Below are 57671 nucleotides of genomic sequence, written 5' to 3' on the forward strand. Positions count from 1 at the left end.
GATCCCGGCAAGGGCGAGATCACAGTCACCACCGTTGACGCAGATGGGGTGCGAACCAACTCCGAGGTCACCAGTGTGGACGGGCTCAAGGGAGCGGGCGACCTGCAGATCGCCGTGGTGGGGGACAAGCCAGTGCTCCTGGACGCCAATTCGGGGAATCTCTTCCTCCCGGGCGGCCGCAAGCTCCAACTGCAGGACGCCCGCGAGGCGAAGCTGCAGCAGAGCAGCGAAGGCAGCAGTTACGTGGCCATCGCTACGCGCAAGGCCCTTTTGAAGCAACCGCTGGACGGAGGGACTGCTGCTACCGTCAACGCCGACGGCGAGGGCGTTCCGGCAGCGCCGGTCCAGGTCAGTAAGTGCGTTCACGCAGCTTGGGCGGGAGCCAACAAGTACGTACGCGATTGCGATAACGACGCCGATGACAAGAAAAACAATGTTCCCAAGGCAAGTGCCTCGCCGAGCTACGTGTTCCGCGTCAACCGCGATCTCGTGGTCCTCAACGATGTGAATTCAGGCAGCGTGTGGCTGGTCAACCAGAACATGCAGCTCGTCAACAACTGGGACGACGTTGTCCCTCCCAAAAACCAGTCCGATGACCAGGACCAGGAGTCGGCGGACAACAACACCATCAACGTCCTCCCGGACCGCACCAAGCCGAACCGCCCACCGGAGACCAAACCCGATGAGTTCGGCGTCCGCCCGGGCCGGACATCCATCCTGAGCGTCCTGGACAACGATTCAGATCCCGACGGCGATGTCCTTACCGCTGCTGTGGGGGCGAACGGCCCGAAGGCGGGTGCGCTGGAGAACATCTACGGTGGCTCGGCCTTCCAGATCAAGGTCCCGGCCGAAGCCAAACCGGGGACGGAAGTCTTCGACTACAACGCCTCCGATGGCCGTGGCCTGTCAGCCGGCGGCCAAGTAACACTTCATGTGGTGGGACCGGATGAGAACAAGCCGCCCTTCTTCAAACGCGGCGAGCCCACCACCATGCTGGTGGAACAGGGAAAATCGGTGAGCCAAAACATCCTCACTGACTGGATGGACCCGGACGGGGACGACCTCGTCCTCCTGGACGCAAAGTCTGACAACGACCAGGACCAGGTGAAGGTGCGCCGCGACGGCTTGCTGACCTACCAGGATTCCGGTGCTGCCCCCGGTAAGAAGAACGTCACCATCACTGTTTGGGACGGACGCGCAACCACCACGGGCCGCGTGGTGGTCAACGTGCAGCCGCCAGGCGCCCTCGCCCCGGTGGTCAACGCAGACCACGTCACTGCGGTGGTGGGCCAGGACCTGGTGATCGCACCGTTGAAGAACGACGTCGATCCCAACGGTGGTGCCCTGCGGGTGGCGCATGTCGAGGCTGCCGGTCAAGCGGAGCTCGGCCCGGTGACCGACGGCGGTACCTTCACTTTCCGGAGCAACACCCCGGGCCCGGTCTACTTGACGTACATCGCCAGCAACGGCCCCCAAAGCAGCCAAGGCCTGATCCGCGTGGACGTGGAGTCCGGCAAGAACGCGGGAGCCCCGGTAGCCGTCCACGACGTCGCGCTGTTGCCCGTCGGTGGCAGCGTGCTGGTGGATCCGCTGGCCAACGACTCCGATCCGTCCGGCGGCGTGCTGGTGCTTCAGTCGGTGACCGTCCCGGATGGCTCGTCCGCTTCTGTGAGCGTCATTGACCATAGCGTCCTGCGGGTCACGGATGTCCTGGGCGCGAAGGAACCCTTCGTTTTCAGCTACACCATGTCCAACGGCCGCGCCTCAGCCACAGGTACCGTTGGCGTCGTCCCGGTGCCGGCTCCCGCCGTCGTCGAGGCTCCGCAGCCGAAACCTGACGAAGTCAACGTCCGCGTCAACGACGTCGTGACCATTCCTGTCTTGGACAACGACACCCACCCGCAGGGTGAAGAGCTGTCCGTGGACCCAGTGCTGGCCCAGGGGATCCCGGAGGAAGACGGCAAGGCCTTCATTTCCGAGAAGACCCTGCGTTTCATCGCAGGACCGACTCCCAAGACAGTGCGTGCCATCTACAACGCGGTGGATCCACAGGGGCAAAAGAGCGCCGCCGCCGTCACTATCCACATCCTGCCGCTGGAGGGGACCCAGAATTCGCGCCCGCAGCCGAAGAACCTCACGGCCCGGGTGGTGGCTGGTGGCAGTGTCCGGATTCCGGTGCCACTGGACGGCATAGACCCCGACGGCGATTCAGGCCAGCTCACCGGTATCGACAGCACGCCCACCATGGGAACGGCGACGGCGGGTAGCAGCTTCATCGACTTCGTCGCCGCCGGTGATGGTGCCGGGACCGATACGTTCCGGTACAAAGTGATCGACCGGCAAGGCGCCGTCAACACCGGAACGGTGACGGTGGGCGTCGCACCACGCGGGGAAAATAACCAGAAACCGGCACCCGTGGATGACGAGGTCAAGGTCCGTCCTGGCCGGCAGATCGCCGTCGACGCGACCGCGAACGACACTGACCCCGACGGCGACATCATCCGTATCCTGACGGACAGTATTGAAGCTGACCAGGGCGTGGATGCCCAAGTCAGCAAGACCAGTGGCCGTGTCCTGGTGACAGCCCCGGCCGTCGAGGGCACCATCAACGTGCGCTACTCGGTGGCTGATGATCGAGATGCCGTGGGTAACGCCACCATCCGTGTGATCGTGAAGAACGACATCCCGCTGCAGGCACCGATCGCCCGCGACGACCGTGTGACGTCAGCCCAGACCTTGGGCAAGACTGCCGTTGACGTTCCCGTCCTGAAGAACGACGAGGACCCTGACGGTGTGGGGGAGAACCTGAAGATCAGCACCGGGCTGGAGACCGCCCGGCCGGGTCCCGACGGCAACGTGGTGGTGGACCTCACCGAGCAGCCGCAGCTGGTTCCCTACACGGTGGAAGATGTGGACGGCCAGAAGTCCACCGCCATTATCTGGGTTCCGGGCATCGGCCAGCAGGTTCCAACTTTGGCCAAGGACGATGTTGTGGAACTCGTTTCGGGCCAGTCCGTCACAGTGGACCTCGCTGAATGGGTGAAGGTCCGTGATGGACGATCACCCCAACTGACCCAGTTGGACCGCATCAAATTGATTGGATCCGACGGCAGTAACCCGGTGGCCAACAACGGAACGGCCATCAAATACACGGCCGGCGCGGAATATGTTGGCCCGGGCTCCATCAGCTTTGAAGTCACGGACGGCTCCGGCCCCGATGACCCCAACGGATTGAAGTCGACGCTGAGCATCCGGACCAAGGTGCTGCCGGATCCCAACAAGAACAACCCGCCGGTGCTTCTGGGAAGTGACCTGGAGGTGCCCAAGGGCGACTCCGCCAGCCTGGACCTGGGCAAGCTCACGTCCGATCCCGATTCCGATGACGTCCAGAACATGAACTACGAACTTGTGGGCGCAGCTCCTGGTGGATTCAGGGTCAACGTGGACGGCAAATCACTGAAGGTTTCAGCCGACGATTCGGTGCAGATCGGGCAGGCCGGAGCCGTCCAGGTGAAGGCCAAAGACCCACGTGGGCTCGAAGCGTTGGCCACTTACAAGCTCACGCTGACCGCTTCCAACCGGCCCAAGCCGGTAGCCAACGATGACGCTGAACCGGATGCCCAATCAGGGAAGCCGGTGACGGTGAACGTACTGGCGAACGACTCCAACCCGTTCCCGGATACGGCCCTGAAGATCGTCTCGGCTGTCACCGAGACCGGCCAAGGGTCCGCCGACATCGGCGGCGACAGCGTTACCGTCACACCGGCTTCCGGATTTACGGGCACCATGGTGGTTGCTTATACGGTCTCGGATAAGACGGGGGAGCTCTCCCGCTACGCGACAGCCCGCATCCGCCTGACCGTTAAGGACAAACCAGCAGCGCCGACCACACCGCTGGCCCAGAGCGTGGGAGACCAGACGGCCCTGCTCACCTGGAATGCCCCTGCAGATCGTGGTTCCCCCATCACCAAGTACACCGTGTACGGCGAGGGCGGATTCAAGCAGGACTGCCCTGCCAACACCTGCACCCTGACCGGGCTGACCAACAACGTGAAGTACCACTTCGCGGTGACGGCCACCAATGCCATCAATGAGTCCGAGCGTTCACCGGCTTCCGCCGAGGTGCGTCCGGACGTGAAGCCTGATACTCCGGTGGCACCGACGCTGAAGTTCGGCGACAAGCAGCTTTCGGTCGCATGGGTTCCTCCGGCCAGTAAGGGCTCTCCGATCAAGTCCTACGATCTGGAGATCTCGCCTGCCCCGGCAGGACAGAACGCCCAGATCCAGAACCTCACCGGCTCCAGCCATGTTTGGTCGGGGCTGACCAATGGTGTGGCGTACAAGGTGCGCGTGCTCGCCAGGAATGACGCGAAGGAGCCGTCGGAGTGGAGCCCGTACTCTGCTGCCGAGACCCCTGCCGGCGTTCCTGCGACGCCTGGCGCCCCAAGCGTTTCCGGGGCCGGGTCCGTCAACCAGAACAGCCAGCTGCAGGTCAGCTGGAAGGCGCCCAACAACAACGGTGACGCCATCTCCGCCTACACGCTGACCACCTACCGCGGCGGCGCCGTCGTCGGTACCCAGTCGGTGGCCGCGACGTCGCAGAACGTCACCGTGGCCAACAACGAAGCCGACTACACCTTCACTGTTTCGGCAACGAACAAGGCCGGGGTCAGTGGTGTAAGCCAACAGTCCGCCGGGATCCGGGCCGCAGGCAAGCCCGGTCAGGTCAGCAGTGGTTCGGTCACGGCAACAGGAGCCAGCGGCCAGTTGCGGGTCACGTTCACCCCGCTCAGCGGAACAGAGCGTAACGGTTCCCAAGACAACGAAATCACCTACCGCTGGCAGACAGCCAACGGCTCCGGTCCCATCGGGCGCGGTGGCGGTGACATCGGGGGCCAACCCAACGGCACCAATGTTGCGGTCAACATCATCGCGACGTCGGTCAAGAACGGTATGGCCGGCGACGGCAAGAATATCGGCTCGGGTAACCCGTACGGTCCTCCCAACGCACCGAACGTCAGCGGCGGCAAGTCCGCCAAGGGCGACGGCCAGGTCCACTGGACGTGGAACAACCCGAACATGAACGGCCGCCCACTGGACCACTATGAGGTCAGCCTCGACAACGGCGGCTGGACTGGAGTGGGCAAGGCAAACAGCTATGACGCGCCCGGTGGCGGTTGGGACAAGACCCGGCAGCTGAAGGTCCGGGCTGTGACGGTTGTTGCCGGTCCCGGGAGCGGCAACGTGAACGCCACCAGTGGCGCCGACCCGACGCCTCCGCCGCCTCCGCCGGCACCGTCGGAGATCCTGGCGCACAACAGCACCTGCCCCGGTAAGCCAGGCCAACCGGACACCTACAACCCGAGCGGTCCCTCGTGCGGGGTCGGCTGGGTTCAGCGGTCCTGGGGTTGGATCGAAGTCACCTGCAGGCAGAACATCTACAACAACGGCACTCCTTGGTACAAGCTCAAGGGCTCACCGAAGGACGGCTGGTTCGTCAAGTCGACCACGGTGGACGTCCGCAACGGCGTACCCCCACCCTGCTGACGAACCGTCAGCCCTGATCAACAACATCACCCTTCACAACGAACAGGACCAACCGATGACCATGACAAACGAGCAAGCCGCGTGGTTTGCAGAAACGTTCGAGAAGCTCGTTGCCAATGTGGGCCAGGCAGTACTGGGCAAGGAACACGTCATCCGGCTGACCTTCACAGCGATGCTGGCCGAAGGGCACGTCCTGTTCGAGGACGCACCCGGGACGGGAAAAACGTCGCTGGCCCGTGCGCTGGCTGCAACGGTGCAGGGTTCACACAATCGCATCCAGTTCACCCCCGACCTTCTGCCGTCGGACGTCACGGGTGTGACCATCTATGACCAGAAGACCCAGAAGTTCGAGTTCCACAAGGGTCCGGTCTTCAGCAACATCGTCCTTGCCGACGAAATCAACCGCGCCTCCCCGAAGACGCAGTCCGCGTTGCTTGAGGTCATGGAAGAGTCGCGCGTGACGGTTGATGGCACCACCTACGACGCCGGTCGTCCGTTCATGGTGCTGGCGACCCAGAACCCGATCGAGCAGGCGGGCACGTACCGGCTGCCGGAAGCCCAGCTTGACCGCTTCCTGATCAAGACCTCCATAGGTTACCCGGACCACGCATCCACGGTCCGGTTGCTGGGCGGGGCCAACCTCAAGGACCGGTCGAAGGACCTGACGGCCATCATCACTACCCAGGCCGTGGCTGACATGGCAGACCTGGGCGCGACCACCCACGTGGATACGGCTGTGCTGGAGTACATTTCCCGCCTGTGCGAGGAGACCCGCAACGCCCCCGAGACCCGCCTCGGTGTGTCCGTCCGTGGCGCCTTGGCCATGGTGCGGGCTGCGAAAGTGTGGGCCGCCGGGCAGGGCCGGAACTTCGTGCTGCCGGACGACGTCAAGGAACTGGCACCTGTGGTGTGGACGCACCGATTGGTGATGGATCCGGAAGCCGAGTTCTCCGGTGCCACACCGGAAGTCGTGCTCAACCGCGTCCTCGCCGACGTCGCTGCCCCACAGCAGCGCGCCACGGCCTAGCGGCCACTCCTGACCCACCACGCACCTGCACTCCGGCACGAACAAAGGTCCCCACATGTCCTCCAGCACACCCCTGAACAGGGCTGCTGATTCGCTCAAGCGCGCTGCCTCGTCGCTTGGCGGCGCCGTCCGCGGCCTCCGCGGTTCGGCCGATCCCTCGGGCAACCGCCCCGACCGGGGTAGCCGAACCGGCAAGGCAAGCAAGCTCCACCCGGCGTCGCTTTGGGTTGAAGCGGCTGGAACGGCCGGCGAGGTCCTGCTCCCGGCCTGGCGTGCAGTCCGGAAAGCCTGGTTGACGTATGCCTGGCCCGTTCTTGCCGTGGTCAGCCTCCTGGGCTGGGTTGTCCTGGCCGCTGCCATCGGACTGTGGTGGGCCGGTCAGGCCTGGGGTTGGCAGGAAGCGAAGTCGGCCGCGTTGGTTGCCTTCCTCCTGTTCGTCCTGGCCATTGCCTTCATTGTTGGCCGGTCCGCGTACGGTGTGGTCCTGGACCTTGCCCGCACCCGCGTAGCTGTTGGAGACGACGCGGTGGGCAGCATCGCCGTATCCAACGTTTCCACCCGGCCCCTCCTGCCCGCGGCGCTGGAATTGCCCGTGGGCGCCAACACCGCAATCTTCCACTTGCCGCGCATGAAACCCGCCCAGGTCCATGAGGACCTCTTCACCATCCCCACAGCCCGCCGGGCAGTGATCGTGGTGGGGCCCGTCCGTTCGGTTCGGGCCGACCCCCTCCACCTCCTGCGTCGCAGGGTGCTGTGGACCGAGCCCGTGGATTTGTTCGTGCACCCGCGGACAGTGTCGCTGGGCAGTTCTGCTGCCGGGTTCATTCGCGACCTTGAGGGCATGCCCACGACGGAGCTCTCCAGCGCAGACGTCTCCTTCCACGCCCTGCGGGACTACGTCCCCGGGGACGATAGACGGCACATCCACTGGAAGACCACCGCCCGCACCAACAAGCTCATGGTCCGCCAGTTTGAAGAGACGCGCCGTGCGCACCTCGCCATTGCGTTGTCGATCAACACCGACGAATACGACTCCGAGGCGGAGTTCGAAATGGCAATTTCGGTTGCGGCGTCCATCGGCCGCCAAGCCATCCGCGAGCAGCGTGACCTGGACGTCCTGACCCAAAAAGGGCCGCTTCGCTGTGAAACCGGCCGTAACCTGTTGGACGACACCACCCGGATTGTCGGGGCACCCATGCGAAAGACCGCCGTTGACCTCGCCCGGAATCTTGCCGACGCTGTCCCGAATGCCTCCGTGGTGTTCTTCGTCGTCGGCAGCCACGTCACAGCGACCCAGCTCCGTACTTCGGCAGCCTCCGTTCCGCCGGGCGTGCGAAGCCTGGCCGTGCGGGTTCAACCCGGGGCCGCTGCGTCCAGGGCCAACATCGCGGACCTGACCGTCCTCACCGTTGGCGACCTGGACGATCTCGCCATTGTTCTTCGAAAGGCGGCAGCATGAGCTCCGCGCCCAACGTTCGCGTCCGGCCCCGTGCGGCCAGGTCTGCGGGACGGACCACGAATACCGGCGGGGGATCGCCATTCGGTGCAGGCCGCCCCCTGTGGCATTTCGCCGTCGACTTCGCCTCTTTGACAGTGTTGCTGCTGCTCGGCGTTCTTGGCTTTAGCCTCAGCTTCGGGGGAGACCCCCGTTATTTCATCGCAGGCCTGGGAGGTGTGCTCCTGGGACTGGGTATTGCGGTGCTGAACGCGCACTTGCGCCTGGGGATGCTCATCACCACCGCCTTGGCCCTGGGTGCCTACCTGCTGCTTGGCCCGGCGCTGGCGGTCCCGGACTCTGCCGCGTTCGGCGTCCTGCCAAGCCTCGAGTCGCTGAGGACCTTGCTCCTGGGCGTTGTCTTCGCCTGGAAGGACATGTTGACCGTCGGGGTCCCCGTGGGGACCGCGAACGGTACGCTGATCGTGCCGTTCCTGAGCTCGCTGCTCACGGCCCTGGCCGCCGGACTCCTGACGTGGCGGCTGAAAAGCCCGTACTGGCCGCTGCTTCCAGTGCTGGTCCTGTTCGTTACCGGTATCGCTTTCAGTACCAACGCCGGGTTCCTCAACGTGGAGCGCGGCGTCTCGCTGACCATTGTGTCAATCGTTTGGGCGACGTTCCGCCGCGACGTCCTGCGCCTGAGCAGCACCAGGACCGTTTCGGCCAACAGGCCCAATTCCGACGCCGGTGCGGCCCGCCGCGGCCAGCTCCGCCGTCTGGGGACTGCTGCAGCCGTGATCGCCGTTGCGGTAGGGGTCACCGCGCTCGCATCACCCCTGGTGACCGCCAGCGATGACCGGAAGGTCCTCCGCAACACGATCGTTCCGCCCTTCGATCCCAGGCAATATGTGACGCCGCTGGCGAGCTTCCGGAATTTCGTCAAGGACGAGAAGGACCGCACCCTCTTTACGGTGAAGGGCCTGCCCAAGGATGCCCGGGTCCGTCTCGCGGCGCTGGACGCCTTCAACGGCACGAACTACACGATGGATCCGAACAGCTCTGGAAACTTCAGCAAAGTGGGTGATGCCAAGTCGTTGAACACACTGGCTGACGCCGGCAGCCCGGTCAAGGCCACCAATTACACCCTGGACATCAGCATTGAGGACTATCAGGGATACTTCGTCCCGGGCGGCCGCCACACCACCGGCATGAGTTTTGCTGATGCTTCAGGCGCCGCCTCCGGCCTCTACTTCAACTCCGGAACAGATACCGCCGTGACCACTAATGGCATGGCCAAGGGCGACAGCTATACGGTCCAGGTCTCCGATCTGGGCACCTTGGAGCACGGCCAGTTGACGCAGTACGACTTTGCGAAGATGACCTTGCCTGATGCCCAGGACGTTCCGCCGATCGTGGCGTCGCAGGCCAACGAAATTTCTGCCGACGCACCGACGGCCATTGATCGTGTCCGCCAGATTGAGGCCCATTTCCAAAAGAGCGGGGCTTTCAGCAACGGGTTGGTAGCCGACGGCCAGCTTCCCAGCCTTCCCGGCCACAGTGCTGCGCGGATCAGGAACATGCTTTCGGCCAAGCAGATGCTGGGCGACGACGAGCAGTATGCCGTTTCCATGTCACTGATGCTCCGCCATTTGGGGATTCCGTCCCGCGTCGTCATGGGTTTCTATCCGGATCCCAAGAGTCCCGAAAACGGTGCAGGCGATATCAAGATCACGGGCAAGGACGTGCACGCCTGGGTGGAGGTGGCCTTCGACCGGGTGGGTTGGGTGTCCTTCGATCCCACGCCGCCCAAGGACAACGTGCCGATCCCGCCGGACCCACAGAACAAGTCCAAGCCCAAGCCGCAGGTACTGCAGCCGCCACCCCCGCCCCAGGAACCTGCGGATCTGCCGCCGGACTCCACTCCGGACGCGTTGGACGCGGACGAGAAGAAGAACAACCCGTGGCTCTTCTGGGGTCCGTTGCTCGCTGCCATCGGGGTTGCGCTGATTCCACTGGGGATCCTGGCCATTCCGTTGTTGCTGATCCTCCTGCTGAAATCACGACGCCGAAAGGCACGCTTCCGTGATGGCCATCCGGCCCAGCGTGTGAGCGGTGGCTGGAACGAAGTACTGAGCCTCGCAACTGACCTGGGTGCTTCCATCGATACCAAGTCCACCCGCCGCGAGTCCGCCACGGTCATCGCGGATGCGTTCCCGTCCACAGGGAGCACCACCACCATGCTCGCCCACCGGGCCGATGCGGCCGTTTTCGGGGCCGGACAGCCCAGCGAGGACGAGGTGAAGGAGTACTGGAAGATCGTGGATTCGTCCCTGACCGATATCACGGGGAGCGTTGGCTTCTGGAAACGGCAGCAGGCGAGGTTCTCACCGCGGTCGCTGTTGTCGGACGGCAGGGCAGCGCTCCGCCGTCGCGAGCAGTCATCAACCACTGCCGGCCGCCGGCGGTTTCGTTTGAAGCGCATGAAGGACTCCACCGATGAACAGTAGCCAGCCAGAACTGTGTCCGGCCTGCCGTCACCCGGTCCGTCCGGGGGCCACATTCTGTACGCAGTGCGGATCTCCCCTGAGCAATCGCGGAGCACGCAAAGAGGGCAACATCAACCACGCCCAAATGGCTGCTCTGGAGTCTGCCGCCCGGCAAGGCCACACCGATCCCGGTAGTATCTCGGTAGTGTCATCGCCGGTGCACCATGCGCAGGCGGGAACAACAACGACGCCGGACGCAGGACCGGGACCAGGGGGAGGGGCAACAATGACCAGCAAGCTGGAATTGGTGCCTGCATCCACCGGGAAGCGGCTCGGTGCGGCGGTTTTGGACTGGCTTGGTCCCATCGCCGTCCTGGCCACCACTTTCGCCATCGGGATTGCCGGCATCACGCAAACCCGGAAAAACGGCTTCATTGTCTATGACACCGGGCTGTTGGTCCTCCTGGGCAGCATAGGCCTGGGAGTGACAGTGGTTTATTGCTTCGTGCTCCTTGGGCTGGAAGCCAGGACCGGCAACACCCTTGGGAACAAGCTGATGGGTATCCGGAGCACCGACTCCGATGGCTACGCACCCGGGGCAGGAGCGGTCTTTGTCCGGGGCATCGTGACCGGCAGCGTCTTGCTCCTCGGCGCGCTGGCCTCTGTCATCCTCTCCGCCCTTGGCCTGATTGGTCCGGCCCTGTGGACTGGATTGCCGCTGTTGGTGCTGGGTGCGGTGTGGGCCATCCTGGTTGTCGTCTCCAACGCATGGGACAAGGACGGCAAGCTGCGCGGCTGGCACGACAAGGCCGCGAAGACATTGGTCTTCGATGTTGGTGCAGGGCGAAATCCCGTGACCACCGGCGGCATCCAAGGTCCTTACAGTTTCGCGCCGATGAACCTCCCGCCGGTGCAGCCTGTGACCTCGCCGGTCCCGGGCGGCAGGCCCACCGAACGTGCGCAGGTTGCCCCGACGCAGGTTTCACCGTCGCAATCCGCTCCCGGCCCAAGCCCGGCACCGTCTGTGCAGCCATCGCACGACCCCAATCAATGGCGGCCACCCACAGCCCCGCGCCCCGTAACCGCAGCGGGACTGCAACCGACCGTGAACCCGGAAGCCACCGCCGTCGTCCCCCAAGAGGACCATGCCGCACAACGGCCCGAACCTGACAAACAGCAGGCTTTTGCCGCCCACCCTGATGACGACGTCGAACGGACCCAGATGCGGCCGGGGGCCCGCCGGGCCCAGGCGGTACTGAGGATCACGGTCGACGACGGCCAGGACGTCCAGCTTGGCGGCTCGGTCCTGCTTGGGCGGAACCCTGCACCCCAGCCAGGGGAAACCGTGGAGCAATTGCTGCCGGTGTCGGACCCCGGCAGGTCCATCTCCAAAACCCATCTGCACCTCCGGGTTGATGGCGACGGCGTGTGGGTCACCGACCGGAATTCCACCAACGGGAGTGCAGTCACCACGCCTGACGGCATCCAGACCAGGCTCCACCCCGGCGACGCCATACTGGTCCGTCCCGGTTCGACAGTCCACTTTGGCGACCGTTCCTTCCACCTAGGACAAGCATGAATCCACAGCCGTCCACGCCCGCTGACGCCGGCCAGGCATCAGCACCGTCCACCTTCCGCCTGAGTTACGGGTACGGGACCGATCGTGGTCTCCGGCGCGAGCTGAATGAGGATTCGTTCATCGCGGCCGACCCCGTTTTTGCCGTGGCTGACGGCATGGGCGGCCACGAGGCCGGCGAAATAGCCAGCGGCATGTGCGTGCGGACGTTGGGGAGCTCACCCGAACTCGCGTCGGGCGTCCGCACCGCCTCTGCGGCGGAGCTGCAGGCCTGCCTGCTGAACGCTGACGCAGCCATCCGGACTGCCACCGGAGCCCGGGCCGGGACAACCCTGTCCGGCGTCGTGGTGGTGGAACAGATGGGCCTGCCCTACTGGTTGGTGATGAACATCGGAGACTCCAGGACCTACCGCCTGAGCCAGGGCGCGTTCGCCCAGGTCAGCGTGGACCACTCCGAGGTACAGGAACTGGTGGACTCCGGCGACATCACTGCCGAACAGGCGGCAGTCCATCCTCGGCGCCACGTGGTCACGCGCGCCTTGGGTACGGGAGATGAAACCGAAGCCGACTTCTGGTTGCTGCCCATCCAGGAAGGCGACCGGATCATGGTCTGCTCTGACGGCCTCAACGGCGAACTCGGCGATGAGCACATGTTCCGCATCCTCAGCACAGTGGCCCACCCGCAGGACGCGGTGGACGCGCTGATCCAGGCGGCTCTGCGGAGCGGGGGCCGGGACAACGTCACCGTGATTGTGGTTGACGCCAAGAACGTAATGAACGACGCCGGCATCGCCACTACCGCGCCGAGGCCCGAGGTCGCGTCCGAGGTGGAGGAAGACACCCTTCCCAGGGCTTGGGTGAATGGAACTGACCAGGAGGAAGGCGCCGATGGTAAGCAGTAACCACCGCTCGCCGGCCCGATACCAGCACGGTGAGTGGTTCGGTGTGGTCCGCGGGGGGACAGTTGTTCTCTTGGGCCCTGACACGCCACACGCACTCATCGATACCGTGTGGGAGTTGCTGGCATCTGCGCCCGAGGCCCATGAGGTGCTTCACGAAGTGACGGAGGCCTTCGGTGTCTCGCTCAGCCGTATCCCTCCTTTCGGGATCATCGCCGCCACGGATGCCCTGCGTGTTTTCCTCCGCGGGGAGCTCGAATTGCTGGTGCACCTGGAGGACGGCCAGGAACGGATCACCGGGCGGGACGTGACCACCTGGACCGAACGGCGGATCGCGGATGCCCGGGGTTACAGTCTCCGCATCGGCAGCAGCACCACGCCACTGGACCAGTCTTCGTTGAGCGGGGCTGCCCTGAACAGCTTTCCCTTGGCCGAAGGCGTGGTGCTGCTGGCATCCCTTGACGTCCAGTTGGGTACGGCGGCAGGCGGCGCTGTAGCCGAGGCTGAGCCCGGAGCCGTTCCTGTTCCTGAAACTGCAGCGACCGGGACCCCGGTCTCCGATCGGGTGTCCGATGAAACCATGATCGGCTTCCCGGAGCCGGAACCGGAACCGGAGCGCGAGCCCGAACCGGAGCCCGAGCCCGAACCCGAGCTGATGCTGGAACCCGAACCCGAACCCGAGCCGGAGCCAGAAGAAGAAGCCCAGCTTCCCGTCCACACCAGCAGCACCGATCCCTTGGTCCCGTCGCTGGAGAACACCACCAACTACGACCACCTCTGGGATAAGACGGTGATGCGGAACATCGAGGACGCCGCCGTCCGCATCGACGATGAAGCCGAGCACCCACACGAAGCACCGGCCCCTCCGGTTGCGCCAACCCCGCCCGAACCACCGGCCGCGGAAACCACAGCGGCAGCGAGCGGGCCCGCTCCGGCCGAGTCCGCCGTCGGGCAGGTCCAGGCTGTACCGGCCACGGGCCTCATCGATTCGGTTCCGTGGCTCCGAAGCAGCTCCGGCACGTCAACTGCGGTCGGCAACCCGTCCGCTGCGCCGGCCGTTCAGGCCGCGGAGCAAGTGGCCGAACCCGCACCCCAAATGCCAACGGGTTGGTCGCCTGCCTTGCCACCGCCCCCGCCGTCGGAGACGTCCGGAGGAGCGGACCCGGACCACGACGGCGAAACCATTATGAAGAGCAGTCTTCCCGTCGGTAACGACACAGCCGCCCAGCAGTCCGGTGCAGCTGCAGGAACAGCACCCGTCAATGGGCCGAGTGTCCTGGCGCGTGTCTGCCCAGCAGGACATGCCAATCCGCCAACCTACCCGCAATGCTCCGTGTGCGGTATGGCACTGTCCGGGGACGCGGTCCACGTCCCGCGACCCCGGCTCGGCCGCATGCGGCTTTCCACAGGCGAGCTCATCGACCTTGACCAGTCGCTGATTATTGGCCGGCAGCCGTCGGTTTCCCGTGTCCAGGGTGGCACTATGCCCCGTTTGGTCCAGGTTGAGAGCCCTGGCGGGGACATTTCGCGCTCGCATGTCGAGGTGCGGCTGGAGGGCTGGCACGTCATGTTGTGTGACTTGAAGGCCACCAATGGCACCGTGCTCATCAGGGAAGGGCAAGCGCCACGCCGGCTCGCCCAGAACGAGATGGCCATCCTGCTGGACGGCGACATCGCCGAACTGGGTGACGATATTTCATTGCGTTTCGAGGAGATTCTTTGAGTTCCAAGAGGCCCCCCGCGCCGCCTCCACCCATCCCGGGTTTCAAATACATCAGCCTGCTGGGTTCCGGTGGCTTCTCGGATGTTTACCTTTACGAGCAGGACAGGCCGCGTCGAAAAGTGGCTGTGAAGGTGCTGTTGTCGGACCTGAAGACCGAAGGGGCGCGCCGCCGCTTCGAGTCAGAGGCGAACCTGATGGCGCAGTTGTCATCCCACCCGTACATCGTGACGATCTTCGAGGCCGAGATCACCGAAAACGGTCACTCCTACCTCGCCATGGAATACTGCTCCAGGCCAAGCCTGGACGTCCGCTACCGTCGTCAGCGCTTCAGCGTGGACGAGGTCCTCGCCATCGGGATCCAGGTGGCGTCCGCCGTCGAGACCGCGCACCGCGCCGGAATCGTGCACCGCGACATCAAGCCCGCCAACATCCTGGTCACGGACTACAACAGGCCTGCGCTGACGGACTTTGGCATCTCCGGCACCATCGGCGCCGACACCGAGGACGACGCCGGCATGTCCATTCCGTGGTCGCCGCCGGAGCAGTTCCGGGGAGGGCCAGTAGAAGGTGTCCCCGTGGACATCTGGGCTTTGGGTGCCACCCTGTACACGCTGCTGGCCGGCCGTTCGCCCTTCGTTCTTCCGGGGCAGGACAATTCACAGCGTGAACTGATTTCGAGGATCACCAACTCGGCACTTCCGCGCTTGGGCCGGGCCGATGTCCCCGAATCCCTCGAGTTGGTGTTGGCTACGGCCATGGCGAAGTCGCCCGAATCCCGCTACTCCTCGGCGCATGCTTTCGCCCTGGCGCTGCAGCGGATCCAGACCGAGCTCAACCTCTCCGTCACGCCCTTCGAAGTGCTCGAAGAACCGGGCCATGGCGAAGAGCACCCGGACGACGACGTCGAGGAAACCCGGGTCCGGAGCATCGCCTCCATCGATCCGGACGCTTCCGGAACCGCCACGACCGGGTCCGCCCCGACGTTCCCGGCACGCACGTTCCCGTCCACGGTTCCAGGTACAAGTCCGCAGCCTGTGCAGCCCAAGAACCCGCCACAAACGGTGCAGACGCCTGCCCAGTTCCAGGCACCGCCGCAATTCCGGGTGCCGGACCACACGGCCAACCGCGCGCCCGCGGAGCCGGACACCGCCGAGTCCACGGTCCTGCGCGGCTGGCAGCCTTCCGGCAAAAACGACGACGTCGACGCCACGGTCAGCCGCTCCGGCGCGCCATCGGGTGCCTCGCCGGTTGAGCCGCAGCCGGCCGACCACGGCAAACGAAACCTGTGGTTGGCGGCAACCGGCGCAGCTGTCCTGGTGGTAGCCATTGTGGTGGGCGTGGTCCTCGGGGCAAATGCCCAACCCAAGGCAGCTCCCACCGAGAGCAGCAGCAAGCCACCCGTGGACGCGCTGGGTGATGGCGGCGTTCCTGAAGTGACCGGTTTGCACGCAGAACAGCAGTCCGGCGGCATGGGACCTCCACTCATTATTTTCCGGTGGGATTACGTCGAGATGAAGCCCGGGGACACGTTCAAATGGAGGACCAAGTCGGCCAAGTCCGATGGTCCCTACGAGTCGACGCTCGCCACCAACGCAGTGGTGTCGGGTAACACAGCACCACCGGTGTGTATCCAGGTCATCCTGGTCAGGGCTGACGGATCAGCGTCGCCCGGAGGACCCGATTCCATCGCTTGCCTGGACAAGTAGACGGCTTATGCAACAAATTCACTGCCCACTGAGGAGGCACAGATCATGGGGGATCTAGCAATAGATTTCTGTGGGGAATGGTACGAACCATCCGATGAGGACGTGTTCGACATCGGCCGCGAAGGCGACCTTGAGGTAGATGACAACCCTTACCTGCACCGGCGCTTCCTGCAGATTGCCCGTTACGACGGCATCTGGTGGCTCAGCAACGTGGGCAGCATGCTGTCCGCCACCATCGCCGACGGTTCCGGCGGGATGCAGGCCTGGCTGGCTCCCGGGGCTCGGATTCCGCTGGTTTTCAGCCACACCAACGTGATTTTCACGGCCGGTCCCACCACTTACGAGTTCGCGGTGCATTTGAAAACTCCGTCGTTCCGCCATGAAGCACGGGATGAGGACCAGGCGGGCGACACCACCATCGGGCCCGTGCTTTTCACCGATTCGCAGAAGGCGCTGATTGTCGCGCTGGCCGAGCCCATGCTTCGGCGTGACGGCACCGGTTTCAGCGCAATCCCGTCGTCCGCTGAGGCCGCAAAGCGGCTGGGGTGGGCGCTGACCCGTTTCAACCGCAAGTTGGACAATGTGTGCGACAAACTGGACCGCGTAGGCGTGGTCGGGCTGCGTGGGGGAGCCGGAAAACTCGCCACCAACCGCCGTGCCCGCCTGGTTGAGCACGCCGTGACCTCGCATCTGGTGACAGCGGCTGACCTGCACCTCCTTGAAACCATGACTGGAGCAGACGAAGCATGAAGTTCCGCCTGACCCTGCGGCGCGACACGGCTGAAGCCAAGGACCTGGCCGTCACAGTTGATGGCCGCGCCACCGTCGCGGATATCGCCACCGAGCTCTGGGTGGCGGACCCCGCGCGTAAGGGGACCGAAGCGCCGTCGAACCTGTCCATCAGCGTCGACGAAGCGTTCGTCGGTGGCGGGCTTTCCGGGCACGTCCTCCGGCCAACGGACAACCTGCTGGAGTCGGGACTCCGGCCCGGCTCCAAAGTCTCCCTCGCGCAGGTAAGTGAGCAGTTCGCCTCGAACGGCCACGCCGACGGCAACAACAGGGGACCGGCGGCGGCGACCTTGCGCGTCTTGTCAGGGCCCGACGTCGGCCGCGAATTTTCGCTGCCGTTCGGTACCAGCTACATCGGCCGGGACCGGGACGTGGACATCCGCCTTTCGGATCCGCTCACCTCGAAGCGCCATGCGCGGGTCACCGTGGGCGAAACCGTGGAGATCGTTGACACGAATTCGGCCAACGGCCTGCTCATGGACGGGTTGCCCGTGACGCGGGCAACCCTTGGTTCCTCCGATACGGTGACGCTGGGTGACACCACCGTGGGCGTGGTTGCCCTCTCGCGGAACCACAGTGGTGGACCGTCCTCGCCGCTGGTGGACTTCAACCGCTCGCCGCGTGTGCTCCCCAGGTTCGAATCGGCCAAGCGGGTGCCACCGGCCGGTCCGAAGCGTCCCGAGCACCAGCCGTTCCCGTACATCATGCTGGTGGCACCGCTGCTGATGGGTGGCGTGCTTTTCGCGGTCACCCAGAACCTGCTCTCAGTGCTGTTCATGGCCATGATGCCGCTCTTCATTGTGGGGCACTATGTGGACCACAAGATGCAGAGCAAACGCCAGGCCAAGGAAGGCCACAAACAGTTCACGGCTGCCATGCTGGCTTTCCGCGAGGACATCGACCGGCAGCAAAACATCGAACGGGCGGTCAGGCTGCAGGAAGCGCCGTCCGTCAGTGACACCGTGGATGCGATCTACAAGCTCGGGCCGCTCCTGTGGACCAAGCGTCCAGAACACGAGCACTTCCTCGGGGTGCGGTTCGGGCTCGGCTCCGCGCCGTCGCGGATCCAGTTCGAGGAACCGGGTGCAAACGAAACCGAACCCCGGTACATGCGCGAAATCCAGGAGTGCCTGCAGCAGGTCCGCGTCATTGAGGGTGTACCGATCGTTTCGCAGTTGCGCACCTCGGGTTCCTTCGGGGTGGCCGGTGACCGCAGCGTGGTGGACGACGTCGCCCGCGGCGTGGTACTTCAACTGGTAGGCCTGCACTCACCGGCGGAAGTGGTCTTGGCGGCGCTGACCTCGGCCCGGTCACGGGAACGCTGGGACTGGCTGCAATGGCTCCCGCACGTGGGCTCGGGCCACAGCCCCCTGTCAGGGGACCATCTGGCGGCCGGTCCCGGGGCCGGTGCAGCACTGTTGTCCCGTCTCGAGAACCTCGTGGAAGAACGCGAGTCCATGGCCAAGGAGCCCGGTCCGCAGCTGCGTCCCGGACTTAAGGATGAGCACGAAGAGCTTCCTGGCCCCGTTGTTCCCGCGGTCCTGGTGGTTGTCGAGGACGATGCTCCCGTGGACCGCGGACGCCTCACCCGCCTGGTGGAGAGGGGCCCAGACTACGGCGTCCACATCATGTGGGTGGCCGCGAATGTCCAGTCCTTGCCGGCAGCCTGCCGCGATTTCCTGTCGGTCGACGGCGATCACGGCACAACCACGGGCCAGGTGCGCCTGGGACGCCACACGTATCCGGTCAGTTGCGAAAGCGTCGATGCGGAGCTGGCGACGCAACTCGCTCGCATGATGTCACCCCTGGTGGATGTCGGAAACCCGCTCGAGGACGACTCCGACCTTCCGCGTGCTGTCTCCTACGCCACGTTGATCGGCAAGGAGCTGATGGACAACCCGCAGGCTGTTGCCGAGCGGTGGCAGGAGAACAACTCCGTCCATGCCACGGCCGTGCCCAACCGTAAAGACAACGGCAGCCTCCGGGCCCTGGTGGGCTCCAAGGGCGTGGAGCCGTTCTACCTGGACCTCAAGAACGAGGGACCGCACGCGCTGGTGGGCGGAACCACCGGTGCGGGCAAGTCCGAGTTCCTGCAGTCCTGGGTCATGGGCATGGCCGCCGCCTACAGCCCGGACCGCGTCAGTTTCCTCTTCGTCGACTACAAGGGCGGTGCAGCGTTCGCGGACTGCCTGCACCTGCCGCACACCGTAGGCCTCGTCACCGACCTTTCGCCGCACCTGGTCCGCCGGGCACTGACATCCCTGCGCGCTGAGCTGCACTACCGCGAACGCCTCCTTAACAGGAAGAAGGCGAAGGACCTGCTGGCACTCCAACGCGAAGCAGATCCCGAAGCGCCGCCGTACCTCATCATCATCGTGGACGAATTCGCCGCCCTCGCCACCGAGGTTCCGGAGTTCGTCGATGGCGTTGTGGACGTCGCAGCCCGTGGCCGATCCCTGGGCCTGCACCTGATCCTCGCCACTCAACGGCCCGCCGGTGTCATCAAGGACAACCTGCGCGCCAACACCAATCTCCGGGTCGCGTTGCGCATGGCCGACGAAGTGGACGCAGTGGACATCCTGGGCGTTCCCACTGCAGCGTACTTTGATCCGTCCATTCCAGGCCGAGGTGCCGCCAAGACCGGCCCGGGACGCATCCAGGGTTTCCAGACCGGATATGCCGGTGGTTGGACCACGGACAAGCCCCAGCGTCCCCGCATCGACATTGTGGAGATGGCCTTCGGATCCGGACCTGCCTGGGAACCGCCCCTGGACCAGCATGGAGAGGAAGAACCTGCCGGTCCCAACGACATTGCCAGGATGACCGGAAACATCATCCGTGCAGCTGACGTCCTGTCGATTGAGCCGCCCAGGAAGCCGTGGCTCAACGAACTGGCCACCACCTACGACTTCTCAAAGCTCCCGAACCCGCGAAGCGATGAACGCCTCCTGCTCGGAGTGGCCGACGACCCCGCCCACCAGGACCAGCCGACCGTTTTCTACGAGCCGGACAAAGACGGAAATATGGCCGTCTACGGCACGGGTGGATCCGGCAAGTCCGCAGCGTTGCGCAGCATCGCCATCGCCGCGGCCGTCACACCCCGTGGCGGGCCCGTGCACGTTTATGGCATCGATTGTGGTTCCAACGGCTTGAAGATGCTCGAAGGTCTCCCGCACGTCGGCGAAATCATCAACGGCGACGACGTCGAAAGAGTCGGCAGGCTGCTCCGCTGGCTCAAGGACGTCGCTGATGACCGGGCAGCACGGTTCGCGGAGGTCCGGGCCTCAACGATCGTCGAATACCGGGAACTGGCCAACAAACCGGACGAGAAGCGCATCTTCATCCTGGTGGACGGTATGTCGGCGTTCCGGGAAGGGTACGAATACAGCAAGCTGTCCGCGCTCTGGGACATCTTCCTGACCCTCGCCACGGACGGTCGTCCCTTGGGCATCCACCTGGTAGTGAGCGGTGACCGCACCAACTCCGTCCCGGCGTCGCTCCTTGCATCCATCCAGAAACGGTTGGTCCTTCGCCTCAGCTCCGAGGACGACTACATGACCCTTGATGTTCCCAAGGACGTCCTCAATGCAGCTTCGCCTCCCGGGCGTGGACTGCTGGACGGACTCGAGGTCCAGCTCGCCGTGCTGGGCGGCAACTCGAACCTTGCCCTTCAGGCGCGGGAAGTGGCCAAGCTCAGCCAGGCAATGATCCGCCAAGGCCTCGAACAGGCACCCCAGATCCAGCGGCTCCCCGAACTGGTGGACCTGGACATCCTGCCCGGCGGCGCGCAGGACAACCCGGTCATCGGCGTCGACGACGAGACCCTCGGCCCGGCTGCCATTGCGGCCAAGGGTTCGCTCCTGCTCGCAGGCCCCCCGGGCGCCGGGCGAACGGTGGCACTGGTTACCCTGGCGTACGCGCTGCGCAGGTCCAATCCCCGGACCGACCTCATCTACATCGGGTCGCGGCGCTCGGCGGTTGCGGACCTGAACATTTGGAGCAGGTCCCTGGTGGGGCCGGACGAGGTCTCGGATGTGGTTGACGACCTGATCGACAAGGCATCGGATAATCCGGGCACCATGGCCATATTCATCGAGGGACTGACAGAGTTCACCGATACGTTGGCCGAGTCCGGTGTCGGCCGGTTGGTCACTGCAGCGATCAAGGCCGACCAATGGGTGGTGGGTGAGTCCGAAACGTCCACCTGGTCGCAAGCCTGGTCCCTCGCCCAGCCTTTCAAATCCGGGCGTCGCGGGCTGTTGCTCAATCCGGGAGACGTCGAGGGTGATTCCTTGCTCAACACCTCGCTTGGGCGGGTCAGCCCGGACTTCATTCCAGGACGCGGGTACATCGTGGGGCGCGGAAAAGTACGCAAGCTTCAGATCGCCATGCCGCCCGAGAACCGCAGCCAGGATTTGCCGCCACGCGGGAGGATGTAGGAGGATTTCTCGAAACACCCCCAATTTCGGGGCGCCCCAACGCCCCAGCTGAGGTTACTTTCATGCGACACTCCGTTGTCCCTGCCGTTTTCCTGGCCGCTGGCTTGCTGCTTGCGCCCGCCGCCGCTGCCCAAGCCGTCCCCTGCGGAGGCAAGCTGGCCTGCGCCCCCACCGAGGGAGCAGTGAACCCTTCACCGACCCAGCCGGGGCTGGCGCCGGAACTCGACCAGAAGCCCGCACCGAAGCCGGAACCCACCCGTGTACGGGAAACCCAGCCCGCACCGGCACCGGTTGCGCCGGCCCCTCCCGTGCAGGTTCCACAACAGCCGGCCGTAACGCAGTTCGTCACCGTGGCACCCCAGGTGGCCAATCCGGCACAAAGCACCCCGGAGCCAACCCAGGCCCCGGAAACCACGGCGGCGTCAGCAACGCCGTCGGCGACTCCTTCGGCGACACCCAGCACTGCAAGCCCGAGTCCCACCAAGTCCTCCAACTGGAACACACCCGTGGACAAGGGCCACCCAACGCAGGCCGCGGTGCTGGCATCGAACTCCTTCACGGGGCCCAACCTGATGGGCTTGTTCGGCATCCTGGGTGGCGTGCTGCTGGTGGGGTTGGGTGGATTGGGGTTCGCCCTCTGGAGCAAGAACCGGCTCTCCTCCCACTAACAGCGCTTTAATGTCGGTGGCTTGCGGCAAGATAGACCTGTGAGCACACCAGAAATTGCGAATCCGGTAGAAACCACAGGTGAAGGTGCGGCGGCCGCCGTCGTCGAAGCGGAAGGGACCCCGCCTTCAGGGTCGATGCGGGACGAGTATGAGCAATTAGCCGACCTCGTCCGTAAGTACCGGTATGCCTACTACCAGGAAGACTCACCCACGGTTTCGGACGCTGAGTTCGATGAACTCTACCGTCGCCTTGAGGAGTTGGAAGCGCTTCATCCGGAGCTGGTCTCCAACGATTCCCCCACGCAGGAAGTCGGCGGGGAAGTCTCATCGGCTTTCGCCGCAGTAGAGCATTTGCAGCGGATGTACAGCCTTGACGACGTCTTTTCGCTGGACGAACTCGAAGCCTGGGTCCGCAAGGCCGAAGCATCCGTCGCAAAGCTGGGTGACAGGGTGCCGCCTATCCGCTGGCTGACAGAGTTGAAAATTGATGGCCTCGCAGTGAACCTCCTCTACCGGGACGGCAAACTGGTGCGCGCGGCCACCCGTGGAGATGGCACCACCGGGGAAGACATCACCCACAATGTCCTCACTATCAAGGAAATCCCGCGGGAACTCAGCGGCTCCGGTTATCCCACCGAGGTCGAAATCAGGGGCGAGGTCTTCATCCCGTCCAAGGCGTTCACGGAGTTCAACCAGAGCCTGGTGGCCGCAGGCAAAGCGCCCCTCGCCAACCCCCGCAACGCGGCAGCGGGCTCCCTGCGTCAGAAGGATCCGGCCGAAACGGCGAAGCGTCCACTGAGCATGTTCGTCCACGGCATCGGCGCCCGTGAGGGACTGGATGCCACCAGCCAATCGGAAACGTACCAATTGCTCGCTGAATGGGGACTGCCGGTCAGTCCCTACTCGAAAGTGCTGGACACTTACGAAGGCGTCCTCGAATTCATCGCGCATTACGGCGAGCACCGCCATGACCTCCTCCACGAGATCGACGGCATCGTGGTCAAGATCGACGATTTCGCCACGCAACGCGCCCTGGGCTACACCTCCAGGGTGCCCAGGTGGGCAGCGGCCTACAAATACCCGCCGGAAGAAGTGCACACCAAGCTCCTGGACATCATGGTCAACGTCGGCCGGACAGGGCGGGTCACCCCGTTCGGACTGATGGAGCCGGTAAAGGTTGCCGGTTCCACCGTGGGCATGGCCACCTTGCATAACCAGGATGTTGTCAAGGCCAAGGGCGTTATGATCGGGGACATCGTGATCCTGCGGAAAGCCGGCGATGTCATCCCTGAAATTGTCGGGCCGGTCCTGGCCTTGCGGGACAAACAGGATCCACCGGTCCGCGAGTTCGTGATGCCCACCGAATGTCCTTCCTGCGGCACGCCCTTGGCGCCGTCAAAGGAAGGGGACGTGGATATCCGCTGCCCCAACGCGAAGTCCTGCCCGTCCCAGTTGCGGGAGCGCGTGTTCCACGTCGCCAGCAGGGGCGCGTTCGATATTGAAGCGCTGGGCTGGGAAGCGGCCGTTGCACTGACACAGCCTGCAGAGCCGGAAACCCCGCCCCTTACCAGCGAGGCCGGACTGTTCAGCCTGACACGCGAGGACCTTGCCGATGTCCTGATCCGCCGGGGAAAGCGCTCCAAGGGCGTGGGCACGGGGGAGTTCGAACTCGTCCCGTACTTCTACACCAAGGGAACCGCCAAAACCCCGTCCAAGCCGACGGCGACCACCGAGAAACTGTTCGTGGAGCTGGAGAAAGCCAAGAAGCAGCCCTTGTGGCGCGTGCTGGTGGCGCTCTCCATCCGGCACGTCGGCCCCACGGCTTCCCGTGCACTGGCCACGGCGTTCGGCAGCATGGACGCCATCCGGAACGCCACCGAAGAGCAAATGGCACACGTGGACGGCGTTGGCCCCACTATTGCCGTGGCGCTCAAGGAATGGTTTGCCGTGGACTGGCACAACGAGATCGTGGACAGCTGGGCTGCTGCGGGGGTTCGGATGGAGGACGAGCGCGACTCCTCAATGCCCCGGACACTTGAAGGCCTGACCGTGGTGGTCACGGGAACACTTCCGAACTTCAGCCGGGACGAAGCCAAAGAAGCCATCATCATCCGAGGCGGCAAGGCCTCGGGGTCCGTCTCCAAGAACACCAGCTACCTCGTGGCCGGCGAAAGCGCAGGGACCAAGCTGGACAAGGCTGAACAGCTGGGCATTCCCGTGCTGGACGAGGACGGCTTCCGTGAGCTGTTGGCCAACGGGCCTGCCCCGACGGACGCTGACCAGGACAATGAGGAGGCCGCGGTTGCTGACCCCGTAGCGGAGGCAGCATCCGAATGACCGATCCATCGGAGTTGCTTGCAGTTGCCAAGCGTGCCGCCGCTGCCGGCGCAGCTGTCCTTGCCCGCCGGTCCGTCAGCGGAACCGGCGGGGAGGGCCTGGAAACCACCAATAAAGGTGAAGCGGGCGACTGGGTCACCGCCTTCGATGTCGCGGCGGAGAACGCAGTCCGCGACGCAATCCTGGCCGAACGCCCCCATGATGCGCTCACCGGTGAAGAACACGGAACCACCCGGCCGGAGGACCATTCAGGGTATCGCTGGTCCATTGATCCGTTGGACGGGACCACCAACTTCATCCGCAACATCGTCTACTACGCAACGTCCGTTGCGGTGGCGGACTCCGACGGCGTGTGGCTGGCTGGGGTGGTGCACGCGCCGGCGCTGGGCCGCGTCTACTCGGCTGCCCGGGGACACGGCGCCTGGGTGGAAGCTGCCGGGCAGTCAACACGGCTCGAAGGACCGGTTCCTGGGCGGAAGGGGCTGATCCTGGCAACGGGCTTCAGCTACGATCCCGCCACCCGGGCAAGCCAGCTGCAGGGACTGGGCGAGGTGATGGACGGCTTCGCCGATGTCCGGCGCCTGGGCTCGGCGGCGTTGGATCTTTGCATGGTGGCCGATGGCACCTTTGACGCCTACGGGGAGCGTGGACTGAACGAGCACGATTTTTCCGCGGGAGCGCTGATCGCGGAAGAGGCCGGCTGCTGGGTTCGCCGGCCGCGGCTTCGGAGCCCGCTCGACGGCGGGCCGAGCACCGAAGACCGCTTGGCGGCGTGGATGTGCGCCGGGGCGTTGGAACTGTCCGGCAAATTCCCCTTGTGACCACCGCCCTGTGATCACCACACTCGCCATCGCCAACTACCGTTCCATCCGGGACCTCGCCATGGAGTTGCACGGCCTGGATGTCGTGACGGGGGCCAACGGCAGCGGCAAGTCCTCGTTGTACCGAGCCTTGCGGCTGTTGGCCGAGTGCGCAGGCGGGGATTCCGGAAACGTGGTGGGCTCCCTGGCCAGGGACGGCGGTTTGTCGTCCACTTTGTGGGCCGGTCCGGAGTCCATCAGCGAGGCCATGCGGCGCGGCGACGTCCCCGTCCAAGGAACGGTCCGGCGGGAATCCGTGAACCTGAAACTGGGCTACTCCGGTGACGACTTCGGATACTTGGTGGACCTCGGGATGCCGGTTGCCAGCGGTGCCGGTTTTGACGAAGCCACGGGCAGGCCCCGCCGCTCCGCCTTCAGCCTGGACCCCGAGATCAAGAGGGAACAGATCTTTTCGGGACCAGTGGCCCGGCCGGGTTCGTTGTTGGTGGATCGCAAGGGAAGCCTCGCCAAACTGCGGGAACCGGGCGGGGACTGGACTGAGCTCTCCCGGCGGCCCTCCAGACGCTGCGGGAGGTGGGCTTCGAGCGGCAGTTGGATGCCGCCGTCGGCCATGCCTTTCCCGGAAGCCGGCTGGAGGTCGCGGTCAGCGACGGCAGGTTCAGCGTGGAGCTTCGCCAACCCGGAATGCTGCGGCCCATGAAAGCCGCAGAGCTTTCAGACGGTACGTTGCGGTTCCTACTCCTGACTGCTGCGCTCCTAACGCCCCGGCCGCCGGAATTGATGGTGCTCAACGAACCGGAGACCAGCCTGCACGTGGACCTGATGCCGGCACTGGCTGGATTGATTGTCCACGCCAGTGCCAGCAGCCAGATGATCGTCGTGACCCATTCCGAGGCACTGCTCAAGGCCCTTCGCGAGAGCGGCGCGGCGCACGAGCATGAGCTGTACAAGGACATGGGCGAAACCAGGATCAAGGGCCTGGGGTCCCTCGAGGGTCCGTTGTGGAGCTGGCCCAAGCGCTAGGGGCTAGAACGCTGAGCCGATGGAGGTGAGCTCCTTGGCCTCGGCGTGGGCGTACTGGCTCTCGGGCCGCTCCAGACCGTAGTGTCCCCGCAAGGTGGAGGCCGTGTAGTCGGTGCGGAAGAGACCGCGTTGCTGAAGGATCGGCACTACCTGGTCCACGAAGACTTCCAATCCCGAGGGAAGAACCGGCGGCATGATGTTGAAACCGTCGGCAGCCCCGGCGAAGAACCAATCCTGGAGGGCGTCTGCTACCTGTTCCGGAGTGCCGGAGAAGGTGCGGTGTCCACGCCCACCACCCAAACGGCCGATCAGTTGCCGGACGGTGAGTTTCTCGCGGCGGGCCAGTTCCACGATCAAGGTGTACCGGCTTTTGGCCCCCTCGATTTCGTCTTCCGAGGGAAGGTCCGCGGGCAGCTGACGGTCCAACGGAAGGTCTTCGGGGGAGAGCCGCAGGGTCTTGGCGAGTTGCTCTCGAGCGTATTCAGGCTTGATCAGCTGGTCGAGTTCGCGCTCCAGCTTCAGCGCTTCTTCCTCCGTGGAGCCAATCACCGGGACGATGCCCGGCAGGATCTTGATACCCTCCGGGTTACGGCCCACGGCAGCGGTGCGTGCTTTGAGGTCCGTGTAGAACGCCTGCGCGTCGGCGAGGGTTTGATGGGCGGTGAAGACTGCTTCTGCGTATTGTGCTGCGAGGTTTTTGCCGTTTTCCGAGGATCCGGCCTGGACGATCAGGGGGTGGCCTTGGGGGGAGCGCGGTACATTCAGCGGCCCGCGGACCCGGAAATGCTTGCCCTCGTGGTCGATGACGCGGATTTTTGTATCGTCGCCCCACACGCCGGCGGCTTTGTCGGCGAGCACGGCGTCATCGTCCCAGCTGTCCCAGAGTTTCCGGGCCACCTCGATGAATTCCGCTGCCCGCTCGTAGCGGACAGCGTGGGCGGGTTGGTCGTCCACACCGAAGTTGCGGGCGGCGTCGGGTCCAGCAGTAGTGACCACGTTCCAGCCTGCCCGGCCTCCGCTGACCCAGTCCACTGACGCGAAACGGCGTGCCAGATTGAAGGGGTCGTTGTAGGTGGTGGAGGCGGTGGCGATGAGCCCGATCTTCTGCGTGGCCGCCGCGATGGCGGTCAACAACACCGTGGGCTCCAGTTTGCCGGCGGGACGGCGGCCCACTTCACCAAACAGGACCGGGGAATCGGCGAAGAAGATGGAGTCCAGCTTCCCGCGTTCGGCTGTTCGGGCCAGCTGCTGGTAGTGCTCCACCTTGGTGACGGCCAACGGATCGCTCTCCGGCAGGCGCCAGGATGCTTCGTGGTGGCCAGTGCTCATGAGGAAGGCGTTGAGGTGGAGGTGGCGCTGTGGTTCGGTCATGGGGGTTCTCCTCGGTTCATACCTGATGGGGGAGGCAAGCTGTGGTGTGGGGCAACTCAAACACGCCCCTCACGGACACCGCCAGCGCTCCGACATGTGCCCGCAACAGCGCGAAACCGGGGTTCACGGCACGCAACCCGGCTCAATTCGACGCCACGGAAAGCAACACAAAAAGTGCGGACGCAACCCGGACAACCGGCGTCGTGACTTCTGTTCATGACTGATAGTTCCATCACGGAAAGCGCTATTTGGCGGTTCCGGCACCGGGACGGCGACTACCATTGGTAGGTGCTTTCCCCGATTACCGTCCGTCCCGCCCTGCCCGAAGACTACGACGACGTTGCCCGCATCACGCAGGACTCCTACGTCACTGCGGGGTACTACGGCGACGCCGACCACCCGTACCTCCAGAAACTCCAGGATGTGGCCGGCCGGGCAGAGCACGCCGACGTGCTGGTGGCTGAGCGTGACGGCGAGGTTATCGGATCCGTGACCGCGGCACCGGCCGGTGGCGGCTTCTCGGACATCGGCTTGGAGGACGAACTCGAACTTCGCACCCTCGTGGTGGATCCGGCAGTCCAGCGCTCCGGGGCTGGCCGCGCGCTGGTCCAGGCTGTCGTGGACAAAGCCAAGGCGATGACCGGGATCAACGCAGTATCCCTGACCACGGGTGCCACGTGGGAGAGCGCCAATGCCCTTTACTCGCGGACCGGCTTTGACCGCGCCCCGCACAGGGATTGGTTCGTGCCCGGCACCGACATAAAACTGTTCGTTTACAGGCTCGAGCTTGGACAGCCATAAAGTTTCCTTCGAAGCGCCGGTCACCGGGCCGGGCGCAACGACAGGAAGGCGCGGCATGCGCAAGACATTCGGCACGGGTTCGGTCTGGGAACAGACCCTTGGCTACTCCCGCGCGGTCCAGGTGGATAACACCCTCTTCATTTCCGCTACGGCAGCTTCCGGCGAAAACGGCATTGTCGGCGATGATTTCTACTCACAGACCAGGTTCATCCTCGAAAAGCTTGGCTCTGTCCTCGAAGATGCCGGCTTCTCCTATGAGGACGTCGTCCAGTCCAAGCTGTACCTGACGGACATCAGCAAGTGGGAGGACGCCGGCCGTGCCCACGGAGAAGTCTTCGGCGAGATCCGGCCCACGTTGTCACTTGTCCACGTCCTGCCGTTCCTGGACCCGCAGATGCTGGTGGAGATCGAGCTCGTAGCGCAGAAGTCCGCGTAGCAGCCAAATATTTGGGTCAGCCCGGGATGCCGTACCGGTGTTCCGGGCGACCCGTGGTTCCGTACCGCAGTTGAATTTCGACGGCGCCATCATCAGCAAGCGACGACAGGTACCTTTGCGCTGTTGCGCGGGAAACGCCAACCCGCTCCGCGACTTCGGCAGCGGAGTACTGTTCGCCGGGAAGCAAGGACTCCAGGACCGCGGCTTCGGTGGCGGACCGGGGCTTGGCCGCCGGTGATACATCTCCTGGAATGAGTGAGCGTTTGGCCCGTTCGATGGTGCCCTGGTCAATGCTGGGCTGTTGGCCGAGGATCCTGCGGTAGCGCGCGTAGGACCGGAGCTGCTGGGACAAGGTTTCAGCGGTGAAGGGTTTGAGCATATAGCCCAAGGCGCCCCGCCGCAGGGCAACGCGGACGGACTGCGCGTCAGAGGCGGCAGTCAGCATCACAGCATCAACATCCAGCTGCCCCAGCAGGTCCAGTCCGGAACCGTCGGGCAGGTACACGTCCAGCAGCACCAGGTCCGGGCGCAGGCTGTGGATCGCCTGCAAAGCCTGGGATACCGACCCCGCAGGCGCCAAGGCCATGAAGCCGGCCACCGAATCGACGTACGCCGCATGCAGCCGCGCGACGTGGAAGTCGTCGTCGACGATCAGCACCCTCAGATCCTCAACCACTGCGGTCCTCCCTCTCCGTTGAGCTTGTGGGCCCTTCATCCATGACCCCTGGAATGGTGGCCATGAACACCGCGCCCGGGCCACCCTCGCTGCCGTGTTCCAGGACCCGGACATCCCCTCCGCGCCTGCGTGCCAGTTGCCGCACCAAAGCCAGCCCCAATCCTTGTCCAGCCCCCGAGCGTACCGGTTGCGCCGACGTCGTGAATCCTTCGGTGAAGATGTCTTCCGGGTCCGCGGCACCCAGCCCGTCTCCGGAGTCGCCCACTACAAGGTGCAGGCGTCCGGCGTCGTCCAGCAGTTCCACTTCCACCCAACGGTCCGCGGCGGAACCGGCGACGGCGGCACTGACCGCATTGTCTATGAGGTTGCCGAGCACGGTGGTGACGTCCTGCGGATCGGCGACGTGGCCACGGACCATGGTCTCCGGCCCGACGCGCAGGCTCACACCGCGCTCGGAGGCCTCCACTCCCTTGGCGCCGATGAAGGCCTGCAGGTAGGGATCCTGGAGCAGTTCGGCCTGCTCAACGGGAAATTTCAGGGGACCGGTTGCCGAAATCCGGGCGAGGTATTCCTTCGCGGAATCGTGTTGTCCGATGCTCATGAAACCGGCGATGGTGTGGAGCTGGTTGGCGAACTCGTGGCGTTGGGCGCGCAGGGCCGTGGACATTGTCCCGACAGCGTCCAGCTGGCGTGTCAGCTGCTGCAGCTCGGTGCGGTCACGGAGCATGACAACCCAGCCGAGATCCTCTTTCCGATGCCAGGCTTTCCGCGCGCTGGCCACCAAAACCCGGCCGCCGGCCACAAGTTCGACGGGCTCTGCATCCCGGGCCGCAGGCTGCGTCAGCTGCTTGAGCTGCTCGGGGACGCCCGCAGTTGCCCAGTCCTGGCCGGTGGCATCGGGCAGGTCCAGCAGCCGGGAGGCGGCTGCGTTGAAGACGGAGATCCTGCCGTCGGCGGCTATGCCGATCACGCCGTCGTCCACCCCCTGGAGCACAGCCACCTGGTCGTGGACGAGGGTGCTGATCTCTTCCGGTTCCAGGCCGAGCGTGAGCCGCTGCAGCCTGTGCCGGAGGAGGAAGGAGGCGAGCACGCCTGCGAGGAGCGCGCCGCCGGCGGTGAACGCAATGGGCACAATGTCGCGTGCCAGGCTGTTGCTGAGGGACTCCACGGAATAGCCCACGCTGACTTCACCCACGATGGTGCCGGCGGCATCGGGGGAGTACACGGGGACTTTGGCACCGGCTGAGGGGCCCAGCGTGCCGGTATTGCGGGTGGTGATTTCCTTTCCCGCGAGGGCAACGGAGGGGTCGGTGCTCACACGTTCGCCCAGCCGGGCAAGGTCTGGGTGGGCCAGGCGCAGGCCTGTTTCGTCCGTGATGACGACGAAGAGGGCTCCGGTGCGCACCCGGACGGCTTCGGCGGCGGCCTGGAGTGGGCCGACTGCCAGCACATCCGCCGGCGGGGTTCCCTCTTCTTTGCTGATTTCCTGCACGCCGGTCCTGATGTCCGGATCTGCTGCGACTGTCCTGGCCAGGGTGAGGGCCTGGTTTTCGGCTTCGTCACCGATCCGTCCGTACACCAACCAGGCGTGGACGGCGCCGCTGAGCAGGACCACCAGCAGGACCACTCCGAGCTGGAGGAGGAGGGTTTGGGTGGAGAACCGCATACCCACCTTGCTGAAAACAGGCACCCTTGCTCCTTTCCTCCTGCTCCATTGAAGCACTGAGCACAATGCGCAAAACGTGCGCAACGAGCACTATCCTGAACAATTCCCTGAAACCCCGGTCCGTGATCGACGCCACCCTATTGTCTGTAGTGCGCATCACATCGGTGTGGTGCCCTTCACAGTAGTAAAGGAGCCGGCCATGCTGGTTTTGCTTGGATTCGCAATGATTGCGGTATTCATGGTCCTGATCATGACCAAAAAGTTGACGCCGGTTCTGGCGCTGATCATCGTCCCCACCATCTTTGGTCTCTTCGCAGGGGCCGGCCTGGGCATCGGACCCATGGTCATGGATTCGATGAAGTCCATGACGTCAACGGCCGCGCTCCTGATGTTTGCCATCATCTACTTCGGCTTGATGATCGACGTCGGACTCTTCGACCCGCTGGTCAAGTTCATCCTCCGCAAGCTGGGCAACGACCCGGCCAAGGTTGTGCTGGGCACCGCGATCCTGGCAGCAGCGGTCTCCCTCGATGGGGACGGTTCCACCACGTTCATCCTCACCACCGCCGCGATGCTCCCCGTCTACCTGCGCCTCAAGATGAGCCCCGTGGTCCTGACCTGCGTCGCCGGCCTCGCCAACGGAACCATGAACATCCTGCCGTGGGGTGGCCCCACTGCCCGCGCTGCCACTGCGCTCAAGCTCGACGTCAACGACGTCTTCGTGCCCATGGTCCCCTCGCTCATTGTTGGGCTGATCGTCGTGCTGGTCTTCTCCTGGCTGCTCGGCCTGCAGGAACGCAACCGCCTCCGCTCTGTCGCTCCGGAGATCTGGGGCGACGTCGCCGATCCTGCTGACGCGTTCGACGGCGGCACCGGCCGCGGCGGTTCTGTCACCGGCGGCTCCGGCAAGGGACGCTTCGGATTCGGCCGTACCGGCTCAACTGCTCCCGTCGGCAAGTTGGGCACCGGCGGAGGTTCCGGCGTCGCGGTCCTGGAACGTACCCAGGCACTGGTGGACGACCACGACACCGCCATGGCCGACACCGCGCTGGACCCCAACCGCAAGACCCTGCGTCCCAAGCTGTTCTGGTTCAACCTGGCCCTCACCGTGGCTGTCATGGTCACGCTGGTCGCCAACATCGTTCCCCTGCCGTTCGTCTTCATGGTCGGTTCCGCGATCGCCCTGCTGGTCAACTTCCCCAAGGTCAAGGACCAGGGCGCACAGCTGATCGCCCATGCACCGTCCATCGTGGCCGTGGTCAGCATGGTCATGGCCGCCGCTGTGCTCACCGGTGTCCTGAACGGCACGGGCATGGTGAAGGCAATGTCCGAGTGGCTGGTCCAGATCATCCCCGCCGAGATGGGTCCGTTCATGGCCATCATCACGGGCGTCCTGAGCATCCCCATGACGTTCTTCATGAGCAACGACGCGTTCTACTTCGGCGTCCTGCCCGTCCTCAGCGAAACCGCAGCGCACTACGGCGTTGGTGCAGCGGACATGGCCCGCGCCTCCATCACCGGCCAGCCGTTCCACCTGCAGAGCCCGCTGGTCCCCGCCATCCTGCTGCTGGTGTCCCTGGCAAAGGTGGAACTGGGTGACCACCACAAGAAGGTCCTGTGGCGGACCGCAGTCATCTCAATCGTGATGCTGGCCGTCGGAGTCCTGACCGGAGCCATCGGCATCGGCTGACCGACGTGGGTGGCAGGAGTGCCCGGCCCCCACACTGACGGCAAATGATCAGCCCACCGGGTTCGTAGCCTGGCAGGTCTGGTCATTTGCCGTTTGTGTGGGGATGTTGCCTTGCGTAGTGCTTTGGGCTGGCTTGTCGCCGGAAACGAAGTCTTCACCGGCGTAGAGCTGCACGCCTTGGATACCCGTCACCTCCTGGACGTTTGCTGCCGGGAGCCCGAACATCCCGGCGATGTCCGCCGCGACGTCGGCGAAGCCGGCCTGGTAGTACACCATGGTCTGGGCGCGGGGTTGGCCCTGCAGCCGGACGGTCTTGGTGTAGCCCGCGGCCGTGACCAGGGCCGCGATAGCGTTGCTTCTGCCGGTAACACCGGTTCCGTTGGCAATGCTGATGGGCTGGAGTGCTTTGTCAAAGGCAGGTTTGGCTTCGGAGCTTGACGGCGCGGGGGAGGGGGTTCCGGCTTGTGCAAGGTCCGCGCTGTTCCTGAGGGCAGCAAAGAGATTCGATGCTGCGGGTTCATCCAGTCCGAGCCTGTTGGGATCTGACGGGGCCGGGACGGTGGGCACGGTGATGAAGTTCACCTTGGCGGGGTCGATGTTCTTGAGCCGGTCGCCAATGGTCAGCAAGGCAGGAACCGAGGCCAGACCCGTGTCCACCGTCAGGTTCTTGGTCATCGTGTCGGCGATGCTCAGCAGCTTTTGGGGGTCGCTGAGCGTCCCCTCGGACTTCAGCTTCCTGGTGAGGGAGCCCAGGAAGGACTGCTGGGCCTTGATGCGGCCCAGGTCGCCGCCGTCGGCAAAAGCGTGGCGCGTCCGGAGGAACGCCAAGGCCTGGTCGCCTTGCACTTGGGAGGTTCCCTTGGGGAGGTGGAGGCCTGAGTCGGAATCATTGACGGCGGAATTGACGCACACGTCCACCCCACCCACCGTGGTGGTCAGCTCTTTGACTGCGTTGAAGTCGGCCATCATGAAATGGTCCACTTCCAGCCCGGTGAGCTTGTTGACGGTGTCAACAGCGCAGCCGATTCCTGCTTCGGCCATGGCGCTGTTGATCATCACGCCCGGGCGTGCGTCGTGCTGCTCGTTGTTTGCCTGGTCCTTGCAGGCGGGCACGTCCACCAGGAGGTCCCGGGGGAAGCTGATGACGTTCACGTTGTTGTTGTCCGCGGAGATGTCCACCAGCATCATGACATCCGACTGCCCGTAGCCGGAGGACTGGTCCGACGTTCCGTACTGGCTGTTCTTGCCGCTTCGGGTATCACTGCCCAGCACCAGGATCTGGAGGCGGTCCTTCCTGTCATCAACCGGACCTTCACTTCGCTGGCCGCCTGCTCCAAGGGAAGTGGTGGAGATATTCGATTGAAGCCGCCACAGCCAGTAGCCGCCAAAGCAAAGGACTCCAACGACTGCGGCGGTAACCACAATGACACCAATCCGGAGCCAGCGGGGGCGTCTGCGGCGCGGTGAGCCGGTACTTTCCTCGACAAGGCTTCCTTGTCCGGGGTAGCGGGGAGAATCACCATCCGGTGAGTTGGGGGCGGGGCGTACGTGGCGACCGATCACGGCACTGGCCTTTCCTCTGGGTGGGGGCGGGCCTATGCTACTGAGCGATTCTGGGAAATACCCAAGGGCGCCCACCGGTGCCTATCATTGCCCTGTGCCGCCTTTTGACGTCCTCGTCAGCGCCTGGCAGATCGACTGGGCAGCTGTGGTCATGATCAGCGCTTTCGGCGTGCTCTACGGTCTTGGGCTGAAGTCTGCCGCCGCCAATGGCCACCGCTGGCCCCTCTGGCGAACCGTCGCGTTCTATGTCCTGGGCCTCGGATCCTTGGCCGTGCTTACCTGCGGGTTCCTCGGAGTCTATGGCTCAGAGCTGCGGTGGGCCTTCACGGTCAAGGTCTCCCTGCTCCTGTTCGTGGTGCCGCTGCTGATCGGATTGGGCAGGCCGATCTCACTGGCCCGAGCCGCCTTGCCTCCCTCCGGCATCGAGAGGCTGAACACCGTCCTGGCCCATCCCGCCGTGCGATTCGTCAGCAATTCGCTCGCCGCGCCGCTCCTGGGTTTGGCGCTGTTCTCCACCTTCCTGACCCCTGCCTTCCACACCCTGCGGGCCGATCCTCTGGCGCAGGCTCTCCTGACCATCCTGATTCCGTTGCTGGGCCTTCTCATGGCACTGCCCATCATCGAGGAAGCCGATTTCCAGCGGTCCAGTGCCTATATCACCCTGGAGTTCGTCTTCGTCTTTATCGAGCTCCTGGTTGATGCCGTCCCCGGCATCCTGCTCCGCCTTAACGGGCAGGTGCTCGATCACGTGATGACGACGCAAGCGGCGTTGGGCTGGTTCCCGGATCCCTTGCGTGACCAGCAGTTGGCGGGGGATGCTTTGTGGTTCATCTGTGAAATCGTGGACCTGCCGCTCATCATCCTGATGTTCATCCGGTTTTCGCGCAGCGACAAGCGTGAGGCCCGGGGCTTCGACGACCTGACCGACGAGCAACTGGAAGAACTGAACGCCCAACATCTTCGAGGGCGCTGAGAAGGAGATCGCCATGCCTGACCTTCGCGCCGGCCTGCCCGCGATATGGGCCGACGGTCTGGGACGTGCCAGCATCCGCTCCATCCAGGCCCTGACTGTAGGGGCGCTGGCCTGGGCTGTCATCTGGGCGCTGACCCGTGTCCCACTGGTGTTGATCCCGCTCACGATAGCGCTGATCCTGGCCGCTGCGATCGCGCCGCTGGTGCGTTGGCTTGACCGGCACGGCTGGCCGCGCGCCCTCGCCGTACTGGCCTCGTTCGTGGGAATCCTTGTGGTGTTCGGCGGGATTGTGACGGGGATCGTGTTTCTCATCCGGGCACAGTCGAAGGACCTGACAGCGAAGGCGGTTGCCGGCCTCGACCACCTCCACGATTTCCTGACCTCCGGACCGATCCCGGTGAGCGACGCCCAAATCAACGACACCCGCGAATCGGTACAGCGGTTCTTTACCTCCAGCTCGTTTGGTACGGAAGCACTGACCGGGGCACGGACATTGGGGGAAATCCTGGCCGGAATGGTGCTGATGGCTGTGATCCTGTTCTTCTTCCTCAAGGACGGGCACAAGATCCGCAACTTCCTGATCGGCTTCCTGCCCGCCGAACGCCGCCCCAAAGCGCACATGGCCATCGAACGCAGCGCGGTCGTCCTCGGCGGCTACGTCCGCGGAACTGCCATCGTTGCCGCAACTGACGGAATCATCGTTGGGGTGGCCTTGGCCATCCTGGGCGTTCCCTTGGCGTTGCCGTTGGGTGCCTTTGTCTTCATTGGAGGGTTTATCCCCATCATCGGCGCTACGGCCGCGGGAACCTTGGCGGTCGCCGTCGCCCTGATCTCCAACGGTCCTGTGACCGCGCTGATTGTCCTGGCCGTCGTCATCGGCGCAAACCAGCTGGAACACCACCTCCTGCAACCCCTCCTGATGGGCAGGGTGCTCAGCATTCACGGATTGGCGATCCTGTTGGCCCTGGCTGCCGGCACCATGATCGCCGGAATCGTGGGTGCACTGCTCGCCGTTCCTGTCACCGCCGTCGGATGGACCGTCTTCAAGACGCTGTCCGGGCCGGAACCGGATCAGGAACCTGAACCCGGACCGGACGCTGAAGCAGTTGCGGCTGAGGGCTGACCGAGGCGCGTGCCCGGCCAAGTAGACTGGTTCGGAAAACCAATTGAACTTTGCAGGGGAGATCCATGGCTGCGATCAACCGTGACGACGTCGCGCATCTTGCGCGTCTGGCTCACATTGAAATGAGTGCCGAAGAACTGGACAGGATGGCCGGCGAGCTCGCCGTCATCGTTGATTCGGTGAAGTCCGTCAGCGAAGCCGCGGGAGAGGACGTGCCGGCCACGTCGCACCCGATTCCGCTGACCAACGTGTTCCGTGAAGACGTCGTGGGTCACACGTTCACGGCTGAGCAGGCGTTGTCCGGCGCTCCGGATGCGTACGAGAACCGTTTCAAGGTCCCGGCAATCCTGGATGAGGACTAATTACTGATGACTGAACTGAAGAACGAACTCATCCGCCACTCCGCTGCTGATCTCGCAGCCAAGCTGGCCTCCGGCGACGTATCCGCTGTTGAGGTGACACAGGCGCACCTCGACCGGATCGCCGATGTCGATGGCCAGGTACATGCCTTCCTGCACGTCAACACGGAAGAAGCGCTCGCCGTAGCCGCCGAGGTTGACGCTGCCCGCGCCGCCGGGGGATCCGCCGCCGAGGAACTGCACGCCCTTGCCGGCGTGCCCATCGCCGTCAAGGACCTCATTGTCACCATTGGCCAGCCAACCACAGCTGGTTCGAAGATCCTTGAGGGCTGGCACAGCCCGTACGACGCCACCGTGGTCAAGAAGCTGCGCGCAGCCAAGATGCCGATCCTGGGCAAGACCAACCTGGATGAATTCGCCATGGGTTCTTCCACGGAGCACTCGGCATTCGGTCCCACCCGTAACCCTTGGGATTTGGACCGCATTCCTGGTGGTTCAGGCGGTGGCTCCGCAGCCGCCGTCGCCGCTTTTGAGGCCCCGTTGGCACTGGGCACCGATACGGGCGGTTCCATCCGCCAGCCTGGCGCTGTCACCGGAACCGTGGGCGTCAAGCCGACGTATGGCGCAGTGTCCCGTTACGGCGCCATTGCCATGGCGTCGTCGCTGGACCAGATCGGCCCGGTTTCCCGTACGGTGCTGGACTCCGCTTTGCTGCAGGAAGTCATCGGCGGGCACGATCCTTTCGACTCCACGTCCCTGACCGACCCTTTCACCAACCTGGTGTCCGCTGCCCGCATGGGCAACGTAGCCGGCATGAAGATCGGCATCGTGAAGGAACTCCACGGCGAGGGCTACCAGGCCGGCGTCGAGAACCGTTTCAACGAGTCCCTCCAGATCCTCAAGGATGCCGGAGCTGAAATCGTTGAGGTTTCCTGCCCCAACCTGAAGTACGCCCTGGGTGCCTACTACCTGATCATGCCGTCCGAGGTGTCCAGCAACCTGGCCAAATTCGACGGCGTGCGGTTTGGCCTGCGTGTCCTGCCCAAGGACGGCCCCATGACCATTGAGCGTGTCATGGCAGCCACCCGCGCGGCAGGTTTCGGTGACGAGGCCAAGCGCCGCATCATCCTCGGCACATACGCACTGAGCGCCGGGTACTACGACGCCTACTACGGCTCGGCCCAGAAGGTCCGCACCCTGATCCAACGCGACTTCGACGCCGCGTTCGCCCAGGCCGATGTCCTGATTTCTCCGACGGCACCCACCACGGCGTTCAAGCTCGGCGAGAAGCTCGACGATCCGCTGGCCATGTACTTGAACGACGTCGCGACGATTCCGGCCAACCTTGCCGGCATTCCGGGGTTGTCGTTGCCGGGCGGCCTGGCCGACGAAGACGGCCTGCCGGTCGGTATCCAGCTGCTGGCTCCGGCCCGCGAGGATGCCCGCCTGTACCGCGTCGGTGCTGTCCTTGAATCCATCCTTGAAGAGAAGTGGGGCGGCCCGATGCTCGCGCAAGCACCAGCACTTGGCGCTGCCGCAACTACCGCCGGAGGTTCCAACTAATGTCCGTCGACGCAACCCTGAGCTTCGAAGAGGCCATGGAGAAGTACGATCCCGTCCTGGGGTTCGAGGTTCACGTGGAGCTCAACACCAAGACCAAGATGTTCTCCTCCGCTCCGAACGTTTTCGGTGACGAGCCGAACACCAACGTCAACGAAGTAGACCTCGGCATGCCCGGTGTCCTTCCCGTGGTGAACAAGACGGCGGTGGAGTCATCCATCAAGATCGGCCTTGCCCTGAACTGCAAGATCGCCGAATCATGCCGTTTTGCCCGGAAGAACTACTTCTACCCGGACACTCCCAAGAACTTCCAGACTTCCCAGTACGACGAGCCGATCGCGTATGACGGCTACCTCGACATCGAGCTGGAAGACGGCACGGTGTTCCGCGTGGAGATCGAACGCGCACACATGGAGGAAGACGCCGGAAAGCTCACCCACATGGGTGGCGCTGCCGGCCGTATCCAGGGTGCCGACTACTCGCTGGTGGACTACAACCGTTCGGGTGTTCCCCTGGTGGAAATCGTCACCAAGCCGATCGAGGGCGCGGGCAGCCGCGCACCGGAATTGGCCAAGGCTTACGTCGCGGCCATCCGCGAGATCGTCAAGAACCTCGGTGTTTCCGATGCCAGGATGGAGCGCGGAAACGTTCGTTGCGATGCCAACGTTTCGTTGCGGCCGCACGGCCGGGAGCGCTTCGGTATCCGTTCGGAAACCAAGAACGTGAACTCGCTGCGCGCCGTCGAGCACGCCGTCCGTTACGAGATCCAGCGCCATGCTGCCGTCCTGGAATCCGGCGAGCCGGTCATCCAGGAGACACGCCACTGGCACGAGGACACGCGGTCGACGACGTCCGGTCGCCCCAAGTCCGACGCCGACGATTACCGCTACTTCCCGGAGCCGGACCTGGTTCCCGTCGTTGCTTCCCGTGAGTGGGTGGAGGAGCTTCGCGCTACCCTCCCGGAGCCCCCGGCGGAACGCCGCAAGCGCCTCAAGGAAGCCTGGGGCTACTCGGATCTCGAGTTCCGCGACGTCGTCAACGCAGGCGTCATGGACTCCATCGAGGAAACCATCGCAGCCGGTGCCTCAGCTGACGTTGCCCGCAAGTGGTGGATGGGCGAGATCGTTGGCCGCGCCAAGGTTGCCGACGTCGATCCTTCCGAGCTGGGTGTCACCCCGCAGGTCATCGTGGAGCTGAACAAGCTGGTTGAAGACGGCAAGATCAACAACAAGATGGCCACCCAGGTCCTGGACGGCGTGCTCGCAGGCGAAGGAACTCCGGCTGAGATCGTCGAGAAGCGCGGCCTGGCCGTGGTCTCCGACGACGGCCCTCTCCTGGAAGCCATCGACGCCGCACTCGCCGCGCAGCCGGACGTCGCGGAGAAGATCCGGGGCGGCAAGGTCCAGGCCATCGGCGCGATCGTTGGTGGCGTCATGAAGGCCACCCGTGGCCAGGCCGACGCCGGCCGTGTCCGCGAGCTGATCCTGCAGAAGCTCGGCGTCGAGGGCTGATCCCTTGGCTTGACCCGCAAGTAGCCCGCTGTGGCGCCCGTTCCCATCCGGAACGCCACCACGGCGGGCTACTTTTTGTCCTGACGCGCGCACAATGGATGCATGGGCACCATCACACCAGGATTTCGAAAGGTCCTCCTTGCCGGTGGGATCGCCGTCGCGTTGACCGGAGGTGGGACCGCCGCAGTGTGGGCGGGCACCCAACCCAGCCCCTCGCCGTCGAGCTCCACCGCCTCACCAAGCCCGACAACCTCAGCGGACACCAAGGCCGCGGAGGGCCGCGGAAAAGCTATCCACGGCGAGCACGTCGTGAAACAACAGGATGGCAGCTACCGCACCGTGGTCACCCAGGCCGGAACCATTGAATCGGTGAGCGACTCGGAGGTCACGGTCAAGAGCGAAGACGGCTTCACCCAGCGGTATGCCATCAACGCCGAAACCCGCATCACCAAGATCCCGACGGACCTGTCGCAGCTCCGGAACGGAAAGGGCAAGCCCACGCTGCCCTCGGCCACGGTTGCTGAGCTGAAGGCCGGTGACACCGTGCACGCCAGCGGGATCAAGGACGGCACTGCAGTGACCGCGACGCGGATCGTGTCAGGCGAACTTCCGGCAGGACCCAAAGGGAAGCTCGGGCATCGGGCCCACGGCCGCGCCTGAGTCAGAGGGCCACTGTCCGGAAACCCAGGTTGGCGCTGGCTGAGTCGGGCGTGTTGGAACTGCGCGCTGACAGACGGTAGCGGTTGCAGTAGGAATCGTGGCAAAGGTAGGAGCCTCCGCGCATGACCCGCCCGCTGCCGATCGTCGGGCCTGGCGGGTCCATCACAGTGCCCTGTGCCTGGCACGTCCTGTAGTACTTTGGCAGGAACCAGTCGCTGCACCACTCCCAGACGTTTCCGCTGGTTTGGTAGAGCCCGTAGCCGTTGGGGCTGTATGAACCGACCGGCGCGGTGGTGAGGTAGCCGTCGTCGAGGTCGTTGCGGACCGGGAAATCGCCTTGCCAGATATTGCAGTTGTGAGCTTCCTGGCCCGGAGTTCCGTTGTGGAGTTCGTTGCCCCACGGGTAGCGTTGCCCGGCCAGGCCACCGCGCGCGGCGTATTCCCATTCGGCTTCCGTCGGGAGCCTGCGGCCCGCCCACGCACAGTAAGCCAGGGCATCGTTGTAGGACACGTGGGTCACGGGGTGGTCCGGGATGTCTGTCCAGTGCGAAAGCGGCCCCGCAGGGTGCGCCCAGTCAGCTCCGCGGACATTGAGCCACCAGGGGACCGCGCTGACCCGGTTCAGGATGTCCTCCGGCCTGGCTTTTACGGCCAGGTGGAACACCGCCGAGGTCCCGTAGATTTCGGACTCGGTGCGGTGCCCGGTGGCGTCGACAAAGCCGGCAAATTCCTCATTGGTTACCGTGGTGGCGCTGATTCGGAACGCCGACACCTGTACCTCGTGCACGGGAGTTTCGCCGTCTCCGTCGTAGCCTTCGCCGAACGGATCACCCATGGCGAAGGTGCCGGCCGGAATGTCGACGTCGGATGTTTCGGATGCTGCGGATGCTCCGGATGCTCCGTTTGCTTCGGATGCTTCGGGTGAGGGCGCCGCGCTTTCGACGGCGGTGCCCGCAGCGTTTTCGACGGCGTCGCCCGCCATTGGGCGAACACCTATGGTGTGCAGGGGGAGGGGTCGGCCCTGCTCGAGGAATCTGCCCTGATGGGTATGCGTCCGGGCGCCTGCGCCTGGGCTGCAGCAATCTGCCATGTGAACTCTCTGTCTGAACTCCGCCTGCTAGTACTTTAGCGGTGCCGGAGGCTTGGCCCGCGCCCTGGGCACCCCTTGCACCCGCGCCCAGCGCACCCCTAGCACCCCTTGTCCGCACCCTTGGTCCGCACCCGTTGCCGCCCAGCGCACCCCGTGCACCCCTGGCACGCACCCCTTGCCGCCCTGCGCACCAGCACTTACGAGGGCGGATGGCGCGTACGGGCGCGGAGCGCCGCCAGGGAAGCGCCACGCTGCACCCACAAGGTGATGGAAAGTGATTTCTGTGATCAGTTTCAATCATGTTCTTGCAAAAGTGGAAAGCGTCACTTATCGTTTGTTAAACGGTTAACGAGCGTGGCCTGAATCACATTGATGATTTGGGCTCAGCACTTGAGGAGACAGCATGAACTCGACGACGGAACAGGCTCCGGCATTGCCCGAAGCTCGCCGAGTCCCGGCCAGGGCGGGCAGCAAGCCACCCGGGACCGGCCCAAAGAAGCGGAAGGGCAAGGCCCCGCAGCAAAGCTTCCGGTCACGCCTGCGTCGAGATAAGCAGATGCTGCTCATGATGGTGCCGGGCGTGGCCTTCCTGCTGCTCTTCTTCTACATTCCCATCCTCGGCAACGTCATCGCGTTCCAGGACTACCAGCCCTACTTGGGCATCGGTGACAGCCTGTGGGTTGGCTGGCAGAACTTCGTGGAACTGTTCGGAAACCCGGACTTCCTCCACGCCTTCTGGAACACCCTGTACCTGGCGGCCTGGCAGCTGGTCTTCCTGTTCCCGGTGCCCCTGGTGCTGGCCCTGATTGTCGACTCGCTGATCAGCACCCGGGTCCGCAAGATCTTCCAGAGCATCGCCTACCTGCCGCACTTCCTGTCCTGGGTCCTGGTGATTGCGTTCTTCCAGCAAATGCTCGGTGGTGCGGGATTCGTCAACAACCTGCTCCGTGATTGGGGCATGGACCCGATTCCGTTCATGACCAACCCCGAGACCTTCCCTCTCATGGTGGTGGTCCAGATGATCTGGAAGGACGCCGGCTGGGCCATGATCATCTTCCTGGCAGCCCTTGCCAGCATTGACGCATCACTCTACGAAGCAGCCGCGGCAGATGGTGCAGGGCGCTGGCGCCGGATGTGGCACATAACCCTCCCCGGGCTCCGGCCGGTGATCGTTCTGCTGCTGATCCTGCGGATCGGCGACATCCTGTCCGTCGGCTTTGAGCAGTTCATCCTGCAGCGTGACGCAGTAGGGGCCGGAGCTGCGGAAGTGCTGGACACCTTCACCTATTACACAGGCGTAGTGGGCGGTGGTTGGAGCTCCGGCGCAGCAGCCGGGCTCGCCAAAGGTGTGGTCAGCGCCCTGCTGATCTACGGCGCCAACAAACTTGCCCACCGTTTCGGAGAAGACGGAATCTTCGCAAAACAAGCGCGCTGAGAGCCACGCAGGCCCGCGCGGCAGCCGCACAAGGAGAACCCATGGCAACAACACTTTTCACCAGGAAACCCCGGGAACTGACGTACAACCCCAAACGCCCGGTGTGGAAGGAAAAACCTTCCGCGCTCTACCAAACGGTCAAAGCAGTCGTCCTGATCGTCTTCAGTATCTCCATCCTGACCCCCATCCTGTTGGTGGTCTCCACCTCCCTGGCCGACACGGAGCAACTCGTTAAGGCAGGCGGGTTCGTCCTCTGGCCGGAGCGGCCCACGTTCGAGGCGTATGCCACCATCTTCAAAGGCCCCATGGTCCTGCAGTCGCTGGGTGTGAGCATGCTGATCACGGCAGTGGGCACCATCCTGGCGCTGTTCGTGACCATCACCATGGCCTACGCCACGAGCCGCACTGTCCTCTTCGGCCGGCCGGTGATCCTCGCAGTGCTGTTCACGCTGCTTTTTGCACCGGGCCTGATTCCGTCCTTCCTCATGATCCGTCAGCTGGGGCTGCTGGACTCGCTGTGGTCGCTGATCCTTCCCGGCATTTTCGGTGCCTTCAACTTTGTGGTCATGCGGTCCTTCTTCATGAACATCCCGGGGGAACTGATTGAAAGCGCCAGGATCGACGGCGCCAACGACTGGCAGATCCTGTGGCGGATCGTCATGCCGCTGTCCAAAGCCGTGATCGCCGTCGTCGGGCTGTTCTACGCGGTTGGTTTCTGGAACTCCTTCTTCAATGCATTGCTCTACATCAACGACCACTCCAAGTGGCCCATCCAGTTGCTGCTGCGCAACTTCGTGGTCCAGGGCAGCGGCGCCGCAGATCAACTCGGAATCACCACAACGCCTCCGCCGCAGTCCATCCAGATGGCCGTCGTCGTGGTTGCCCTGGTCCCCATCCTGATGGTTTACCCGTTCCTCCAAAAGCACTTCGCCAAGGGCGTCATCACTGGCGCCGTGAAGGGCTGACCGCTTCCGCGGACCCGCCAAAGAACTGACACAACACACCATGAAGCAAGTAACCAGAAAGGGTTATGCCATGACGAGCACTACCTCACAGGCTGGATTCAGCCGCCGCGGTTTCCTTGGCCTCGCAGGCCTGGCCGTGACCGCCGTCGGCCTGTCCGCCTGCGGTGGTGGCGGGTCCGCAGGCAACGGAGGCGCCGCCGCCTCAGCCTCGGTCAAACTGCCCACGTACAAGGAATTCACCGGCGTCACCCCGGATATCGCGGGTAACGCCAAGGGCCTCCAGGCCGGATACTTCAAGCTGCCCACCGCTGTGCAGTCCGTGAAGACCCCGCCCCTCAAAGGCAAAGTGACCGGGCTGACCGAAACGTTCGACACCATGAGCCCCGGGCTGAAGGACAACCCGTTCTGGCAGAGGCTCAACGCCAAGCTCGGCGGCGACCTGGAGCTGCAGATCGCCGAGGACATTGGCGACGGCTACCCGGCGAAGTTCGCCACCGTCCTTGCCAGCAACGATCTCCCGGACATGATGTGGGTTCCGCCGAACCAGGGCATCCCCAACGTCGGCCCCATGCTGGAAGCCAAGTTCCAGGACCTGACGCCCTACCTCTCGGGCGACGCCGTCCTTGAGTACCCCAACCTCGCGGCCCTCAAGCCCGATTCCTGGAAGACCGCCGTCGTCAACGGCAAAATCTGGGGAGCTCCCATCCCGAGCACCCCGTTCGGCCAGGTCTATGTGGGCAACCACGCCGTGTGGGAGCAGGTAGGGGGTTTTGAGGCCGGCAGTGCTGATGAGTTCCTGGACAAGGCCAAGGAACTGACGCGTCCCGGTGAGCAGAAGTACGCGTTGGAGCCCGCCTACATCAACGCCCTGCACATGGTCACGGAGTGGTTCGGCGCCCCGAACAGCTGGGCAGTGAACAAGGACCGCACGTTGACGCACCTCTACGAAACCGACGAATACCTGGCCGGTGTGGAGTTCACCGCCAAAATGTTCGCCGCCGGTGTCTTCTACCCGGACTCCAAAGCCACCGACATCCGTTCGCGCGTAGCCAATGGCAGCGTCGCGGCCCAGGTGGTGGTGGGTCCGCACGACATCCGCAGCTACCGCTCGCTGAACAAGGACGCCCAGTTCGACATTTTGATCCCCTTCAGTGCCGACGGCAAGGTCAAGCCCGTCTACGACATGGGGTACGGAACGGTCGGTTTCACACCATTCAAGAAGGCGGACGAGGGCAAGATCCGCGAGCTCCTCGCGCTGATCAACTACCTGTCGGCGCCGTTCGGCACCGTGGAGTACATGCAAAAGAACTTCGGCGAGCTCGGCCAGGACTACACCATCGACGCCTCCGGAACACCGGCACGCACCGAAACCGGCACCACCAACGCCCCCGGCCTGGTATCGGCGTTGAACATCATGGCCAGTCCGGAAAACGTCATTTTCAACCCGGGCTTCGACGACGACACACGCTACGTCAGCAAGCAGGAAGAAAAGCTCCTCGAATTCGCGTGGCGCAACCCCACCAACGGTTCCTACTCGGATACCAACGCCAAGGTGGGAGCAAAGATCACCAAGCAACTGCGCGACAAGGTAGTGGACATCATCACCGGCCGCGCCAAGATCGACGAACTCAAGGACGCCGTGAAGCGCTGGAAGAGCGAGGGCGGTGACAAGATGCGCGACGAGTACCAGGCCGCGTTGGACCCCAACGCCCCGGTCTTCAGGAGCTAGCCTCAGACCAACAAACGAAGAAACCAAGCACGCACCAGCAGGGGGAACCATGGCCAAAACAAGCAGCACCGGAGTCCGACCCACCATCCGTATGGTGGCCGAATTGGCGGGCGTCTCCACGGCCACGGTTTCCTATGTCCTCTCGGGTCGCCGCGGTGATGGCGGACCGGGTGTTTCGGATCCGACGGCGGAAAAGGTCAAGGCCGCTGCGGAGCGGCTCGGCTACCGCCCCAACCAGGCGGCCCGTGCAATCCGGACCGGCCGTACCAACACCGTGATCCTGTCGCTGACCATGCTGTCCGATCCTTGGTCCCTGTCCGTCATTGAGGCCGTCCAGAAGGCGGCCGCCCCGCTGGGCATCACACCGATGATCCTCGGAGATGCGGACTGGGTGAAGGTCCTGGGCACGCATAACGCCGACGCCGTGTTCGTGGACGCTGTCAGCAAGGGCCAGCGGGATGAACTTCGTAAGCTCGCCGAGCACGGAACCACCCTGGTGGTCTTCGACGAAGGGTTGGACGCGGAAGGGTTCGACGTTATCCGTTCCATTGCCGGGCCTGGCTGCCGCATGGCCGTGGAGCACCTGCTCCACGGCCATCGGAAGATCGCTTGCCTGACTCCGGCCACGGCCCAGGGAACCTCTGGTGGGGCACGCTACAGGGCCTACTCCGAAGCGCTCGCAGCCGCCGGAATTGCGGAACGGGAAGACTACGTGGGCTTGTTCGATGGCACCAGCGCCGGGGCCTACGCTGCGGCAACGCGGGTACTCAGCATGCCGGACCGGCCGACCGCTATCTACGCCACTACTGATTTCGCCGCAGTCAGCGCCATCAACGCCGCTCAACGCCTGGGGCTGGCCGTGGGCGCCGATGTAGACATCATCGGCGTCGGCAACACGGTGGAAGGTGAACGGATGTCGCCGTCGCTGAGCACTGTTGGCCCAGTGGACTTTTTCGACAAGCTGGCCCGGCTGCTCCTGCGACGTGCCACCGGCCAGACCGGAGACTCTGCCGGAGGTGCCCCAAAGGAGCCGGGTGTCCTGGACTTCCCCTGGCACTTGTTCGTGCGTGAATCGGCGCCGCATCGCAGCGCCGCAACCAGACTTTACTAATGAATCAGCAGAAGGAAATTTCACACCATGGAAAAGGATTTGAAGGTCGGCATCGTAGGTTTTGGCCTGCGGTCGGGGCTTTGGAAGCATGCCCACAAGCCGGGCGAAGGCTCTGAAGTCACCATCGTTTGCGACCTCAGCGAACGCGGCCGTGCAGACGCTGCTGAACGCATCCCCACCGCGCGGATCACGGATGATCTTGAGGAGCTGCTGGCCAGCGGCCTGGACGCCGTACTTGTCCTGACCCCCGATAACCAGCACGCCGCCGTCGCCGTCCGTACGCTCAAGGCGGGCATCCCCACCTTCTGCGAGAAGCCGCTGGACATTACCGTGGAGGCCGCGGACCTGATCCTGAAGACGGCCTACGAAACCGGTACCCGGCTCTACGTCGGCCACAACATGCGCCACATGCCGGTGGTGGTCCAGATGCGCCAGCTCATCGAAGAAGGCAGGATCGGTGACGTCAAAGCGGTGTGGTGCCGGCATTTCGTGGGCCACGGCGGTGACTACTACTTCAAGGACTGGCACGCGCAGCGGGCCAACGTCACGTCGCTGTTGCTCCAAAAGGGTGCCCACGACATTGACGTGATCCACTGGCTGGCCGGCGGGTACACCAAGCGGGTTGCCGCCGTCGGCGATCTTGCAGTCTACGGCGACGTGCCGAATCGAAGCGACAACGCCGGAAAGCGCATGGGCGACTGGTTCTCCATGGACAACTGGCCGCCCACGGAGCAGAAGGACCTGGCGGAGGTGATCGACGTCGAGGACATTTCCATGATGAACATGGTGCTGGACAACGGCGTCCTGGCCTCCTACCAGCAGTGCCACTTCACGCCCGACTACTGGCGCAACTACACCGTGATCGGCACCAAGGGCCGGATCGAAAACCTCGGTGACGGGCCGGGGGAGACCATCAACGTCTGGACCAGCCGGTCGTCCGGCTATGCCGCACCGGATGAAGTTATCACCATTCAGGACGGCGAAGGCGGCCACGGCGGCGCGGATCCGCGCCTCATCGATGAATTCCTGCGGTTTGCCTCCGATGGCGGCCAAACACAGACCAGCCCGGTCGCCGCGCGGCAAGCCGTGGTAGCGGGCATCCTGGCGGCCGAATCCCTGCGTGGCGACGGCTCCGCGCTGGAAGTGCCGGAACTCCCGGCCGAGCTGGTGGAATATTTCGACGCCGGCCAGCCGGCCCTGGTCCGCGACTGAGCTAGCGGGGACTGGATAGCTCGATGAGCTCGGTCATGACGGTTTGAAGTGACTCGCAAACCGTTATGACCGATTTTCTTTTGAGAGCCTCAGGCCGGGCGAGGATGTCGATCTTGCGGACGGAATTCACTCCGGCCAGCGGGCGGAGCACCACGCCTGCGTCCAGCACGCGTCGGGCCGTGAATCTGGGCAGCAGTCCAATTGCACCACCGGCCGAGACCAGCGCCGCAACGGTGGAATAGTCATTGATGCGGTGCAGCACCTCCGCGGGGCGCCCGCTCACGGCCACGACGGCGGCCAACACATCCGCGGGGGAGTAGCCATCGCGGCTGGTCACCCAGGCTTCATCGACGACGTCGGAGGGTTCCAACTCGGTCCTGGCCGCCAGGGGGTGATGCGCGGGGAGCGCAATGTCCAACGGTTCGTCGGCCAACGGAATCACCGCGACCTTGTCTTCGGGCCAGGGCGGGCTGTTGTCCATCCGGTGCGCCAGGACAAGGTCGTACTGAGCGGCCAACCCCGGGAAATCCTCCTGGGCCACGTCTTCGTCGGACAGCCGCAGTCGTGGTGACATCCCGCCGTCGGACGCTTTGTCTGCAGCCAGCAGCGCTGCCAATGGCGCGAACAGCGCCTGCCCCGCACTGTGGAAGGCGCTCACGCTGACAGGCGCGTCCGGAGCGTCGTGGTAGGCGCCGATCGCGGCCCGCGCATCTGCCATGGCGTTGACGACGGCGGCACCCGCCTCAGCGAGTACGCGGCCGGCGTCGGTCAGCACCAAAGCCCTGCCCTCCTTGCGGGTCAAGGGCACATCCACCGACCTCTGGAGGAGCGCGAGCTGTTGGGATACGGCGGACGGGGTGACCATGAGGGTCTCCGCCACGGCCTTCACGCTGCCGAGGTCCCCAAGTTCGCGAAGCATCTGCAGCTGATGAATTTCCATTAGCAAATCCTAAATCGTTGATTGAGAAGAATCTAGTTGTGCTAAATCGTTGGCGGAGCTTCAATGGACTCAGCAGCAGCGAAGCAGCCCTAAGCCAGTGAGGAATCCCATGAAGGCTCTCTACAAATCCGGACCCCACGCAGGGTTTGAACTCGTCGACCGTCCCGAGCCCGAAGCCGGCCCCGGCGACGTCAAGATCCGGGTCATGACCACCGGCATCTGCGGCACCGACCTCCACATCCAAAGCTGGGACGCCTGGGCGCAGGGGATCATCGAGGCACCCCTCATCGCGGGCCACGAGTTCTACGGTGAAGTGGTGGAAATCGGCGAGGACGTCCGCGACGTCAAGGTAGGGGACCGGGTCTCCGGTGAAGGCCACGTGGTCTGCGGAATTTGCCGCAACTGCCGTGCCGGACGCCGCCAGATGTGTATCCACACCGTCTCCGTCGGCGTGCAGCGCGATGGCGCATTCGCAGAGTACGTTGTCATCCCGGAAACGAACGTTTGGGTCCACCACGACGAATCCGTTACCCCGGAACTCGGCGCTATCTTCGACCCCTTCGGCAACGCCGTGCATACCGCATTGAGCTTCCCGTTGGTCGGCGAAGACGTGCTCATTACCGGTGCCGGACCCATCGGACTCATGGCCATCGCCGTCGCCCGCCACGCCGGTGCCCGCAAGATTGCCATCACCGACGTCTCCGCACCCCGGCTGGAACTCGCCCGGCAGATGGGCGTGGACCTCGCGGTTGACGTGTCCAAGATGCGTGTCCGCGAAGCGCAGCAGGAACTGGGTATGCGTGAAGGGTTCGACATTGGACTGGAAATGTCCGGACACCCCACGGCACTGCCTGAGATGATCGACAACATGAACCACGGCGGACGCATCGCCATGCTGGGCCTGCCCAGCCAGTCCATCGACATCGACTGGGGCAAGGTAGTCACCCACATGCTCACCCTGAAGGGCATCTATGGCCGTGAAATGTTCGAGACCTGGTACGCCATGAGTGCCATGCTCTCTTCCAACCCGGTGCTCCACCGCAGTATCTCCGCAGTGGTCACCGACAAGCTCTCCGCATCCGACTGGGAAAAGGGCTTCGACATCGCCCGCAACGGTACCGGCGGAAAAGTGGTCCTCGACTGGACCGAACTCTAACCGGACCGACTTTCCCTCACCCTTAGGAGCACCCATGTACTCAGCCATCAAAGACCAACTGCAGGGCGAACTCGACGAGATCCGCAGCGCCGGACTCTTCAAGACCGAACGCCACATCGACTCCCCGCAGGCCAGCCACATCGCTGCCGGCCAACTCGGCCAGCCCGCCAACAAGGTCCTGAACTTCTGCGCGAACAACTACCTGGGCCTGGCCGACCACCCGGACATCATCGCCGCGGCCAAGTCCGCCATGGACGAGCGTGGCTTCGGCATGGCTTCCGTACGTTTCATTTGCGGTACCCAGGACCTCCACCTGGAACTGGAGGCCCGCGTTTCGGCGTTCCTGGGCACCGAGGACACTATCCTGTTCTCCAGCTGCTTTGACGCCAACGGGGGTGTTTTTGAGTCGCTGTTCGGTCCGGAAGACGCCATCATTTCCGACTCCCTGAACCATGCCTCCATCATTGACGGCATCCGCCTGAGCAAGGCCAAGCGCTTCCGCTACGCCAACCAGGACATGGCTGACCTGGAAGCGAAGCTCGTTGAGGCCTCCGGTTCACGACGCAAGATCATCGTCACCGACGGCGTCTTCTCCATGGACGGCTACCTGGCACCCCTCGAAGCCATCTGCGACCTCGCCGAAAAGCACGACGCCCTGGTCATGGTGGACGACTCCCACGCCGTTGGCTTCATGGGACCCACCGGTGCCGGCACCCCCGAGCACGCCGGCGTTTCCGACCGGGTGGACATTTACACGGGTACCTTCGGCAAGGCCCTGGGCGGCGCCTCCGGCGGCTACGTTTCCGGCCGCGGCGAGATCGTTGCCATGCTCCGCCAGAAGGCGCGCCCGTACCTGTTCTCCAACTCCTTGGCCCCGGCCATTGTTGCCGCCACCATCAAGGCGATCGAACTGGTCCAGGAATCGGGCGAACTGCGCACCCGTCTCTTCGAGAACGCTGCGCTCTTCCGCCGCCGTATGAGCGAGGAAGGCTTCGAACTCCTCGACGGCGAACACGCCATCATCCCGGTCATGTTCGGCGACGCCGTCATGGCGGCACGCGTGGCGGACCAGATGCTCCAGCACGGCGTCTTCGTCACCGCTTTCAGCTTCCCCGTCGTGCCCAGGGGCGCCGCCCGGATCCGCGTTCAGCTTTCGGCTGCCCACAGCTCGGACGACGTCGAAGCGTGCGTTCAGGCGTTCGTCAAGAGTCGCGCCGCAGTCGCCTAAGCCCGACGCTCTCTCACGTCCCGCCTGTTTGGGCCCAACCCTCGCTCACGTCCTTCAGGAAATTGAGTGAGGGTTTGGGTTTTGTGGGTGGGGTGTGAGTGAGGGTTTGGGTTTTGTGGGTGGGATGTGAGAGAGGATCTGTTCTGACAGGATGGAGCCATGGCTTCGAATTATGACGTGGTAATCGTTGGCGGCGGCATCGGGGGGCTTTCCCTGGCCGCGGCGCTGGCAGGCAAATGCACGGTTGCATTGGTTGAGGCCGAACAGTCCTTGGCTTTTCACACGTCTTCGCGATCCGCAAGGCAACTCATCCCCAGCTATGGTCCCGCCGTGGTACAGGACCTGACCGTCCGGACACTGGAGATGCTGGGGGAGAGGGACGCGCAGTCAGCGGAACCAATCCTCACGCCCCGGGGCTTCATGCTGGTGGGTGACGAGGAGACCGTCCGGGCCGAAGCCAGCGGCAACATGCACCCTATTTCCCACGACCAGGCCATGCAGCTGTGCCCGGCGCTTAACCCTGATTCCTTCACGGCCGCGGGCCTGGATAATGGGTCGTTCGGCTGCAACGCCCCGCTCCTTCTCGAGGAACACCGCCGTACGGCCGAAGCTGCCGGCGTGGACATCATCACCGGAGCAAAGGTGCACTCGGCCCAACGGTTGGGGAGCGGCTGGCAGGTGGGGGCAGGAACCGAAGGATTCCAGTCCGGCGTCGTGGTTAATGCGGCCGGCGCATGGGCGGACGAATTGGCCGTCATCAGCGGGGTGGAGAAGCTGGGACTTCAGCCGTACCGGAGGACCGCGGCGATCGTGAACGTGGACAACCCCCTGACGCCGGAGACGCCCATGGTTTGCGCCGCGGACGATTCCTTCTATTTCCGGGCCGAGGGGCGGCAAGTCCTGATTTCGCCGTCGGAAACGGTGCCGAGCGGTGCCGAAGATGCCAAGCCGTACCCTGGTGACGTTGAGGCTTTGATCACCAGGCTCAACGCCGTGACGTCGTTGGGAATCCGGTCGGTGGACCGCGCCTGGACGGGGCTGAGGACCGAAGCCGCGGACGGAATCCCGGTGGTGGGATTCGACGCCGAAGCGCCCGGCTTCTTCTGGCTCGCCGGACAGGGCGGGTACGGTTTCCAGACTTCGTCCGCCATAGCGCAGCTGGCCGCAGCACTCATCCTGGGGGACGTTGAAGCCGACAGTCCGGAATCCCGGACAGCGGAGCAACTCGCGGCAGTACGCTGGTCCATCCGGCGCTGAACAATAGGGTCATGAGCGGAAACAGGAACAGCGGCAGCACACTCATCACCAACATCGGCGAGCTGATGACCCAGGACCTGGAGCACCGGGTCCTCAAGGATGCGGCGATCGTCATCGAGGGGGAGCGCATCGCATGGCTGGGGTCCAGCGCGGATGCCCCGTCGGCCGATGAAATGATCGACGCCGAGGGCCGCGCCGTCCTGCCCGGCTGGGTGGATTCGCACTCGCACCTGGTCTTCGCAGGTGACCGCACTGCCGAGTTCGAGGCCCGGATGGCCGGCGAAAGCTACAGTGCAGGCGGAATTGCCGTCACCACGGGAGCCACACGATCAGCCAGCGACGACGAACTGACCCGCCTTGTGCGGGACCGCGTGGCCGAGGCAGTCTCCCAAGGCACCACCTACCTTGAAAGCAAGACCGGTTACGGGCTGGACGTGGAAAACGAGGCCCGCAGCGCCCGCATCGCTGCTGCGGAAGTCGATGAAGTCACCTATCTCGGCGCGCACCTGGTCCCGAAAGGATCCGACCCGGAGGAGTACACGGACCTGGTCTGCGGTCCCATGCTCGACGCCGTCCTGCCGTACGTCCGCTGGGCCGACGTTTTCTGCGAGCGGGGTGCCTTCACGGAGGACCAGTCCCGCCGCGTCCTGACTGCCGCCCGCGATGCCGGCCTGGGCCTCCGGGTGCACGGCAACCAGCTGGGCGAGGGCCCCGGCGTTGCCCTGGCTGTCGAGTTCGCGGCTGCGAGCGTCGACCACGTTAACTACCTTTCGGACAAGGACGTGAAAGCGCTCGCGGAAACATGGGCCGGCTGGGATCCGGCGACGGGACAGGGGACGAAGGGGACGGTGGCAACCTGCCTCCCCGCCTGCGACCTGTCCACCCGCCAACCACTGGCACCCGGCCGCGAACTGATCGATGCCGGGGTGCAGATTGCGCTGGCGGCCAACTGCAATCCCGGCACCTCCTACACCAGTTCCATGGCGTTCTGCGTCACCACGGCCGTGCTCCAGATGCACCTGAGCGTCCATGAAGCCGTCCGCGCGGCAACGTATGGCGGCGCCTTGGCGCTGGGCAGGGAGTCAGGGAACGACGCCGACGGCGAACGGGCGGTGGGTTCGCTCGCCGTCGGCCATCGCGCTGACCTGCACATGCTCAAGGCGCCGTCGGCCACGCACCTGGCCTATCGTCCCGGTATCCCGCTGACGCATTCGGTGTGGCGGGCGGGCATACGCGCCGTCTAGTTAAAGCAACGCGGGGTCACTTACGGCCCATTCCGGTGCCCCGGATCGGCCGTAAGTGACCCCGCGTTGGGCCTCCCGCGTTGGGCCTCCCGCGTTGGGCCTAGGCGCAGCTGAACTTCGCGTCGGCCCAGTCGCCCCAGTCATCGCCTGCGTCGTCGCCGTTCTTGTCGGCGATCAACTCGATAGTGCGAACACCGGTGATGTCCACGTTGAGGGGCAGTGCTGCCGAGTCGGCGCTGAGGACGGGGGTGCGCAGAAGCTCCCGCTCGTCGCCCTTCACGATGAACACCACTGAGCCGTGCAGGCCCTTGTTCAGCTTGGCGTCGTCGACTCCCACCACGGCGGTGAAAGCGTTGCACTTGGCTTCCGTGGCGATGCTGATCTTCGAGTCGGCATGGACGCCGATTCCCTTGGAGTACACGACGCCGTCGAGCCGCAGCGCTGGCCCGTCGCCGGCGTTCTGCTCACCATTCGCCCGGTCCCGTTCCGCAGGTCCCCAACCGTTGGTGCTGCCGGTCCAGGGCAGGTCGGAGGCGAACACGGTGCCCGACAACACGGGTGCCGGGGGCTCTTGCGCGGTGGAGGAACACGTGAACTTTGCGTCTGCCCAGTCGGCGTGGTCGTTGCCATTGGAATCGCCGGCGTCGTTGGCCACCAGTTCCACGTACTGGGCCCCGGTGACGTCGACGGTGAGGGGGAACGGTGCACTGGTCGCTCCCAGCACCGGGGTAGCGACCTTGGTGGTGCCGTCAGCAACGACGGAGAACTTCACGCTGCCCCGGGTCGCTTGCGCATCATCGATGCCTACGGTCGCGGTGAAGGCAGTGCAGTATCCGCCAAGGTAATACCGGATATTACCGTTGGCGTGGGCACCGAGGCCCTTGGCATAAACGGTGCCGTTCAGGGTGAGCGGCGTCCCGTCGCCGGCCCCGGTCCCGCCGTTGGACTGGTCCTTCTCCACGGGTCCCCAACCGTTGGTGGCGCTGACCCAGGGATGGTCGGTGGCGTACACCGTGGCCTGGGGAGGTTTAGGTAAAGTCCGCACCGTGGTGGTGGTGCTGAGGGCCCGGGTCCCTGCTGGCTCTGTGGTGGTTGAATACTTGGCCCTCGCGGTGATGGGGTAGTCGCCGTCCGCCGAAGCCGGTGCGGTGATCTTCCACGTGGTGGTCAACGTACCTCCGGCGGGCAGGGTTGCAGCCGTGGCGGGAGTGGCCGGGGTTGCCGTCCACCCGTCGGGCAGCGCAAGGGAGATATCCAGCCCGTTAATGGGGGCCGGTTCATCCGAGGTGAAGGTGGTGACGAAGTCCTGGGCCTTGCCCTGCTGGATCACGTCGCCTTGAAGGGCCGCTGAGAGTTGCGCGCAGGCGGGGACCGCTTCGGAGGCTCCGAGGTCTTCGACCAGGAGGTTGTCCAGGGTGAAGTCCGAACCGTTGGAGCTGCCCGTTCGCTGCAAACCGACGAAGTAGTCCCCGCAGAAGCCGGTGTCCAGGGTCTGCTCGAACCGGGTGGTGGAGGTGGCGGCGTCGATCGCCTGGCTGCCTGTCACTGCCGGGCCGGCTTGTGAGTCGTAGCCTGCGACCCAGGCGTATTGCCCGGCCTTGGAGTTCTGGTAATCGAACGACACCTTGTACTTGTGGCCGGCCTGGAACGGCATGGTTGCCTCGGTGGAGCGGTACACCATGCCCGGTCCCCCGTTCGGGCCAAGGTTTTCGTCATGGGCGATCAGTGACCAGTTTCCGCCCAGCACTTCGTCGATCACGTTGGTGTTCCAGCCCTTTTGGGTGAAGGGTTCGTGGCGCTCGGTGATGTGGGTTCGCGGGTCCGTGGAGCCGCCGGCGTCGCCCTTGACGAACGGTCCCCATCCTTGGTCCACGTTTTCGAAGTCCTCGCTGAGCACCCCTGTTGTGGCCACCCGGGTGGTTTTCACCGCCCGGAAGTCGTCGACGCGCACTGTGGCATCGCCGTCGGCGGCTGTGACGGCGACTGTGGCCTTGGTGTTGTTCTGGGGAACGTCCACCAGCACGCGGATGCGCTGGAACGAGGTCCCGTGTTTCTCGTCGCCGGCCACGAAGTTCTCGGCGTTGGAAGAATCGATGGTGGTCTTTTCCGTTGTCCCGTCAACAGTGACGGAGAGCGTCGTGGTCCGGGTTTTACCGGGTTCAATTTCCACCCAGGCGCTTACGGATTGGGTTCCGGCGTCCAGCTTCACGTCCTGGCTGATCGACGACGGCGTTGCCCCCAATGCGGCGAAGCGGCGGCCCTTGTCGTCGCGGACCTGCGTGACGGTGCCGGTGGGGTTCCACGGGGAGAGGTCTGCGCCGTTGAAGCCGGGGTCGTTGAAGGATGTGCCCTCACCAAAGTCCGCCTTCTTGGGAAGAGCGTTGTCCTTGGCGGTGAGGACGTAGGGCTGCTTGGCATCGGCCGTGACGCTGACCTGGCCGTTGACCACCGGGACATCGGCAACCTTGACGCGGCCGTTGTCGGTCAGTTTGAACAGCTCAAGCGTGCGGGACCTGGCGAACTCCTTGGTCAGGGTCCACGTGCTGGCTCCGCCTGCGGGGTTGTAGTGGTAAAGCTTGTCTGCCTTGCCGTCCTCCTTGGAAGCCCACGGCAGAAGGTACGTTCCACCCTGGAGGACCGATGCGCCGCCAACGGTGATGGTGCGCTCGGCAGCGGTGTTTCCAGTCACGGCCACGCCATCGGCAAGATCGATGCGGTCGGGCGTCCACTTGGTGATCTGGTGATGCTGCAGGAATTTGGCCGGCAGGTTGGCCGTCCACACGTTCTCGCTGAACGCATTGAAGTCGTTCTGCCCGGTCCACCCTTCGAACTCCACAATGTGGCTCACACCGAGCTTGGGGTCCGGGTTCCACACGTCTGATTGGGTGTTGTTGATGAAGCGCAGGATTTGGGAATTGATGCCCTTGTTGGTGGAGCCGCCGTATTTCTCGTCGTTGGCCCAGTGCGACCAGGTGTTGTTCCTGGACAGGTGGTCCGCCCATTCGGACCCCACCCTGAAGCCATTCTTGACGAGTTCCTGCTGCAGCCGTTCGGCGAGCCAACCGAACTCGTAGTAGACGTCCACGTAGACGAAGTCCAGGTTTTTGTCGGTGGCGTCGCGCAGTTCTTTGATGCGTTGGGCGAGCTTGCCGGAGTTGATGTCATGGCGCTGGTTGATGTAGTAGGACTGGTCCAGCCAGTTCCAGCCGAGGCCCTTGTCCGCCCTCAGGAGATCTTCGCTGAAGGATTTGGCTTCGGGGTAGATTTCCGTGGCATTGATGTGGACACCGAAGCTGGCGTTCCAGTCCTTGCCTTCCTTGACCAGCTTGTTGAGGTCCTCGAGCCCACCGGCCCGGGTGTTGAAGTTGTTGCCGTAGTCCGTGTTGGCCGAGTCGTGGCCCTCGCTGGTGTAGCCCTTGAGCATCGCCACCTGCCCCAG

38 protein-coding genes and 1 pseudogene (2 of these 39 running past the window's edge) are annotated in these 57671 nt (G+C 64.4%); 32 read left to right on the top strand and 7 right to left on the bottom strand.

The window, feature by feature from the left end; genetic code table 11:
• The 14 genes and pseudogenes from LRQ04_RS08760 to LRQ04_RS08825 all read left to right on the top strand — a co-directional run.
• Positions 1-5547: the 3' portion of an Ig-like domain-containing protein gene (locus tag LRQ04_RS08760; protein WP_235519498.1), read on the top strand. The gene continues 543 nt to the left of window position 1, outside the view; 5547 of the gene's 6090 nt are visible here — the last part of the coding sequence; the start codon falls outside the window, past its left edge; the stop codon is at positions 5545-5547.
• Between the two features lie 55 nt (positions 5548-5602).
• Positions 5603-6574, top strand: a complete 972-nt coding sequence (locus LRQ04_RS08765; protein WP_235519499.1) for a MoxR family ATPase — start codon at positions 5603-5605, stop codon at positions 6572-6574.
• A 55-nt stretch (positions 6575-6629) separates the two neighbouring features.
• Positions 6630-8033, top strand: a complete 1404-nt coding sequence (locus LRQ04_RS08770; RefSeq protein WP_235519501.1) for a DUF58 domain-containing protein — start codon at positions 6630-6632, stop codon at positions 8031-8033.
• Positions 8030-10516: a transglutaminase family protein gene (locus tag LRQ04_RS08775; RefSeq protein ID WP_235519503.1), complete on the top strand. Its 2487-nt coding sequence runs from the start codon at positions 8030-8032 to the stop codon at positions 10514-10516. Before LRQ04_RS08770 ends, LRQ04_RS08775 begins: the two co-directional genes overlap by 4 nt.
• Positions 10506-12074, top strand: coding sequence for an RDD family protein (locus LRQ04_RS08780; protein ID WP_235519506.1), 1569 nt, complete (start codon positions 10506-10508; stop codon positions 12072-12074). The genes LRQ04_RS08775 and LRQ04_RS08780 overlap by 11 nt, the downstream gene beginning before the upstream one ends.
• On the top strand, positions 12071-12973 hold the full coding sequence (locus LRQ04_RS08785; RefSeq protein WP_235519508.1) for a PP2C family serine/threonine-protein phosphatase: 903 nt from the start codon (positions 12071-12073) through the stop codon (positions 12971-12973). Before LRQ04_RS08780 ends, LRQ04_RS08785 begins: the two co-directional genes overlap by 4 nt.
• Positions 12960-14693, top strand: coding sequence for an FHA domain-containing protein (locus tag LRQ04_RS08790; protein ID WP_235519511.1), 1734 nt, complete (start codon positions 12960-12962; stop codon positions 14691-14693). The genes LRQ04_RS08785 and LRQ04_RS08790 overlap by 14 nt, the downstream gene beginning before the upstream one ends.
• Complete coding sequence (locus LRQ04_RS08795; RefSeq protein ID WP_235519530.1) at positions 14690-16399, top strand: serine/threonine-protein kinase; 1710 nt, start codon at positions 14690-14692, stop codon at positions 16397-16399. Before LRQ04_RS08790 ends, LRQ04_RS08795 begins: the two co-directional genes overlap by 4 nt.
• Before the next feature lie 45 nt (positions 16400-16444).
• Positions 16445-17149, top strand: a complete 705-nt coding sequence (locus LRQ04_RS08800) for a hypothetical protein (protein ID WP_235519531.1) — start codon at positions 16445-16447, stop codon at positions 17147-17149.
• Positions 17146-21627 (top strand): FtsK/SpoIIIE domain-containing protein, encoded by a 4482-nt coding sequence (locus LRQ04_RS08805; protein WP_235519536.1) that lies wholly within the window; start codon positions 17146-17148, stop codon positions 21625-21627. The genes LRQ04_RS08800 and LRQ04_RS08805 overlap by 4 nt, the downstream gene beginning before the upstream one ends.
• A 62-nt stretch (positions 21628-21689) precedes the next feature.
• A complete protein-coding gene (locus tag LRQ04_RS08810) occupies positions 21690-22295 on the top strand; it encodes a hypothetical protein (RefSeq protein ID WP_235519537.1) in 606 nt (201 codons plus the stop codon).
• Between the two features lie 39 nt (positions 22296-22334).
• Positions 22335-24632 (top strand): NAD-dependent DNA ligase LigA, encoded by a 2298-nt coding sequence (gene ligA / locus LRQ04_RS08815; RefSeq protein WP_235519538.1) that lies wholly within the window; start codon positions 22335-22337, stop codon positions 24630-24632.
• A complete protein-coding gene (locus LRQ04_RS08820) occupies positions 24629-25453 on the top strand; it encodes an inositol monophosphatase family protein (RefSeq protein ID WP_235519541.1) in 825 nt (274 codons plus the stop codon). Before ligA ends, LRQ04_RS08820 begins: the two co-directional genes overlap by 4 nt.
• 10 nt (positions 25454-25463) lie before the next feature.
• Positions 25464-26476 (top strand): annotated as a pseudogene (locus LRQ04_RS08825) (AAA family ATPase).
• Between the two features lie 3 nt (positions 26477-26479).
• Here the strand turns inward: LRQ04_RS08825 and LRQ04_RS08830 are convergent.
• Complete coding sequence (locus LRQ04_RS08830; protein WP_235519544.1) at positions 26480-27847, bottom strand: LLM class flavin-dependent oxidoreductase; 1368 nt, start codon at positions 27845-27847, stop codon at positions 26480-26482.
• 288 nt (positions 27848-28135) lie between these two features.
• On the opposite strand from LRQ04_RS08830, the gene LRQ04_RS08835 reads away from it, so the two are divergent.
• Positions 28136-28648, top strand: a complete 513-nt coding sequence (locus tag LRQ04_RS08835) for a GNAT family N-acetyltransferase (RefSeq protein ID WP_235519547.1) — start codon at positions 28136-28138, stop codon at positions 28646-28648.
• Positions 28649-28703: 55 nt separating this feature from the next.
• Positions 28704-29084, top strand: coding sequence for a RidA family protein (locus tag LRQ04_RS08840; protein ID WP_235519550.1), 381 nt, complete (start codon positions 28704-28706; stop codon positions 29082-29084).
• A gap of 16 nt (positions 29085-29100) precedes the next feature.
• Here the strand turns inward: LRQ04_RS08840 and LRQ04_RS08845 are convergent, their stop codons facing one another.
• Both LRQ04_RS08845 and LRQ04_RS08850 read right to left on the bottom strand, forming a co-directional pair.
• Complete coding sequence (locus tag LRQ04_RS08845; protein WP_235519553.1) at positions 29101-29760, bottom strand: response regulator; 660 nt, start codon at positions 29758-29760, stop codon at positions 29101-29103.
• A complete protein-coding gene (locus tag LRQ04_RS08850) occupies positions 29753-31426 on the bottom strand; it encodes a sensor histidine kinase (RefSeq protein ID WP_235519749.1) in 1674 nt (557 codons plus the stop codon). Before LRQ04_RS08850 ends, LRQ04_RS08845 begins: the two co-directional genes overlap by 8 nt.
• 169 nt (positions 31427-31595) lie before the next feature.
• Here LRQ04_RS08850 and LRQ04_RS08855 point away from each other — a divergent pair, with 169 nt between their 5' ends.
• A complete protein-coding gene (locus tag LRQ04_RS08855; RefSeq protein ID WP_374198925.1) occupies positions 31596-33116 on the top strand; it encodes a CitMHS family transporter in 1521 nt (506 codons plus the stop codon).
• 48 nt (positions 33117-33164) lie between these two features.
• Here LRQ04_RS08855 and LRQ04_RS08860 read toward each other — a convergent pair whose 3' ends face one another.
• A complete protein-coding gene (locus LRQ04_RS08860) occupies positions 33165-34679 on the bottom strand; it encodes an LCP family protein (protein WP_235519556.1) in 1515 nt (504 codons plus the stop codon).
• Between the two features lie 94 nt (positions 34680-34773).
• On the opposite strand from LRQ04_RS08860, the gene LRQ04_RS08865 reads away from it, so the two are divergent.
• The 6 genes from LRQ04_RS08865 to LRQ04_RS08890 all read left to right on the top strand — a co-directional run bounded on the left by LRQ04_RS08865 (position 34774) and on the right by LRQ04_RS08890 (position 40865).
• A complete protein-coding gene (locus tag LRQ04_RS08865) occupies positions 34774-35652 on the top strand; it encodes a cytochrome c oxidase assembly protein (RefSeq protein ID WP_235519557.1) in 879 nt (292 codons plus the stop codon).
• Positions 35653-35665: 13 nt separating this feature from the next.
• A complete protein-coding gene (locus LRQ04_RS08870) occupies positions 35666-36775 on the top strand; it encodes an AI-2E family transporter (RefSeq protein ID WP_235519564.1) in 1110 nt (369 codons plus the stop codon).
• Between the two features lie 65 nt (positions 36776-36840).
• Positions 36841-37137 (top strand): Asp-tRNA(Asn)/Glu-tRNA(Gln) amidotransferase subunit GatC, encoded by a 297-nt coding sequence (gatC, locus tag LRQ04_RS08875; RefSeq protein ID WP_167264767.1) that lies wholly within the window; start codon positions 36841-36843, stop codon positions 37135-37137.
• A 6-nt stretch (positions 37138-37143) separates the two neighbouring features.
• Positions 37144-38697: an Asp-tRNA(Asn)/Glu-tRNA(Gln) amidotransferase subunit GatA gene (gene gatA / locus LRQ04_RS08880; RefSeq protein WP_235519567.1), complete on the top strand. Its 1554-nt coding sequence runs from the start codon at positions 37144-37146 to the stop codon at positions 38695-38697.
• A complete protein-coding gene (gene gatB, locus LRQ04_RS08885; RefSeq protein WP_235519568.1) occupies positions 38697-40205 on the top strand; it encodes an Asp-tRNA(Asn)/Glu-tRNA(Gln) amidotransferase subunit GatB in 1509 nt (502 codons plus the stop codon). Before gatA ends, gatB begins: the two co-directional genes overlap by 1 nt.
• 102 nt (positions 40206-40307) lie before the next feature.
• Complete coding sequence (locus LRQ04_RS08890) at positions 40308-40865, top strand: DUF5666 domain-containing protein (RefSeq protein WP_235519569.1); 558 nt, start codon at positions 40308-40310, stop codon at positions 40863-40865.
• Between the two features lies 1 nt (position 40866).
• Here LRQ04_RS08890 and LRQ04_RS08895 read toward each other — a convergent pair whose 3' ends face one another.
• A complete protein-coding gene (locus tag LRQ04_RS08895; protein WP_235519570.1) occupies positions 40867-41955 on the bottom strand; it encodes a formylglycine-generating enzyme family protein in 1089 nt (362 codons plus the stop codon).
• Positions 41956-42358: 403 nt separating this feature from the next.
• On the opposite strand from LRQ04_RS08895, the gene LRQ04_RS08900 reads away from it, so the two are divergent.
• The 5 genes from LRQ04_RS08900 to LRQ04_RS08920 all read left to right on the top strand — a co-directional run bounded on the left by LRQ04_RS08900 (position 42359) and on the right by LRQ04_RS08920 (position 48407).
• Positions 42359-43390 (top strand): sugar ABC transporter permease, encoded by a 1032-nt coding sequence (locus LRQ04_RS08900; RefSeq protein WP_235519571.1) that lies wholly within the window; start codon positions 42359-42361, stop codon positions 43388-43390.
• Between the two features lie 41 nt (positions 43391-43431).
• On the top strand, positions 43432-44355 hold the full coding sequence (locus LRQ04_RS08905; protein ID WP_235519572.1) for a carbohydrate ABC transporter permease: 924 nt from the start codon (positions 43432-43434) through the stop codon (positions 44353-44355).
• A 70-nt stretch (positions 44356-44425) separates the two neighbouring features.
• Complete coding sequence (locus LRQ04_RS08910; RefSeq protein WP_235519574.1) at positions 44426-46084, top strand: sugar ABC transporter substrate-binding protein; 1659 nt, start codon at positions 44426-44428, stop codon at positions 46082-46084.
• 49 nt (positions 46085-46133) lie between these two features.
• Complete coding sequence (locus LRQ04_RS08915; RefSeq protein WP_235519577.1) at positions 46134-47195, top strand: LacI family DNA-binding transcriptional regulator; 1062 nt, start codon at positions 46134-46136, stop codon at positions 47193-47195.
• A gap of 27 nt (positions 47196-47222) precedes the next feature.
• Positions 47223-48407, top strand: a complete 1185-nt coding sequence (locus LRQ04_RS08920; RefSeq protein WP_235519579.1) for a Gfo/Idh/MocA family protein — start codon at positions 47223-47225, stop codon at positions 48405-48407.
• 1 nt (position 48408) lies between these two features.
• On the opposite strand, the gene LRQ04_RS08925 is transcribed toward LRQ04_RS08920, so the two are convergent.
• Positions 48409-49347: a LysR family transcriptional regulator gene (locus LRQ04_RS08925; RefSeq protein WP_235519581.1), complete on the bottom strand. Its 939-nt coding sequence runs from the start codon at positions 49345-49347 to the stop codon at positions 48409-48411.
• Between the two features lie 109 nt (positions 49348-49456).
• On the opposite strand from LRQ04_RS08925, the gene tdh reads away from it, so the two are divergent.
• The 4 genes from tdh (at position 49457) to hutI (ending at position 54232) form a co-directional block, all read left to right on the top strand.
• Positions 49457-50503, top strand: a complete 1047-nt coding sequence (tdh, locus tag LRQ04_RS08930; protein WP_235519586.1) for an L-threonine 3-dehydrogenase — start codon at positions 49457-49459, stop codon at positions 50501-50503.
• A gap of 34 nt (positions 50504-50537) precedes the next feature.
• A complete protein-coding gene (locus tag LRQ04_RS08935; RefSeq protein WP_235519589.1) occupies positions 50538-51731 on the top strand; it encodes a glycine C-acetyltransferase in 1194 nt (397 codons plus the stop codon).
• 159 nt (positions 51732-51890) lie between these two features.
• Positions 51891-52988: an FAD-binding oxidoreductase gene (locus LRQ04_RS08940; protein WP_235519591.1), complete on the top strand. Its 1098-nt coding sequence runs from the start codon at positions 51891-51893 to the stop codon at positions 52986-52988.
• Between the two features lie 11 nt (positions 52989-52999).
• Complete coding sequence (gene hutI / locus LRQ04_RS08945; protein WP_235519593.1) at positions 53000-54232, top strand: imidazolonepropionase; 1233 nt, start codon at positions 53000-53002, stop codon at positions 54230-54232.
• Between the two features lie 100 nt (positions 54233-54332).
• Here hutI and LRQ04_RS08950 read toward each other — a convergent pair whose 3' ends face one another.
• On the bottom strand, positions 54333-57671 hold the 3' portion of the coding sequence (locus LRQ04_RS08950) for an endo-alpha-N-acetylgalactosaminidase family protein (protein WP_235519599.1). Its footprint extends 1044 nt past the window's final position; the window shows 3339 of its 4383 coding nt (coding positions 1045-4383); its start codon lies beyond the right edge, outside the window — the gene reads right to left on this strand; it ends in the stop codon at positions 54333-54335.

Source organism: Paenarthrobacter sp. AR 02, from assembly GCF_021538675.1.
Classification (GTDB): domain Bacteria; phylum Actinomycetota; class Actinomycetes; order Actinomycetales; family Micrococcaceae; genus Arthrobacter.

What these genes read in the sequence shown, in the direction of transcription:
- LRQ04_RS08800 (WP_235519531.1), top strand. Translation starts at nt 16,445, where the DNA reads ATGGGGGATCTAGCAATAGATTTCTGTGGGGAATGGTACGAACCATCC.
- LRQ04_RS08765 (WP_235519499.1), top strand. Translation starts at nt 5,603, where the DNA reads ATGACCATGACAAACGAGCAAGCCGCGTGGTTTGCAGAAACGTTCGAG.
- LRQ04_RS08895 (WP_235519570.1), bottom strand. Translation starts at nt 41,955, where the DNA reads ATGGCAGATTGCTGCAGCCCAGGCGCAGGCGCCCGGACGCATACCCAT.
- LRQ04_RS08820 (WP_235519541.1), top strand. Translation starts at nt 24,629, where the DNA reads ATGACCGATCCATCGGAGTTGCTTGCAGTTGCCAAGCGTGCCGCCGCT.
- LRQ04_RS08935 (WP_235519589.1), top strand. Translation starts at nt 50,538, where the DNA reads ATGTACTCAGCCATCAAAGACCAACTGCAGGGCGAACTCGACGAGATC.
- gatC (WP_167264767.1), top strand. Translation starts at nt 36,841, where the DNA reads ATGGCTGCGATCAACCGTGACGACGTCGCGCATCTTGCGCGTCTGGCT.
- LRQ04_RS08770 (WP_235519501.1), top strand. Translation starts at nt 6,630, where the DNA reads ATGTCCTCCAGCACACCCCTGAACAGGGCTGCTGATTCGCTCAAGCGC.
- LRQ04_RS08870 (WP_235519564.1), top strand. Translation starts at nt 35,666, where the DNA reads ATGCCTGACCTTCGCGCCGGCCTGCCCGCGATATGGGCCGACGGTCTG.
- gatA (WP_235519567.1), top strand. Translation starts at nt 37,144, where the DNA reads ATGACTGAACTGAAGAACGAACTCATCCGCCACTCCGCTGCTGATCTC.
- LRQ04_RS08850 (WP_235519749.1), bottom strand. Translation starts at nt 31,426, where the DNA reads ATGCGGTTCTCCACCCAAACCCTCCTCCTCCAGCTCGGAGTGGTCCTG.
- LRQ04_RS08940 (WP_235519591.1), top strand. Translation starts at nt 51,891, where the DNA reads ATGGCTTCGAATTATGACGTGGTAATCGTTGGCGGCGGCATCGGGGGG.
- LRQ04_RS08925 (WP_235519581.1), bottom strand. Translation starts at nt 49,347, where the DNA reads ATGGAAATTCATCAGCTGCAGATGCTTCGCGAACTTGGGGACCTCGGC.
- LRQ04_RS08785 (WP_235519508.1), top strand. Translation starts at nt 12,071, where the DNA reads ATGAATCCACAGCCGTCCACGCCCGCTGACGCCGGCCAGGCATCAGCA.
- LRQ04_RS08910 (WP_235519574.1), top strand. Translation starts at nt 44,426, where the DNA reads ATGACGAGCACTACCTCACAGGCTGGATTCAGCCGCCGCGGTTTCCTT.
- LRQ04_RS08790 (WP_235519511.1), top strand. Translation starts at nt 12,960, where the DNA reads ATGGTAAGCAGTAACCACCGCTCGCCGGCCCGATACCAGCACGGTGAG.
- gatB (WP_235519568.1), top strand. Translation starts at nt 38,697, where the DNA reads ATGTCCGTCGACGCAACCCTGAGCTTCGAAGAGGCCATGGAGAAGTAC.
- LRQ04_RS08780 (WP_235519506.1), top strand. Translation starts at nt 10,506, where the DNA reads ATGAACAGTAGCCAGCCAGAACTGTGTCCGGCCTGCCGTCACCCGGTC.
- LRQ04_RS08920 (WP_235519579.1), top strand. Translation starts at nt 47,223, where the DNA reads ATGGAAAAGGATTTGAAGGTCGGCATCGTAGGTTTTGGCCTGCGGTCG.
- hutI (WP_235519593.1), top strand. Translation starts at nt 53,000, where the DNA reads ATGAGCGGAAACAGGAACAGCGGCAGCACACTCATCACCAACATCGGC.
- LRQ04_RS08890 (WP_235519569.1), top strand. Translation starts at nt 40,308, where the DNA reads ATGGGCACCATCACACCAGGATTTCGAAAGGTCCTCCTTGCCGGTGGG.
- LRQ04_RS08830 (WP_235519544.1), bottom strand. Translation starts at nt 27,847, where the DNA reads ATGACCGAACCACAGCGCCACCTCCACCTCAACGCCTTCCTCATGAGC.
- LRQ04_RS08805 (WP_235519536.1), top strand. Translation starts at nt 17,146, where the DNA reads ATGAAGTTCCGCCTGACCCTGCGGCGCGACACGGCTGAAGCCAAGGAC.
- LRQ04_RS08905 (WP_235519572.1), top strand. Translation starts at nt 43,432, where the DNA reads ATGGCAACAACACTTTTCACCAGGAAACCCCGGGAACTGACGTACAAC.
- LRQ04_RS08840 (WP_235519550.1), top strand. Translation starts at nt 28,704, where the DNA reads ATGCGCAAGACATTCGGCACGGGTTCGGTCTGGGAACAGACCCTTGGC.
- LRQ04_RS08775 (WP_235519503.1), top strand. Translation starts at nt 8,030, where the DNA reads ATGAGCTCCGCGCCCAACGTTCGCGTCCGGCCCCGTGCGGCCAGGTCT.
- LRQ04_RS08900 (WP_235519571.1), top strand. Translation starts at nt 42,359, where the DNA reads ATGAACTCGACGACGGAACAGGCTCCGGCATTGCCCGAAGCTCGCCGA.
- LRQ04_RS08915 (WP_235519577.1), top strand. Translation starts at nt 46,134, where the DNA reads ATGGCCAAAACAAGCAGCACCGGAGTCCGACCCACCATCCGTATGGTG.
- tdh (WP_235519586.1), top strand. Translation starts at nt 49,457, where the DNA reads ATGAAGGCTCTCTACAAATCCGGACCCCACGCAGGGTTTGAACTCGTC.
- LRQ04_RS08810 (WP_235519537.1), top strand. Translation starts at nt 21,690, where the DNA reads ATGCGACACTCCGTTGTCCCTGCCGTTTTCCTGGCCGCTGGCTTGCTG.